Source organism: Actinoplanes sp. NPDC004185 (genome assembly GCF_053603475.1).
In genome coordinates this window covers 1-53,856 of record NZ_JBSGFR010000005.1, presented here as the reverse complement: position 1 = coordinate 53,856, position 53,856 = coordinate 1, and the positions used below count along the sequence as shown (strand labels likewise).

Genomic DNA, 53,856 nt, shown 5'->3' with positions numbered 1-53,856 from the left:
GCGTCAGCCTGGCCGGCGGACCAGTCAGCTCGAGCGCCGTCCTGCCCCTGCCCGACCTCGCGGACGGCAAGAACGAGGAGGATCTCGTGGTGGCCCGGCCGAGCCCGACCCCCGAACCGGTCGCCACCGCGACCAGCGCCCAGCCGATCCTGGAGGTCCTGCCCCGGCGCGGACTGCCGGTCAGCGGGCCACGGCACGCGCGGGCGGTCACGCCGCGCGGCACCGCCAGCTCCCGCCCGGCCCGGACCCCGGCGCCGGGGGCCACGACGAAGAAGCCCACGACGACCGCGGCCACTCCCAAGCCGGTCGAGTCGACGACGACCAAGCCGGCAACGCCGGCGACGACGCCGACGACCACCGAACCGACGGTGCCGCCTCCGCCGCCGGTCGCGCCGGTGCCCCCGTCGCCACCGGCCCCGCCGGCCATCCCGAAGACCGGCAGCGGCAGCGGCGGCCAGGGCGGCGGCAGCAGCGGCAGCGACAGCAGCGGCCAGGGCGGCGGCAGCAGTAGCGGCAGCGCCGGTAGCAGCGGCCAGGGCGGTGGCAGCGGCGGCTCGGTGGACGAGAAGCCCGGGACGAAAGCACCCGCAGCCGAGGCGCCCGCCGAGCAGGAGCCCGTCCCGCCGGCGCCGCCCGCGGTCGAGGTCGCCGTCAAGGTCGCGCCCGTGGCCGCCGTCCGGGCCGAGGTGGCCGTATTCCGCGACGCCGAGCCCGCCGAGGAGCCGGAGCCCAGCGACCAGGGCAAGCCGTGACCCGCCCACCGGCCCGCCGCAACCGCGGCCGCTCCCGCCGCCGGCTGCTGCCCCGCCCCCGGGTCCTGCTCGGCACGCTGCTGATCAGCCTCTTCGTCGGCGTGCTGGTGGTCCAGGCCTACATCAACGCCGAGTTCACCGGCGACCACCTGGAGTCCGAGGTCGGCGACCAGGCCGGCGTCCCGGCCGCCATCCGCAACGGTGGACCGATCATCAACACCACCGGCGGCCAGGAGAGCTCCAACCGGCTGCCGGAACGCACCATCGCGCTGACCTTCGACGACGGCCCCGACCCGGAGTGGACGCCGAAGGTCCTGCAGGTGCTCAAGGAGAACGACGCGCACGGCACGTTCTTCGTCGTCGGGTCCGAGGTGGCCCGCAACCCCGAGCTGACCCGGAGGATCACCGCCGACGGCAACGAGCTGGGCCTGCACACGTTCACCCACCCGAACATGCAGCGGCTGGCCCCGTGGCGGCGCGCCTTCGAGCTGTCGCAGACGCAGGTCGCCATCGCCCGCGCCGCGAACGTGCACACCAACCTCGCGCGGTTCCCGTACTCCTCGAAGCCGCAGGCCATCGACGAGGTGAACTGGCGGATCGTCAAGGAGGCCGGCAAGCAGGGCTACCTGGTCGTGGTCAACGACCTGGACAGCGAGGACTGGCAGCGCCCCGGCGTCGCGCAGATCGTGGGCAACGCGACCCCCAAGGGCAACGACTCCGCGGTCATCCTGTTCCACGACGCGGGCGGCGAACGGTCCCAGACGCTGGCGGCGCTGCGGGTCTTCATCCCGATGATGAAGGCGCGCGGCTACCGGTTCACCACGGTCACCGAGGGCCTGAACCTGTCCATCGCGGACCAGCGCAAGGACGCGGCCGCGGCGGTGCCGCTGCTGCCGGTGAACCCCGAGGCCAGCGGCACGGACAAGCTGCGCGGGACGGGACTGCTGTGGACCGTACGGCTGGCCGACGGCCTGGTGTGGGCCCTGGCCGGACTGTTCCTGGTGGTCGGGCTGCTGACCATCGGCCGTACGGCACTGCTGCTCGCCCTGGCCACCCGGCACGCCCGGCAGCGCCGCAAGCCCGGCTGGTCGTGGGGTCCGCCGGTCACCGAACCGGTCTCGGTCATCGTGCCCGCCTACAACGAGAAGGAGGGCATCGAGGCCGCCGTCCGGTCCCTGGCCGGCGGGGACTACCCGGACATCGAGGTGGTGGTCGTCGACGACGGTTCCACCGACGGCACGGCGGCGATCGTCGAACGGCTCGCTCTGCCCAACGTACGCGTCATCCGGGTGCCCAACGGCGGCAAGGCCAACGCCCTCAACACCGGGATCGCCCTGGCCCGGCACGACATCATCGTCACCGTCGACGGTGACACCATCTTCGAGCCCGACTCGATCCGGATGCTGGTGCAGCCGTTCGCCAGCCCGGCGGTCGGCGCGGTGGCCGGCAACGTCAAGGTCGGCAACCGCCAGACCCTGGTCGCGGCCTGGCAGCACATCGAGTACGTGATCGGTTTCAACCTCGACCGCCGCCTGTACGAGGTGCTCAACTGCATGCCGACCGTGCCCGGCGCGATCGGCGCGTTCCGCCGCACGGCGCTGGCCCAGGTCGGCGGGATCAGCGACGAGACGCTGGCCGAGGACACCGACGTGACGATGGCGCTGTGCCGGGCCGGCTGGCGGGTCGTCTACGAGGAGCGGGCCAAGGCCTGGACCGAGGCGCCGACGACGCTGGAACAGCTCTACCGCCAGCGCTACCGGTGGAGCTACGGCACCATGCAGGCGATGTGGAAGCACCGCCGGGCGCTGACCGACTCCGGCGACTCGGGCCGCTTCGGCCGGGTCGGGCTGCCGTTCCTCGCCCTGTTCGGGGTGGCGCTGCCGCTGCTGGCCCCGGTCATCGACATCATGCTGCTGTACGGCCTGGTGTTCTGGGAACTCGGCGCGACCATGATCGCCTGGGGGCTCATGCTGGCCCTGCAGCTGTTCACCGCGGCCGTGGCGTTCCGCTTCGACCACGAGTCGCTGCGCCCGCTGTGGCGCCTGCCGTTGCAACAGTTCGCGTACCGGCAGCTGATGTACCTGGTGTTGATCCAGTCCGCGGTGACCGCCATGACCGGCGGCCGGCTGCGCTGGCACAAACTGCACCGCGCCGGACTCACCGGTGCGCGCGACCTCGCCGCGGAGGCCCCGATGATCCCCTCGATCCCACCGGCCGGACCCAGCCAGGGCATCGCACCGGCCGTCGACACCTGGCCGCCGGTGCTCGGCCAGATGGGCGACCCGGTCCACCCGGCGACGGGCCGCGCCACCGCGCGCCCGCCGGTGCCGAGCCAGGCACCGGGACCCTGGGAGCCCGAAGACCTGCCGTCAGCCGGCTCGCCCCCGGGCGGCGGCTCCGGCCCTGTGGTCACCCGCGGGGCCTGAGAAAGGGTCCCGCACCCGCCCGAACTGCAGCCGGGCGGGTGCGGGATCCGTCGTTCTGACCGTGCTCCGGGTCAGGCGTCGACCAGCTCGCGTTCGGCGAACGGGAAGACGACGTGCAGCGAGGTCCCGTCACCGGGACGGTCGGAGAGCGCCACGGTCGCGTGGTGGGCGTCGAGGACCCGCTTGGCGACGGCCAGGCCCTGGTCCGGGCCGTGCAGGACCGCCGGGTTCGCAATCGCGCCGTAGTACAGGTGCGGGAACAGGTCCGGGCGCATCCCGTCCGGCATGTCCATGTCGTCGAGCCGCACGGTGGGACCGGACTCGATCTCCGTGCCGACCCGGACCCGGCCACCGGCGGGTGTGTACTTGACCGCCGCGAACAGCAGGTGCATGAGGACCTGCTCCAGGCGTACCGGATCCGCGATGATCGGCAGCGACGGGCCGCCGGCCTGGTTGAGGATCCAGATCTGCTTGGTCGCCGCGATCGGCCGGATCGCCTCGACCGCCCGCTGGGTCAGCCGGGTCAGGTCGATCTGGCGCATGTGCAGGCTGTCCGCGCCGCTGCCCACCTCGGCCATCGAGGCCAGGTGGTCCAGCAGGTCGCCGAACCCGCGCACGTGCGCCGCGGTGGCCCGGCCGACGAGGTCGGCCAGCTCGGCGTCGTGGTGGCCGGAGTTGCCGAGGTCGGCCAGGTACGACCGCATCAGCCGCAGCGGCGCCCGCAGCTCCCCGCCGACGAGGCCGGCCAGGTCGTCCTTACGGCGTTCCAGCTCCTGCAGGCGGGCGGTGGTGTTGGCCAGGGCGCTCGCATACCGGCGCAGCTCGAGCTGCGAGGTGACCTGCCGGGCCAGCGCCCGCAGCGCCTGCACCTGCTCGACGTCGAGCTTGCGGGGCCGCGAGTCCATCACGCACAGGGTGCCGAGGGCGAAGCCGTCGCTGGTGATCAGCGGCGCCCCGGCGTAGAACCGGATCCCCTGGTGCGAGCCGGCCGCGGGACTGTCGGCGAACCGCGGGTCGTCACGGACGTCGGGCACCACGAGCACGTCCTTGCCGAGGATGGCGTGACCGCAGAACGACAGGTCGCGCGGCGTCTCGGTGAGGTCGGTGCCGATCTTGGCCTTGAACCACTGGCGATCGATGTCGATGAGGCTGACCAGCGACATCGGCACGCCACAGACCGTCGAGGCGAGCTTGACGATGTCGTCGAAGTCGCTCTCGGGGGCGGTGTCGAGCACGTGCAGTTCGTAGAGGGCGGCGAGCCGGTCGGCTTCGTTGCTGGGCAGGGGTGCTGGCATGACTGTCACCTCCTGGAGACACTCCAGGAATACCACCCGAAAGTAGCGATGCGCCCTTTTTGCCAGCTTCTGCTGCCGGTGGCCGGGCTCCGCTCAGGCCGGACGGTGGCAGACCGCCTCGATGTTGTTGCCGTCCGCGTCGAAGGCGAAGGCGCCGTAGTAGTCGGCGTGGTATTCCGGCCGCAGGCCCGGTGGTCCGTTGTCGACCCCACCGGAGTGCAGCGCGGCGGCGTGGAAGGCATCGACCGCGGCCCGGTCGGGCGCGGTGAAAGCCACGTGCACCCGGTGCGACGGCTCACGCAGGGCCAGCCAGAAGAACGGCTTGCCGCTGTCGTCGCCGAAACCGACCAGCTCAGGCTCCTGCACCAGGACCTTGACCCCGAGCGGGCGCAGAGCGTTTTCGTAGAAGTGCCGACTGTCGTCGATGTGGTGCACCCCGAGGACAACATGGTCGATCATGGTCAGCCCCTCTCCCAGCCCACCTAGACCGTATCTCCGGGGTACGACATTCCTTGATCCCGTGCGCCGAGCGGCAGTCAGTATGCGCCGAGCAGAGCAGCGGCATGACTGACCTGCACGGTATGGGTGACGCAGTCATCGCCCTCGATCATGTGCAGCAGGAACCCGGTCGGCTCGGCCAGATAACCGGGCGGCGCGTCGGAGTTGAGCAGCAGCCCGGTCTGGCGCCACAGACTCGGCGCGACGGTGAGCACGCTGCCGGCGAAGGCCGCGGTGATGGGCCGGTGCACGTGCCCGGCCATCACCCGGGCGACATTGCCGTGCGCGGCGACGACCTCGCGCAACGCGTCACCGTCGAGCAGCCGCATGCCGTCGAGGAAGCGGATGCCGACCGGCATCGGCGGATGGTGCAGACCGATCAGAGCCGGCACGTCAGGCCGGCCCCGAAGCACGTCGTCGAGCCAGGAGAGCTGGGCGGCACCGAGCCGCCCGGCCGGCGAACCCTCCACCAGCGAATCCAGCGCGACGAACGTGAACGCCGGATACTCGACCGCGTAGTACGGCCGGCCGCCGAAAGCATCGAGCAGCGGCCCCCGGCAGTCATGGTTGCCGGTCACCAGGTGCAACGGCAGCGGAAAATCCCCGATGATCTCCTTCAGCGCCGCGTACTCGTCGGGCCGGCCGTGATCGGTGAGATCGCCGGTGATGACGACACAATCGGGCCGCGGGTCGAGTCCCATGACCCGGGCGAGAGCCAGCTGCAGACCGGTGGCGGGCCCGGCCCCGAGCGCCCCGGTGGTGATGTGCGAGTCGCTCAGCTGAGCGATGAACGTCGTCATGCGCCCATGATCCGGCGCAACTCGCGCCGGGCAACCGATCGGTCGTAACTCCTACAGCGTCAAAAACAGGACGTCCATGACGGCGCCAGTGGGCAATGCGAGCGCGCCGCACCGCTGCCAGCCCGCGCGGTCATAGACCGCCCGCGCGGCGGCACGCGGATCGGCGGCGAGAATGGCGACGGGCTCCGGTCGGTCGGCGAGCAGCGCGCTGATCAGTGCCCGGCCCACACCCGCATTCCGGTGCGCGGCGAGCACCTGCCACTCCATGACGACGAACTTGGCGAGCTGCCGTACGGCGGCCGGCGGCTCCTCCACGGTCCCGCCGAACCACTCGCCGGACGGCAGCGGCCACCCGTAGGCGACGCCGCCCAGCCGATCGCCGGCGAAGGCTCCGACCAGCGCGAACCCGGGACGCTGGACCTCCTCGGGCAGCCGCGCGGCGAAGGCCGCGACGTCGTCAGGCCCTTCGCGGTACGGCGGTTCGGCATAGACGGCGGCGTAGAGCTCGGCCAGGTGGGGAAAGAGGTCGGGCAGCTCCCGCGAGGACGGCCGGCGAACGTGCAGCGGAGCCGCCGGCCCGGCCCCGTCGGTGGAGGCAGCCGTCGAGCGCTCAGGGCCTCGCATAGGTCGCCATGATGGTGCCGGTCTCGAAGACGCGGGTCTGCACCAGGCGCAGCCGGGCGGGCCGGAACCCGTCGGCGAACAACGGGATCCCGCGGCCCAGCACCACCGGGTTGATCTTCAGGATCAGCTCGTCGATCTCGTCCCGCAGCTGCCCGGCGAGCCGGCCGCCGCCGCAGAGCCAGATGCCGAGCCCGTCCTCCTCCTTGAGCCGCCGCACGACCTCCACCGGGTCACCCGCGACGATCTCGACGCCGGGATCGACGCCGGCCAGGGTCCGGGAGAACACGTACTGCCGCAGGTGGGGGTAGGGGCTGGTCATCCCGGCGGCCAACCCGGGCTCGTACGTCCCGCGACCCATGACCACCGCGTCGAACCGCTTGTTCGGCGCATCGCCGATCCCGAGCGGAACCCGGGCCGGCCCGGGCAGCGTCTCGGGAAAGTCCGCGAGCACGGCGGCGGCGAAATCCCCCTCGAAGGCGAAGAAGTCGAACTCCCCGCCGGGCCCGGCGATGAACCCGTCGAGCGAAACGGCGATGTAGTAGGTCAGCCGGCGCATGCGCTCATTTCACCTTGCGCGTCGAGCGGGCCACGATCGGCTCGTACTCCGGGTGCTTGTCCAGCCACCCGCTCAGGAAAGGGCAGATCGGCACGACGGTCCGGCCCTTGCCGCGCGCGTCGTCCATCGCCGCCCGGGCCAGGGCCGAGCCGACGCCCTGGCCCTCGAACTGCGGATCGACCTTGGTGTGGGTGTAGGCGATGATCCCGCCGGTCAGCTGGTAGGTGAGCACGCCGGCCAGCGCGTCCGCCTCGTCGTGGGCCTCGAAGCGCTCCCGCTCGGGCACGTCGGTAACCGTGAACGTCATCCCGCCATCCAAGCACGGCCGGTGCCCGGCTTAGCGGGTCCAGGTGCGCCGACGGCGTGGAAGGCGATGCACGAGGACCGGGCGGCAGCGGCCTGTCCCGCAAGGCGATCCTGGAGCAGGCCGAAGCCTCCCTGCGCCGGCTGGGCACCGACCACATCGACGTCTACTACGTCCACCGCTTCGACCCGGAGACCCCGGTCGAGGAAACCATGGCGACCCTGCACGACCTGGTGACCGCGGGAAAGGTCCGCTACCTCGGCGCATCCTCGATGTGGGCGTGGCAGTTCGCCAAGATGCAACACGCGGCCGCCCGGAACGGCTGGACAACGTTCGCGGCAATGCAGGACCAGTACAACCTCCTGAAACGCGAGGAGGAACGGGACATGATCCCGATGTGCCTCGACGAGGGTGTGGGCCTGACCCCGTACTCCCCGCTGGCGAAGGGCCGGGCGACCCGCCCCTGGGGCGAACAGACGGCCCGCTCATCAACGGACACCGTCGCGACAGCATTCGACCGCGACGCCGACAAACCGGTCGTGGACGCGATCCAGAAGGTCGCCGAAGCCCGCGCCGTCCCGATGGCCCAGGTGGCCCTGGCCTGGGTCCTGTCCAAGCCGGCAGTCTCCTGCCCCATCGTGGGCGCAACAAAGCCGAACCACCTGAACGACGCCACAAATGCGCTGTCACTCAAACTGACAGAAGACGAGATCGCCACCCTGGAGAAGCCTTACACCCCCCAGGACAACTACTGGTGGTGACCACGAACCAAGCCAAAACCACCGACCACAACAGAACCACCCCAGCGCGACCCACCAAGCGACCGCAACCGAAGCACCCACCGCGCCCACTACAGCGCGGGGCGTCCGGGGGCTCGGCCCCCGGAGCAGAAATGACGAGATCCCCCCGTCCGCGCTTCATGCGGACGGGGGGATCCCAGGATTTCGTGGAGCTGTGGGGATTTGAACCCCAGACCCCCTCGATGCGAACGAGGTGCGCTACCAGACTGCGCCACAGCCCCCCGGTCCCGTAGGACCGCAGCAAGGCTAACAGGTCGGCCCAGCCTGCCGCGAATCACCCTCCCCGGCGCGCCGGGGAGATCATTTCGGGCCGCGGCCGCCTGCCTCGTACGGCCGTCCGCGCAGCCCGCCGCCTCTGCGGTATGACACCGAGCCGCCGTTGACCGCGGCCGGCAGGTCGGACGGGTCGCGGTCCAACCCCATCGCTGCCCGCCGTACGGCTTCCTTCTGGGCCGCCAGCCGACGTTGCGCTTCCCTCCGCGCCGCGGCCCTGCGCGCCTGCTCCCGGCGTACCTCTGCTTGTCTTGCGGCCAGCCAGGCCGCTTCCCGGGCCTCGACGCGGCGCCGGTGCCGGTCCGCGATCGCCCGGTTGCGCAGGTGCACCAGGTAGACGGCCAGCAGGGCGCCGGTCACCGCGAAGCTGATCCAGAAGCCGGGGCCGACCGCCAGCACGCCGATCAGCTCGATGACGTTGAGCAGCAGCAGCGCCGCGAAGACGCGGCGACGGCGGACCACTGCCGGGGTCTGGCGGCGGACCGGGGGGCGGCGGACCGGCCGGCGGGCCGGTACGAGCCGTAGTTTGCGGGCCGGTGGCGCTGATACGGGGGCGGCCGACACCGGGGCCGGGTCACCCGTTAGGGTCCGCGACGTAACCAGGTACTGGCGTCCGGGGTTTACCGGTCGGCGTCCGGGCACAGTGCGGAGCCGACGGCGGCGCTGCAGCACCCGAGCCGTCGACGACGCCCGCTCCGCCGCGAGGCGCTCGGTGGCGTCGTACCGGCGCACGAGCGCCGGTGCGAGGGCGAGCAACCCGGCGGCGGCGAGGACGGCGAGGAGCACCGAGGTCGGCACCCTCACCCCTCCCGTCAGCCTGCGGTGCCCGAGCCGGTGGCTCCGGGCACACAAAAGTCCTAATCTCCCCGAGGCTACGCACGGGAGTCACGATTTAACGGCACGCCGCGCCGGGGACGTACCGTCGTGATGATCAAATATGCGGGGACGGGCTACTGGGCGTTGGCCCGCAGCCGCCGCCAGCGGGCCACCAGGCCGCCCTCGGCCGCGACTTCCTCGCTGGTCATCGCGTAGCCGAGGTGGTCGCGCCAGGCACCGTCGATGTGCATGTAGCGCGGGTGGTACGCCTCTTCGCGGAAGCCGAGCTTCTCCACCACGCGCCGGCTGGGGCCGTTCTCGGGGCGGATGTTGATCTCGACCCGGTGCAGGCCGCCTGCACCGAACGCGTGATCCACCGCCAACGCGAGCGCGGTCGGGATGACGCCGCGGCCCGCCACTCGCGAGTCCACCCAGTAGCCCACGTACGCCGAGCTGAACGCCCGCCGCACGATGCTGCCCAGATTGATGTGCCCGACCAGCCGCTCGCTGCCGTCGTTCTCGCGCAGGCAGACGGCGAACGGCATGCTGTCGCCGTGCCGGGCGGCCCGCTTCATGTCGCGGTAGACGTACAGGTAGGCGCGGGTGGAGTTCATCTCCGCCCACGGGCCGGGCGGGGCCGACTCCCACGGGCTCAGCCACGCCTGGTTGGCGATCCGGACCTCGGACCAGGCCTTCGCGTCACTGCGGCGGTACGGCCTGAGCAGCACGGATCCTTCCGCCAGGACGGCAGGCCATCCGGGCGTGGACCCCAGCATCATCGCCTCCGGTCGAGCAGCAACACGTCGACGGTCGACCCGGCTGCCGCCGCGGTGACCCGCTCCCCGAGCACCAGCAGACCGTTGGCCTCGGCGAGGCCGGACAGAGTGTACGGCCCTCCGGCGAGCGGCTGCACAGTGTAGCCACCGCCGCGCCGTTCCGCGACGTGTGCCGGGCGGAACTCGCGCAGGCCGCCGGGTGACGACACGGTCTCCAGCAGGTGCGCCTTGACGCTGGGGCGGAACACCGGTTCGGAGCCGGCCAGCAGCTGGATGACCGGCCGGGCCAGCACCTCGAAGCCGATCAGGGCGGCACCGGGCTCGCCGGGCAGGCAGACCACCGGGACCTCTTCGCCGCCGACCGTGCCGAAACCGAGGGTGGCACCCGGGCACAGGGCGACGTCGGTGAACTCGACTGTGCCCCGGCCATGGTCGCGGCGGGACAGCACCCGGCGCAGCATGTCGCCGGGGCCGGTGCCCGTGCCGCCGGTGGTGATGATCAGGTCGGCCCGCAGCGTCTGATCCTCCAGCAGGCCGCGCAGGCCCTCGGGGTCGTCGTCGCAGATGCCGATCCGGTACGCGAGCGCGCCGGCCTCGACAGCGGCCGCGGTCAGCGCGTGCGAGTTGGCGTCGACGACCTGGCCGGGCTGGCTGGGCCGGCCCACGTCGACGAGCTCGTCGCCGGTGGCCACCACGACCACCCGGGGGCTGGGCCGGACCACGACGTGCCCGATCCCGGACGCCGCGAAGACCGCCACCATCGCCGGGGTCACGTACGAGCCCGCGGACGCCAGCACCCGGCCGACGGGCAGCTCGTCGCCCGCCCGCCGGACGCCGGAGCCCCGCTTCGGGGCGTGCAGGATCTCCACCGCCGCCATGCCCTGGTCGGTCCAGTGCACCGGCACGACCACGTCGGCCCCGATCGGCAGCGGCGCACCGGCCGCCACCGAGAAACACGTGCCGGGGGTCAGCCGGACCGGGCGCCAGCTGGCCGCACCCAGGTCACCGACGACGTTGAGGCGGACCGGGCGCGGACCGCCCTCGAACGCCCCGAACGACGGGTGCGACCCGATCCGCCCCGCGGCCGCGAGGTCCTCCCAGCGGGCCGCGTACCCGTCGATGGCCGCCTGGTCGAAGGCCGGGTACGGGTGCGGGGCCAGCACGTCGTTGGCCAGCACGTTGCCGTGGGCCTGGGTGAGGTCGAGGTCGAGCGGAGGCAGCGCCCGCAACCTGCGCAGCACGCTGCCCAGGTATTCGGCGAGAGGCATCAGCTCGTTGGCGGCCGCCTCGGCATCGGCCGTAGCGGTCATCCCTTGGCACCGCCGGCGACGAACTCGCCGAGCCAGGCGCGGAACTCCTCGCCGAGGTCCGCCCGCTTGGCCGCGATCTCGACGACGGCCTGCAGGTAGCCCAGCGGCATCCCGGTGTCGTAGCGGTGGCCGCGGTAGACGATGCCGTGCACCGGCGTACCGGAATCGAGCAGTGCCGCCATGGCATCGGTCAGCTGGATCTCGCCGCCGCTGCCGGGCTTGGTGTTGTCGATCGCGTCGAAGATCGTGGCCGGCAGGATGTAGCGGCCCAGCACGGCCAGGTTGCTCGGGGCGTCCGCCGGGGCCGGCTTCTCCACCAGGCCGGTCACCTCGACGACGTCCTCGCCCAGGTCGGACGGGCGCACCGAGGCGATGCCGTAGCGCGACGTCTCCTCGGGCTTGACCTCCATGAACGCCAGCACGATGCCACCGGTGCGCGCCTGCAGGTCGAGCATCGCCGGCAGCAGCGGCTCGTCCTCCTCGACGAACTCGTCGCCGAGCAGCACCGCGAACGCGTTGTCGCCGATGTGCGAGGCGGCGACGCCGACCGCGTGGCCCAGGCCGAGCGGCTCACCCTGCCGGCAGGTGTAGATGTCGGCGAGCTCACTGGTGCGGCGGACCGCGGCCAGCCGCTCGAGGTCGCCCTTCTCCTCGAGCCGGGCCTCCACGTCGGGGCGCCGGTCGAAGTGGTCGACCATCGAGGTCTTGCCCCGGCCGGTCACCAGCAGCACGTCGGTGATCCCGGCCGCGGCGGCTTCCTCCACGATGTACTGCAGGACCGGGCGGTCCACGACGGGCAGGAGCTCCTTGGGTACGGCCTTGGTGGCCGGCAGGAAACGCGTCGCGAGTCCGGCTGCCGGAATGACAGCCTTCACCGCCCGACGGCCGCTCGCATGGGCCTCTGTCGTCATCTGAGGGGTCACCGCACCTTCGCTCAGTTCATGCCCGGACATGCCGCGAGACTATCGGCCACGGGCCTGTCGCGGCGGTTGTGGCCCGCCGGGCGTGCCCGGCGGCACGGCATCTGGACCCGCCGCATGATCGAAATGCCCCTCCGGTACACCGGCTGAAACCGCGGTATCGGTCACAGTTGCTGCGGGCACCGGTGCGGACTCGGCCAGGCGGTAGGTGTCTCTCCCCGCATTCTTCGCGGCGTAGAGCGCGTCGTCAGCCGCATCGAGAACCTGCTGCGCGGTCGTACCGTGCTCGGGGAAGACGGCGATGCCGATCGAGACGCTGATCGCGACCCGGTCGACCGGCTGCCCGGTGGCCGCGTCCTGCCGGCGGGGATCGATCGGCACCGGGATCTCCCGGACCGCGGCCCCGAGCCGCTCGGCCACGATCACCCCGCCGTACGCGTCGGTCTCCGGCAGCAGCACCACGAACTCCTCGCCGCCCTGGCGGAACGCGACATCGACCTCGCGCAGCCCGACCCGGATCCGCCGGGCGAACTCCCCCAGCACCGTGTCCCCGGCGGCGTGCCCGTACTTGTCGTTGACGTCCTTGAAATGGTCCAGGTCGAGCACGAGCACGGTCAGCATCCGGCCGAAGCGGCTGGCCCGTTCCACCTCGCGGCGCAGTGACTCGCGCAGGTAGCGGTAGTTCCACAGCCCGGTGAGCGGGTCGGTGAGCGAGAGCCGCTGCGCCTCCTCGTGCATCCGGACGTTGTGCACGGCCACCCCGGCCTGCCCGGCGAAGGTCCGCAGGGTGAGCAGGTCGGCGTCGTCGAATCCGTCGCTGCCGAGCCGGTCGTAGAGAGCCAGCACACCCAGCGTCGCCGGCCGCCCGGAGATCAACGTGTCGCCGGGCACGAGCGGGTCGCCGACGGTGGCCGGGGCGCAGATCGGCACGGCCACGTACGTCCGGCAGGCCGGCTCGTCGAGCGTGCCCCCGTCCGACCCGCATTTGCCGCGCCGAGGCTCGCCGCTGGCCGCGACCGCACCGAGGATGCCCGTGCCCAGCGGCACCCGCAGCGCGGGCAGCTCGGCCTCCGGCACGTCCCAGCGGCCGGTCAGACCCTCGGCGCAGCGGGCCACGAGCCGGCCGTCGGCCGGGTCGATGAGCAGCACGACGCCGGCCCGGGCCCCGGTGGCCGACAGCGCGGTCTGCAGGATGACCTCCAGGATCCGGTGCAGGTCGTGGGTGCTGGACAGGGTGTCGCCGAGGATGGCGAGATGGCCGCGGAGCTGGTCGCGGCTGGCGGTCAGCGCCTGCACGTACGCCTGCAGCTCGCGGGTCATCCGGTTGAACGTGCCGGCGAGCCGGCCCAGCTCGTCGTCCCGGCCGACCGGCACCCGGGTGCCGAGCTCGCCGTCGGCCACCTTGGCGACGGCCCGGACCAGCTCCTCCAGCGGCCGGGTGGTGGAGCGGGCGAGCCGGCGGGCGACGATCATCGCCACCCCGGCGACCAGCACGACACCGGCCAGGAGCAGCGCGTACAGGCCGACGGAGCTGTTCTGGCGCACGGACACGACCAGCGGCAGCGGCTGGCCCGGCTCGACGGGGACCGCGCGCAGATAGTGGTGGCCGCGCGCGGTGACATCATCGGGCAGCGCGGCGGCCACGGCCCGGCTCACAGCGGCCGATTCGGAGCTCAGGGCCGGACCGGCGCCGGGGCTGTCGCCGGCCAGCAGCGTCACCTCGGCGCCGCAGGACGCGGCCAGCCGGGCCACGAACCCGGCGTCGAGCGCCTGCGCGGCCGCCACGGTGACCTGCCCCTGCCGGGCGCGCGCGACGATGGCGGTCACGCTGCCACCGGTGGCGGGCGCCTGACAGTCGCGCTGACCGCCGGGGTCGCTCACCCCGATCCGGATCTCGGAGGCCAGCCCGCGCGTGACGAGCTGGTCCGCGGCGGGTCGCCGGTCCGCCTCCGGCAGCACGGCGACGGCGTCGGCGGCCGCCTGCAGCTGCCGGCACATCGCGCCGATGGCGGTACGCACCGTCATCGCGGCATGATCGAGTCGCTCGACCGTCCGGTCCCGGCTCACTGTGGCGACGGTCATACCGACGAAGAAGGACCCGAGCAGAACCGGACCGAGCACGACCGCCAGAAAAGCAGTGGTGAGTCGGCCACGCAGAGTCACACGTCCTCCTGGAAGTGGCCTTCTTTGGAGCGATGCTGACATAGTGTGCGCCGTTTGCCGGTTTCTGAAAGGGGGTGTTGCGTGCCGGATTTCGCCGGTGGAGCGGAAAAATCTCGGCCCGGGAAGATTGCGCTACGCGATCAGCTGCTCGCAGCGCGTAGATTATTGCCCGAGAAAACCCGCGCGAAGGCCGCGGCCGCGATCCAAGCCGCCCTCAAAGATCTCGTACGCGCACAGTCCCCCACGATGATCGCGGCGTATGTCCCCCTGGCGCCGGAGCCCGGCGGCCCCGACCTGCCCGAAGTCCTGGGCGGCCGGCTCATCCTCCCGGTGCTGCTGCCCGACAACGACCTCGACTGGGTCCGCTACGAGGGGCCGCACACACTGCGGCCAGGCCCGCGAGGCCTGCGGGAGCCGACCGGGCCCCGGCTCGGCGTCGACGCGATCGCCCGGGCCACCTTGCTGATCGTCCCCGCGCTGGCCGTCGACCGCAGCGGCATGCGCCTGGGCCGGGGCGGCGGCTCCTACGACCGCGCGCTGGCCCGCGCCGGGCGCGCGTACACGGTCGCTCTGCTGCACGACGGTGAGCTGCTGCCCGAGGTGCCGGCCGAGCCGCACGACCGCCGCGTACACGCCGCCATCACACCGGCCGAGGGTCTCAGCGACACCGCGGACTGGACGAAATAAACTCCGATGACGGAGCATTGGCACTCCTAGACGGCGAGTGCCAAGCCATTGAGCAACACGGAGGACCAGTGCCCACGTACCAGTACGCCTGCACCGAGTGTGGTGAACAGCTCGAGGCGGTGCAGTCCTTCTCCGACCCGGCCCTCACCGAGTGCCCGAACTGCAGCGGCAAGCTCCGCAAGGTCTTCAACTCGGTGGGCATCGTCTTCAAGGGCTCCGGCTTCTACCGCAACGACTCCCGCGCCGGGAACGTGAGCGCCGAGAAGTCCGCCGCGCCCGCCACCGAGAGCAAGTCGGACTCGTCGTCCTCGACCCCGGCCGCTACGCCGGCCGCCGCGAGCTCGAGCTCGGGTTCCTCGGGGTCCGGCTCGTCCGGCTCGGGCTCCTCCGGCAACGGCTCGTCGGGCTCCAGCCCGGCCAAGACCGCGACGTCCTCCTCCTAGCACGACCGGCTCAGAGCCGGCCGGCCGTCCACATCCCGGGGTTGTCCACAGGACGGCCCCGGGATCTGCTGTGTCCCGCCTATGGTCCTGATCCCTGGCGCCGGTGTCCACGGTGCCCCGGGTGGGTCAGGAGGGGCTATGCGCGGCAGAGGTGGTCGGGAGCCCCGGCTGGATCCGGTCCGCTGGCGTCGGCCCGGACGGGCGACCTTACTGCGGTCGGCGGTCGTGGCGGTCCTGATCGGTACGGCGGCGGTGGTGATGTGGGCTCGGCCCGGCGCCTGCGAGTCGGGCCGAGCCGGGTGCGATGCTTGCGCCGGATCTACGCCTGAGCCTGGCGCCCGCGGACTGGGCAGGACGAGCAACCCTGAGCTTCCCGCCTTGGCCCCGGTCTCAGTCGTGCGCACGGCAGAGGTCCAGGAGCCGGTCATGGCCGATGAGCCGGCGTCGGATCCGGCCGCTGGTGCCGAGTGCCCCGCCGCCGAGGGTGCCGGGACCGCGACGGCACGTGGCCCGGCCGGCTTGTCGCCGCCGGCGGCCGGAGCCTCCGACCGGTCCGGCGGGCCGCCGGGTGCCCTCGCGGTGCCGCCGGGCTCGATCGGTGTGCCGATCCGCCTGGCCGAGCCCACCGCCCTGCGCCTCATCCACCCCGGCGACCACGTCGACGTCTTCCGGCTGTCCCACACGGGCGAGAGCCCGCAAGCCATCGCGACGGCGGCCCTGGTGCTCGAAGTCACCGGAGCCGAGGATCCCACCAGCGGCGGCCTGCTCCTCGCGCTGACGCCGGCCGACGCCCGGCGGGCTGTGACCACGCCCGGCGGCGGCTATGCCATTCTGATCCGTCCTGACGGGTAGCCGCTCCGCTCCGACCCGGTGGGCAGTCGCTTCGGCCCGGCCGGGTGGGTGGCTCAGCCCCAGTGCGGCGGGCGGTCCTCGAGCAGGCGGTCGTCGTTCGAATCGTCCCCGCCGAAGCCCCAGCCGCGCTCGGTGTCGTCGCGGGTCTGCTCGGGCAGCAGCGGCGTCTCCTCGGGCTCGAAGTCGACGGTGCGCTCGGCGTCGGCATCACGTTCAGGCTCGTCCAAGATGTCCACGCTACGAGGGTAAGCCGCGTCGCGTGCGCTGTCGGTACCCGAGGGATGTAGCGTCGATGAACGTGAGCGCCCCGACCGGATCCGACGACGACGCGTACTGGCAGCGCCCGGATGCCGAGCCGGAGCCCTTCGGCGCCGGCCGCCCGGCCCCGGCGCCCGATCCCACCCCCGTCTACCAAGGCCCACCCCGCACGCCGCCACCGTCGCCACACTGGCAGCCACCGGTGGTGCGGCAGCCCCCGCCGCCGCGCTCGATGCCGCCGCAGGACATGGACGCCCTCGACGAATCAGAGGGCTCGGCCCGCACGGTGACCTACGGCATCGGCCTGGTCGTCGGCGCGATCGCCCTGATCCTGATGTGTCTGCTCTGCGCCTGCGTCCTCTTCTGACCGGAGCGCGGGCCAGGCCGGAGGGCGGGCACCGCTCCGGCCACCACCCCACATGGCGGCCGGAGCGGCGGATCGTCAGGACCCCGAGCCCCACACTGCCTGGGCCCCGGAATCCCCGGTCCTGAACACGTAATAGCCGGAAACCGCCGCGAGCGCCACCATGATCACCGTCAGTCCCAGGTCCGCTGCGCGAGGTAGTGGGCGTTCCGTCCGGCGCAGGGTCAGGAAGACCATGATCAGCGTGACGACGCCGAGGCCCAGCGAGAAGTAGAACGTCAGTTCGCCGTACCCCATGTGGTCGTCGATCGCGGCCAGCGGCGGACCGCTCAGGCCGTCCGCCACCAGCCGGCCGCGGAGCGCCTCGCCCGACTCGGTGGCCACCCACGTCGTCAGGGGCGCGGCGACCGCCAGCAGCACCGCTGCCCAGCCGACCCGTGACCGCCAGCGGGGCAGCACCCCGTACACGATGGCCGTCAGCGCCAGCAGCGGCACGAAGACCACCGCCGCGTGGATCACGAGAGCGTGTACGGGCAGGCCGTTGATCTGATCGAACACGGTCACCTCCTCAAGTCGCACGGGATCCGGTCCGCCAGACCAGAACTATCTGACGACGCAAACATCCCCCCTTGTGTGCGCCTACGCGCAGTGGACCATTCCGGTTCACCGTCGCGTGCACCAGTGTCCGGAAAACATGAATCGGTGCCCGACCCGGCAGATGAACCGGTTGAGTACGCACGCCTGCCGTGCTGTCATGGTGTGATGACGAGCGGTGAGCAATTGCTGCGGGCGACCGGGCTGCGGGTCACGCGGCCCCGGGTCGCGGTGCTCGATGTGCTGACCCAGGGCGGTCACCTGGAGGTCGAGGAGATCACCCGGCAGGTGCGGGACCGTCTCGACTCGGTGTCCACGCAGGCCGTCTACGACGTTCTCGGCGCTCTGTCGCGGGCCGGGCTGGCCCGGCGGATCGAGCCGGCCGGCAGCCCCGCGCGGTTCGAGGCGCGGGTCGGCGACAACCATCATCACGTCGTCTGCCGCAGCTGCGGCACCATCGAGGACGTCGACTGCGCCATCGGCGAGCGGCCCTGCCTGGACCCGAACGTCAGCCACGGCTTCGACGTCGACGAGGCCGAGGTCACTTTCTGGGGCCTCTGCCCCGCGTGCCGGCCGAAACGTTCTGTCTGAACCTGTTCAACTTCGGCTTTCGCGTGGCACGCTGGAGGCATGGACAGCAGCCCGGACATCGGACTCTTCGGCCCGGATTCGGTCACGTGGAAAGTGCACAACGAACCGATCGTGACGATGGGCGGCCTTCGCTCCCTCTACCTGCAGGCGCTGCACCCGCGCGCGGTCGCGGCCGTCGCCCAGAATTCCGGCTACAAAGCCGACCCGTGGGGCCGCTTCAACCGCACCTCCGAGTACGTCGGCACCGTGCTCTACGGCAGCACCGACGAGGTCGAACGGGTCGCGAGCCGCATCCGGCGCATGCACTCCCGGATGACCGCGACCGACCCGCGCACGGGGGAACGCTTCCGCATCGACGAGCCGGAGCTGCTGCGCTGGGTGCACGTCGCCGAGGTGGAGTCGTTCCTGTCCACCGCTCGCCGCGCCGGCCTCAAGCTGACCGACGACGAGGTCGACACCTACTACACCGAGCAGCTCAAGGCCGCCGAGCTCGTCGGCCTGGACCCGGCGATCGTCCCCAGCACGGCGGCCGAGGTGGCCACCTACTACGAGGAGATGCGCCCCCAGCTGGGCATCACCCGCGAGGCCGCCGAGACCGCTCTCTTCCTCACCGTGCCGCCGCTGCCCGACTTCTGGGGCAACCGCGCGCTGCGGCTGACCATGAATCTCGGGCCGGCCCGCTGGGCCTACTTCGGCGTCGCGGGCACGGCAGTCGCCCTGCTGCCGGGCTGGGCCCGCAAGATGTACGGCGGCCTGGGCCTGCCCACCACCGACCTGTCCGCCGACCTCTCGGTGCGCGGCCTGCGTCTGCTGCTCTCCGCCCTCCTGACCACCGTCCCGGAGCAGTACAAGATGGCTCCGCAACGCCGCGCCGCGCTGGAACGGGTCGGCCTAGCCTGACGCCCGTTCGAGGTGCTCGACCGCGGCCCACGGCTCCTTGGCCGCCACCTCCTGCCCCGCCGGGCACGTACGCCGGAAGTCGCACCAGCCGCAGAGGCTGCCCGGGTTGGTGGGGAACTCGGCGTCCGGATCCGCCCCGGCCGCCACCGCCTTCTCGGCCGCGATGATGTCGCGGGCGGTGTCCTCGGCCCGCGCCACCTGCCGGGCCAGGGACTCCTCGGTGTGCTCGTGCGCCGCGACCGTGCCGGTGGGCAGGTGATGCAGCTCGACCCGGTGGCACGGCCGGCGGAACACGCGCTGAGCCGCGTAGGCATAGAGCGCCAGGGCCTGCGAGCCGCGGGCGTCGTCGGCGTCCAGTCCGGACCGGCCGGTCTTGTAGTCGACGATGACCGCCTCCGGCCCCTGCTCGCCCGGCCGGGAGTCGATGCGGTCGGCCCGGCCGTTGAAAGCCAGCACCCCCGTCTTCGTCGCCACCACGCGCTCGACGCCCAGCGGCTCCTCCAGCGGATCGAGGCCGGCCACATAGGTGTCGAGCCAGTCGAGGGACCTGCGGTAGGCGATCCGCTCCTGCTCGACGTCGCGGTAGCCCTCACGGACCCAGGTCGCCTTGAGCAGCGTGGGCAGCGATTCGCGGACCCGGCGGTCCGGTGGCACGGCATACCAGTTCTTCAGAGCTGTGTGCACGCTCGCGCCCAGGGAGTTGTGCGCCCAGGGCGGCCCCTTCGGCGGGGACGGCCGGTCGACGTAGGTGTAGCGGTAGCGCCGGGGGCAGTCCGCATACGAGCCGAGCTTGCTCGGCGTGCAGACGAAGAGCCGCTCGGGCATGCCGGCGAAGCCCAACTGCTCGGGCACCGCGGCCGATCGGGGGGAAGTCCTGGGCACCCGGTAATCCTGCCAGCACCCTGTGACAAGAATCAGGCCGCGGCGGTGTACAACTCCACGAAGGCCGCGACCGCGTCCGCGATGAGCTGCACCGCGATGGCCGCCAGGAGCAGACCGGCGATGCGGGTGAGCACCTCGATGCCGCCGGGGCGCAGCAGCTTGACGATGCCGCCGGAGAAGCGCAGCACCAGCCAGACCGTCATCATGACGGCCAGGATGCCGAGGCCGATCACCGTGTAGTCGTTCAGTCCGTCCGCGCGCTGCACGAACAGCATGGTGGCGACGATCGCGCCTGGGCCGGCCAGCAGCGGGGTGCCCAGGGGCACCAGGGCCACGTTCGTGGTGCCGCCCTGCTCGGAGGGCTCGTCGGTCTTGCCGGTCAGCAGCTGCAGCGCCACCAGGACCAGCAACAGCCCGCCCGCGCCCTGCAGTGCGGGCAGCTGGACGTGCAGGTAGTCGAGCAGCGTCTGGCCGGCCACCGCGAAGATCACGATCACGCCCAGCGCCAGCAGCACCGCCTGGGTGCCGGCACGCGTGCGCTCCTTGGCGGGCAGCGTGCCGGTCAGGGCCAGGAAGACCGGCACCATGCCCGGCGGGTCGACGATCACCAGGAGGGTCACGAAGACCTCGCCGAACAACTTCAGATTCACGGGATCAACCTAGGCGTCCGCGCGCAACGATGCCCTGAACTGCGGCGACCGTCACCCCAGCACAGAAACGCCGCTCGCGGCGGCGACGATCTGCTCGTACGCGGAGGGGTCGGTGGTGAAGGCACCCAGCCGGACCGTCTTGTGGGTGCCGTGGAAGTCCGACGAGCCGGTGACGACCAGGCCGAGCTCCTCGGCCAGCGCGCGCACGTGCGCGCGTTGCGCGACCGTGTGGTCCTCGTGGTCGGCCTCCAGGCCGAACAGGCCCGCGGCGGCCAGCTCCACGATCAGCTTGTCCGGCACGATGCGGCCGCGCACGGTCGCGTTCGGGTGGGCGAAGACCGGCACCCCGCCGGCGGCCCGGACCGTCCGCACGGCCTCGAAAACGTCAAGATCGGCTTTGGGTACGAAGTATCGCGCGCCCAGCCACCGGGAGGCGAACGCCTCGCTCGTGGTGCGGACCAGCCCGGCCCGGATCAGGGCCTGGGCGATGTGGGGACGCCCGACCGAGCCGCCGGCCGCGTAACCGCTGACCTCGGGCCAGCTGATGTCCACCCCGTCCGCGCGGAGCAACTCGACGATCTTCTCCGCGCGTTGCTCACGGTCGCTGCGCAGGCGGACCAGGTCGGCCGCCAGGGCCGGATCATGGGGATCGAAGAGGTACGCCAGCAGGTGCAACGGGATCGCCGGCTCCACGCCGTACCACCGGCAGGAGAGCTCGGCGCCGCGGACCAGGGCCAGACCGGGCGGGCGCGCCGCCTCGGCGGCCGCCCAGCCGCCGGTGGTGTCGTGATCCGTGATGGCCATCACGTCCAGGCCGGCCTGGGCCCCCGCGGCCACCAGCTCGGCCGGGGTCAGCGTGCCGTCGCTGGCGGTCGAATGGCAGTGCAGGTCGATTCTGGTCACCCGAAGACGCTACCGGGTGGCCGCCGGGCAGCACTGAGGAGCGTCAGGCGTCGTCGCCCGCGTCACCGTCCTTGCCCAATCGGGCCTCGACCGCCTGCGGCTCGTACATCTCCTCGACGACTCGCAGGTACAGCTCGTTGGGGTTGGGCAGGTGCTTGACCTCGCGCAGCGCCTGGTCCTGGCCGGCCGACTCCAGCACGAACGTGCCGTAGCTGAGCATGCGGCCCAGGGCGGACTGCTCGTACTTCATGTCGGTGACCCGCAGCAGCGGCATCATGGCGACCTTGCGGGTGATGATGCCGTTGACCACCATGACCCGCTTGTTGGTCAAGATGAACCGGTCGAAATACCAGTCGCCGACCTTCCAGGCGACCCAGCCCATGACGCCGAGCCAGATCAGGACGGCCGCGGTGACCAGACCGTCGATCTCCTGACGGGTCAGGAAGCCGGCGAGGTAACCGAGCAGCAGGGTCGAGCCGATGCCGACCAGCAGCGGAGTGGAGAGATGGATCCAGTGCCGCTTCCACTCGCCGCGGTAGCGCTCGGTCGGGAAGAGATAGCGGGAGACCAGTGTGGTCGGCTCGTCCTCCAGCGGCAGCACCCGCCGGGGTCCACCCGGGACACCGGAGCCGTCCCCGCCGAGGCCCTGGAGCTCTTCCTCGGTGAAGACGGGGGCGTCGTACTCGCCCGGGTCCCGGTATTCGTCGTCGCGCGGATCGCTCCCGTAGCCCGCGCTCGGCGAATAGCCGGCGTCGGGAGAGTAACCGGGGCCGGCGGACGCCACGCCCCGGCGGTACTCGGGACCGTCGTCGCGAAACGCCGGATCGTTGTAGCCGAAGGTGTCGTCGTCGTCGCGAGGGCGGCGCGCACCCTCGTCTTCAGGTTGCCGCGGCTCGCCAGGACCCATCAGGTGATGTTAAGCGACGAGGTTGGTGAAGAACGTTCCGAAACCACGGGCGATGTCCCCGATGGTGTCGCCCAGGGACTCGAACACCGCGGCGGCCGAGTTCGGGTTGAAGGCGATGAAGAAGATCAAGAATGCGATGCCAAGCCAGGTGAGAACCTTCTTGATCATGGCGGGCCTTCTCCTCCGTTGCGGGTGACGGTCATCGCCGGCAACACTGACGGTATCAGTTCAACTGCGCTCTGTGAACGTTGTGCCCGAAAAGCCGATGGCGTTCCCGCAGGTCAAGGCCTCCGAGTTCAGGCCTTGCCGTGCAGGTACGGGCTCGGCGCTCCGTACACGAGCTCGGGCGGCACCCCGTCGGACAGGTCGTGCAGGACGACATGCTCGGCCAGGAAGTAGCCCGCGCTTGCCGGCCACGCTACCGCATAGAGCCACATTCCTTTGGCTTCACTCACATAGGCGCTGCGATCTTCCGGAGACTTCACGCACCACAGTGGAGTCGGGTGCCCACCGACCCTGATCTTGGCGTGCGGGCCGGCGTGCCCACCCGCGTCGCACTCGCCCAGGGCCCGGGTGATCAGGTGGCCGGGATCGATGCCGGGGATGCCGGCGAAGCGGGTCCCCAGCCCCACGCCCGGCTGCTCGGCGATCAGCACGAGATCGGCCGGGCCACCGCCGAGCGGGTCCGGGCCACTGCAGGACAGCGCCGTCGCCCGTACGCCGGAACGCTCGTCGCCCGCCCAGCCGACACCGGTGACCATCCACCCGGGCGGCAACGGCCACGGGCACCACAGCGGCATGTGGTCGACCGTGGGCGCCACCCGCAGCCGCACGCTGTCGAGGATCTCCGGACCGATGTGCTCCGCCACGTGGAACGGGGAGACGTCGCCACAGTTGTCGCAGCGCCAATCACTGTGCATCAGGTCCGGCGGCCGGACCTGCGCAGCACAACGGGGGCAACTCACTGTGACACCCACCCTCTTAAGGTGGGGCCCGGCCGGGTCGCCGTCAAGCGAATCGGCAGAACCGGGTCGAGCCGTTCGCCCACCCGGGCGGCCCGCGATGATCACCCGGGCGGGGGACCCGCGTGGGCGCGTACCCAGGAGTGCATGGCGATGCCGCTCGCCACGCCCGCGTTGATCGAGCGGGTGGAGCCGTACTGGGCGATCGAGAAGAGTGCGCTGCACGCGGCGCGGGCGGCAGCGGAGAGCCCGGGTCCCTCCTGGCCGAAGATCAGCACGCATTCCCGCGGGAGGGTGACCGTCTCCATCGGGCGCGAGCCCGGCAGGTTGTCGATGCCGATGACCGGCAGTCCCGCGGCCGCCGCCCAGGCGGCGAACTCCTCGATCGTCGGATGGTGGCGTACGTGCTGATAGCGATCCGTGACCATGGCACCCCGCCTGTTCCACCGCCGCAGGCCGACGATGTGGACCTCGGCGGCCAGGAAGGCGTTGGCGTTGCGCACCACCGTGCCGATGTTGAAATCGTGCTGCCAGTTCTCGATCGCCACGTGGAAGCCGTGCCGGCGCTGGTCCAGGTCGGCCACGATCGCCTCGCGGCGCCAGTAGCGGTACCGGTCGACGACGTTGCGCCGATCGCCCTGCGCGAGCAGCTCGGGGTCGTAATGATGGTCCGTGGGCCAGGCGCCGGGCCAGGGGCCGACACCGACCTCGAGCTCGGGCTCGGACTCCGCCTCCGGACCGGCCGGACCGAGCGGCGCGGCCGGGCTCAGCGCCACCGCCGGCCCTGACGCGGCAGCCGGGCTCAGGGGCGCGGCGGGGCTCACGGGATCTTCGGCGGTCATGGTCGAGGAGGCTATCCAGGGGCTCGCGGGCCACACCCGGGGGGAGACGCAATGAGCGGCGGGGCCCTCCCCGGCACCCGCCGCCCACGCTCTGTTGGAAGAGAGTTTGCCTTACCCTCCGTATCGATGTGAAGGGTTCCCAACAGTGACCCAAGTCACATTTAACTTTGTTACCTATTACCTTCAGTGGTTATCTCGTCGTTATCAAGCTGCGATAGGTCGCCCGCAGACCGGGTACCGAGGCAGCCTGATACGCAAACTGGACGACGCGGGTTGTTCACAACTGAAAGCGCTCTCCCTACTTTGAGTTACGCTGAGTTGCTCAAGGTCCACACCGCGACCGCAAAAGGTGCCTCAGACCACGTGTCGCCGGCGCCGACGGCGGGAATCACTGGGGACGTGAACAGGTTGGACCGCACGTAGGCCAATTTCCCGTGGCCTTTTTCCCGTGGACGGAGAGATCATGGCGACCGTTGCGCTGACCACAGAGAATTTCGACGAGGTGACCGGCAAGGACGGCATCGTCCTGGTCGACTTCTGGGCCAGCTGGTGCGGGCCCTGCGTCCGCTTCGCGCCGACGTACGAGCGTTCCTCGGAGAAGCACACCGAGATCACCTTCGGCAAGGTCGACACCGAGGCCCAGCAGGAGCTGGCCGCGAAGTTCGACATCCGCTCGATCCCGACGATCATGGCAGTGCGCGACGGCGTCATCGTCTTCTCGCAGCCCGGCGCGCTCCCCGAGTCCGCGCTGGAGAGCCTGATCGAGCAGGTCGAGAAGCTCGACATGGACGACGTGCGCAAGCAGCTGGCCGCGCACAACCACTGACCCGCGAGGTCACCGGCGCCGCGGACCTTCCGGTCCGCGGCGCTTTCGTGTCCGAGGCACTTCTTTCCGGTACGGCTTCCCGGTGCGGGTAGACAGTGGATCGAACATGTGTTCGAATCTTCGCCATGCGATGGTCACACCTGTCGGCCCCGGCCGGCGACGACTCGCTCCCGGACAGGGCAGCGCCGGCGGCCCCACCCCTGCCGCTGGCGCTGCCCGGCGCGACCGTCCGCACCTTCGACACGCCCGGGTTCGCCGGCATGACGTTCTACGAGATCCGGGCCAAGTCCCTGATCAACAGGGTGCCCGGCGCGTCGCGGGTGCCCTTCGAGTGGACGATCAATCCTTACCGGGGCTGCTCGCACGCCTGCTCCTACTGCCTGAGCGGCGACACCCCGATCCTGCTGGCCGACGGGTCGACCCGCCCGCTGTCGCAGGTGCAGGTCGGCGACGCGGTGCTGGGCACGATGGGCGCCGGCCCGCACCGGCGCTATGTGCCGACCACCGTCCTCGACCACTGGACCACCAGCAAGCCGGCCTTCCGGGTCACCCTGGCCGACGGCACCCGCCTGGTGTCCAGCGGCGACCACCGGTTCCTCACCGACCGCGGCTGGCGGCACGTCAGCCCGGCCGAGCCCGGTCTCCCGGCTCTGGCCGTGGGTGACCGGCTGTCCGGCGTGGGCGGCTTCGCCGACGCGCCGAAGGAGTCCCCCGACTACCGCACCGGCTACCTCTGCGGCTTGGTCCGCGGCGACGCCGGGGCCCCGGCCGGCGCCCGGGAGAGCGACGCCTGGATCCGCGCGGACTCCTACCTCGAAGACATCCCGATGCACGTGGCGCTGCGCTGGCCGGAGCTCCCGTCCGGCAGCTGGTATCGCGGCTTCCTGGCCGGCGCGTTCGGCGCGACCGGCTACGCCGACCGGCTGGCCGTCGTCTTCACCAGCCGCGACCAGGGCTTCCTGGACCGGATCACGGATGCCCTGACCCACCTCGGCCTGCCCAGCCGCCGCCCGCCGCACCCGCAGCTCGGCGAGGTCTACTCCGTCGAGGTCGCCCGCGACCTGTGGGCCGCCCTGCGCTTCCGTCACCTGACCGGCGTGACCGGGGCGCCGCTGGACGCGGCCGGGGTCGGGGTGCGCAGCGAGCCGCAGCTCACCGTGGCCGACATCGAGGACCTGGGCCTGACCCTGCCGCTGTTCGACATCACCACCGGCACGGGCGACTTCATCGCCGACGGCGTGGTGAGCCACAACTGCTTCGCCCGCAACACCCACACCTACCTCGACCTGGACGCCGGCCACGACTTCGACTCCAAGGTGGTCGTCAAGGTCAACGCGGGTGAGCTGGTCCGCCGCGAGCTGGCCGCCCCGAGATGGTCCGGGGCGCCCATCGCCATGGGCACCAACGTGGACGTCTACCAGCGGGCGGAGGGCCGCTACCGCCTGATGCCGCCGATCCTGACGGCCCTGCGCGACTTCGCCAACCCCTTCTCGATCCTCACGAAGGGCACGCTGATCCTGCGGGACCTGGAGCTGCTGCGGCAGGCGGCCACGGTCACCGACGTCAGCCTGTCGATGTCGATCGGCTTCGTCGACGAGCGGATGTGGCGGGCCGTCGAGTCCGGCACCCCGAGCCCCCGCCGGCGCCTCGACGCGGTGGCCCGGCTGACCGACGCCGGCTTCTCGGTGGGGGTCCTGATGGCCCCGATCCTGCCGGGCCTGACCGACTCGGACGAGTCCATCGAGGAGACCGTCGCGGCCATCGCCGGCGCCGGCGCGGCCAGCGTCTCCCCGTTGGTGCTGCACCTGCGGCCGGGCGCCCGCGAGTGGTACGCGTCATGGCTCACCCGCGAGCACCCGGAGCTGGCGCCGCGCTACCGCGAGCTGTTCCGGGCCGGCTCGTACGCACCGCAGTCGTTCCAGAAGGAGATCGGCGCGCGGGTGCGGATGGCTGCCCGGCGGCACGGACTGCACCGGGCGGGGATGGGCGAGGCCCGCACTGCCAGCGCGAACGCGGCACCGGCGGCGGCCTACGCGGAGACCGGCCCGCCCGTCCGCGAAGCCGAACCCCAGCAACTGACCCTGCTGTGAGCCGTCCGCGCGTGGCTAGAGTCGAGGCATGAGGAGTGCACAGCAGATCCTGGCCGAGGCGAACGTCATTGCCGTGGTCGGGGCCTCTCGGGATCCGCACAAGCCGTCGCACACCGTGCCGTTGCAGATGCTCCGGTACGGGTGGCGCATCATTCCGGTCAACCCGTTCGTGGACGAGGTCTTCGGGGTCCGCACCGTGCCCACGCTGGCCGACCTGGACGAGCCCGTCGATCTGGTGGACATCTTCCGGCCCGCCGCCGACGCGCTGGAGATCGTGCGGCAGGCCGTCGCCATCAAGGCGCCCGCTGTCTGGTTGCAGACCGGCATCGTCTCGGCCGAGGCCCGCCGGATCGCCACCGAGGCCGGGCTGGACTACGTCGAGGACCGCTGCCTGGCCGTCGAACGGGCCGTCGGTCAGCTCACCAAGCTGTCCTGAGCCGATCCGGCAGGTCGGATACCCTGCGTCGGGTCCCCCTGGCTACGCCCCGGCTAGTACCGTGCCGGGGTGAACGAGGAGGACCTCTGATGACTTACCCGCCGCCCGGTGGTACGCCGGATCCATATCAGCCCCAGCAGCCCTACGGGCAGCAGCCGGGTTACGACCCCAGCTCGCCCTACTCGCAGGACCCCTATGCGGCTCCGGCCAGCGGCGCGCCGTCCAGCGGCCAGCCGTACGGGCAGCAGCCGCCCTACGGTGCCCCGTCCAGCGGCCAGCCCTACGGCCAGCCGCAGTACGGGCAGCAGCAGCCGGGCTACGGTCAGCCCTACGCGCAGCAGCCCTACACGCCGCAGGCGCCGACCAACACCATGGCCATCCTGGCTCTGGTCTTCGCCTTCGTGTTCGCGCCCGCCGCGATCGTCATGGGGCACGTCGCCAAGAAGCAGATCCGGCAGACCGGCGAATCCGGTGAGGGCCTGGCCACCGCCGGCCTCTGGCTGGGTTACATCTTCACCAGCATCTACGTGCTGATCTGTGCCTTCTACATCGTCGTGGCGATCTTCGCGATCGGCTCGTCCGGCACCTCGACCTACTGACGTACGGCCCGCCCGGTGGACGCTGGTCCACCGGGCGTCCGGCGGCTCAGCGGAACTCGGCCTCGCGGACGCTGTTGCCGCCGTCGACCACGAGCATCTGCCCGGTGATGTACGACGCCGCGGGCGAGCACAGGAAGGCGATCGCCGCCGCCACCTCGTCCGGGGTGCCCGGGCGCCCGATCGGGGTGCCGAGGCCCTGCTTGATCTCCGTGACGGTGGACGCAGCCGTGTAGATCGTGCCGGGCGCCACGCAGTTGACGTTGATGCCGTCGGCCACCAGCTCCATCGCCAGCGCCCGGGTCAGGCCGACGACGCCCGACTTGGCCGCGGCGTAGGCTGCCTCGGTGGGCAGGGCGTTGATCGGGCCCGCGGTCGCCGCCAGGTTCACGATGCGGCCCCAGCCCTGCTCGGACATGCCGCCCACGAACGCCCGGCTGCACAGGAACGCGGTGCTCAGGTTCCGGTCGATCTCGGCGCGCCACTCGTCGTACGTCAGCTGGGCGACCGGGCGCAGCACCTCGGGGCTGGTGCGGCTGGCCAGACCCGCGTTGTTGACCAGCACCTCGACGTCACCGAGCTGGTCGAGGACCGCATCGGCGAGCGCACCGACCTCGGCCTCGTCGGTGAGATCGGCCACGAAACCGGTGACGCCCAGCTCGGACGCGCGCTCGTGGATCCGCCGGGTGGTCGACACGATCGCCACCCGGGCACCGAGGTCGCGCAGCCGGCGCGCGGTCGCGTACCCGATGCCGTCCGGGCTGCCGGCGCCGGTGACCAGCGCGACCTTTCCGTCCAGGCGCATCGTCACGGGGCCCTCCTCGGGTTCGGTCACGGGGTCGTCCTGGGCGGGGCCCGACTCGGCGACCTGATCGGGCCCCGGGTCCTGCTCAGGCTCGGAACTGGGCGCGGCGGACCGGGGCCGGCGGCCGGCCGCCGGGCGGGTGGCGTCCCGCCTCGAGCGGCTGCCGCTGGCGGTGCGGGCGTCGAAGACCATGCGGCGATCCTGCCCGCTCCCGGGAGCCGGAGCAAACATCGGACCACCGTGGCGCGCGGCGACCGCACACCGCGCACAACCAGGCACGCGGTGTGCGCGGCGTCGTGACAGGGCCACCTATCCTGACGGGCGCAGACGCAGCGCCGGACGGAGGCAGTCATGACCTATCCACCCCCGCCCGGACCGGACGGCACCTATCCGCCACCGCCGGATCCGCCCATCCAGGCCTATCAACCGCCGCCGCCCCACCCGCAGCAGTACGGCTACGACTATCCGGCACCCCAGATCCAGGGGTACGGCGTCCCGCCTGCGCCGGGTTACGACTACGGCAACTCGGGAAGCCCGTACTCCCCGCAGGGTTATCCGTATGCGCCCGCCCGGCCGACCGAGGGCCTGGCGATCGCGTCCCTGGTCGTGTCCTGCGCCGGGGTGGCCGGCCTGTGCCTGTGGTCGATCGGCGGCCTGCTCGGCATCGTCGGCGCGATCCTCGGTCACGTGGCCCGCGGCCGGATCCGGGCCACGGGTGCGGGCGGCGCCGGCCTGGCGCTGGCCGGCATCATCGTCGGCTGGGTCGTCACCGCGATCGCCGTGCTGGGCATCGCCGCCTTCGTCGTCTTCCTGGTCAGACAGCCCGGCAGCACCTACTGAGAGCTCAGCCGCCGGGCTGCGGCGCGGTTGGCACGCCGGGCTCGGCCAGCGGGACCACCGGGCCCTGCTCGACGAAGATCAGCGGCGCGGTCCGCCCGTAACGCCGCGGCATGGCCTCGCGCGCCCGCTCCACGTCGCGGGTGCCGATCTCCACGCCGCGGCCGTCGTGGCGGGCCACCACGCTGGAGATGCGGACACCGTCGGCCTGCCAGGCGTCGAGATCGGCGACGATCCGGTCGTGCCAGCCGGTGAGCTCGGCCAGGCTGTGCGCCGTGTCGCGGACCACGATGCAGGTGTCCTGCGCGCTCTGCCGGATGAAGTCGTCGAAGGCGGCCGACGGCACCCGGTGCACGATCGCGCGCACCCGTTCCTGGTCGACCTCGAGCCCGGCGTAGCTGCCGGCGTGCTCGGCGCGGCCACCGGCGTCGATGCGGGCCATCGCCGCCTCCAGCTCCGGCGGCGTCGCCGGCAGCACCCGCCCGCCCATCGTGACGGTCGCCGGCCGGCGGGAGAACTCACAGCCGGCCGTGGTCCAGCCCCCGATCAGGCCGGGCTCGGGGATCTCCGGCTCAGCGCAGGAACTGGTCACGAGCACCGCCCCGAGCAGCAGGCAGCAGAGCCGGTATCGACAGCGGCGCATCTCATCCCACCTCTCTACCGCGCGCGGCGGTAGTTCGCCAGGTTCAACGAGGAGAGCCGGGCGTCAGCGCGGGGTGGGATCCGCCACGTCGGCCAGCGAAGCCGTGGTCCGGCGCCGCTCCCGGCTGCCGCCGAGCACCACGACAGCCACGCCGAGCATCAGCAGCGCCAGGCCCGGCAGGGCCACCAGCCGCGGCGTCTGCCCGAGCCAGGCCCAGGCCAGCAGGGCCGCGCCGGGCACCTCGAGCAGGATCAGCACGCTGACCTTCGTGGCCGAGGTCCGTTCGAGGGCGTAGTTGAACATCGAATGCCCGAGCAGCTGGGCGCCGACCACCAGAGCCAGGATCGCCGCCCAGGTGCGGCCGTCGTAGCCGTGCAGCTCCACCCCGGCCACCAGGCAGACCACGAGCAGGATCGCCGCGCAGGTGCCGTAACAGACCCAGGTGTATGTCGTGGTGCTCAGCCGGGATCGGGCCCGCTCCCCGAGCGCCGTGTAGATCGCCGCCGCGATGGCGCCCACCAGGGCCAGGACATCCGCGAGGACGGCCTGGGCCGACACGCCGATGTCGAGTCCGGTCGCCCAGACCGTGCCCGCCACGGCCAGGCCGATGCCCGTCCAGCCGGCCGCCGACGGCCGCCGGCCCTGCGCCATCGCGATCAGCCCCTGCCAGACCGGCTGGGTCGCGACCAGCGCCGTGGCCGTGGCCACGGAACCGAGCTGCACGCTGGGCATCCAGGTCGCGAAGTGCAGCGCCAGCGCCACCCCGGCCAGGACCGCGAACAGCCCGGTACGGCTGCGCAGGGTGGCCAGCTCCGTCCGGCGCGGACCGGCCGCGATCGGCGTCAGCGCGGCGAAGGCCAGGCCGTTGCGCCAGAACGCCACGGCCAGCGCCGGAGCCGCCACGAAGGCGATCAGCGGGGCCGAGGTCGAGACCGCGAGCACCGCCACGGCGAGGGCCGCCCCGGTCAGCCAGGGAGGCCGTTCGCGGGGTGACTGCATATTCATCCCTCGCCGTCGCTTCTTGCATATCTACACATCACAGTTTGTCGACCTCAGTTGAGCGGAAAGTGAGGCAGTCGTTACGCTCGCCGCCGATGCATTCCCGTCAATCCCTCAGGAGAGTGGTTTTCGATGCCCGCGTTCCAAGCGGTCGTGTTCGACTTTTTCGGCACGCTGACCCGTTCCGTGCGGAGGGGGCCGCAGCACGCCGACATCGCTCGAGCGCTGGGCTGCGATCCCGATGCGGTGCTGAGCGTCCTGGATCGTACGTTCCAGGTGCGGGCCCGCGGTGATCTCGGGTCGGCCGAGGCGACGCTGCGCTGGGTGACCGAGCAGGCCGGGGGCCGGCCGCGGACAGCTCAGCTGCAGGCCGCCGTGCCGGCCCGGGTCGACGCCCTGAAGGCCGACACGCGGCTGCGCGCCGACGCGGAGAGCGTTCTCCGGGCCGTCAAGCAGCGCGGCCTGCGCACCGCCCTGATCAGCGACTGCACCCACGAGCTGCCTGCCTTCCTGCCGAGCCTGCCGATCGCCGCGCTGCTCGACGTCAACGTCTTCTCCGTCGAGGTCGGCCGGTGCAAGCCGGACCCGCTGATCTACCTGGAGGCGTGCTGGCGGATGCGGGTGGCCCCCGAGAACTGCCTCTACATCGGTGACGGCGGCAGCCACGAGCTCACCGGCGCCGCCGCCGTCGGCATGACCGCCGTCCGGCTGGCCGCCCCCGACCTGGCGGACCACCTGGTGTTCGACGCGGACGACGACTTCGCCGGACCGAGCGTGCCGTCGCTGACCGCCGTACTGGATCTGCTGGATCCCGTACCCGCGCTGACCTGATGCATGCAGGATGCATCATGCCCTCGCCGACGCGGCCCGGCCCCGGCCGGGCCGCGTGCGAGGATGACCGGGTGACGACCGAGCTCGTGGCTGAGGCGATCAAGAAGGCCGGCATCGCCTGGATCAACGCACCCGGCGGCCCCTCGCTCGCCCTGTGGGTCATGCCGCTCGACGGCGCGCTGATCCTGGTGTGCGGCCCCGGCGAGCAGGCCGCGCCGGGCCTGGCCGAGGCGACCCGCGCCTCGGTGCGCCTGCGCGGCGACAACGGCGGCCTGATCGTCATCGTCGAAGCGCAGGTCGAGCGGCTCACCCTCGGCAGCGAGGAGTGGACCGAGATCGCCCCGCAGCTGGCCGGCAAGCGCCTCAACGCGAGCGGCACCGCTGAGGAGCTGGTCGCCCGGTGGGCCGGGACCGACTGCGCGGTCCTGCGCCTGACGCCGGTCGACGAGCCCGTCGCCGCCCCGCACCTGCCGACCGGCTCGCAGGCCGAGCCGCCGCGCGAGACCCCGGCCCGCATCAAGGTCCGCCGCCCCTTCCGCCTGCACCGCGTCCGCAAGCGCAAGCCGTAGCCGGACCGCCGGAAGAGCAGGATCAAAGGCTTCCTGTCCCAGGTCCGTCGGGGTGCGAGCCGTCGCTCCCGCGGGCACCGGGCGGCCCCGGCCAATCGCCTGGCGGCTCATGAACGGCCGAGCCCACCCTGCCGGCTGCGTGCTCGCAAGACCCCGACCGGGGTCAGCCCACGAACGGCGGCACCTTGATCTCTCCCTGGGCCACCGGGATCACGTGGCCGGAGACCGTGGCCAGCGTGGCCACGCCGCCCGTTGCCGTCACCGTGCACTCCAGCAGGGACGGCCGGTGCATCTCGATCCCCTGATGCACCGTGTACGACGTCGTCCCCTCCCCCGGCAGCCGGCCCCGGGCCACCAGCCACACGCCCAGGCCGAGAGCCGCCGAGCCGGTCGCCGGGTCCTCGGGCACCGACACACCCGGGCAGAACACCCGCACGTACGCCGTCCGCCCGGCCTGCTCCCAGGCGAAGACGCTGATACCCGTCACGCCCAGCGCCCGGGCCCGCTCCGGGTCGGCCTTCGCCCGGGCCAGCGCTTCCCGGCGCACCGGCAGGATCACGAATTCCAGACCGCAACCGGCCACCGCGGGCTCCGACCCGGCCCCGGCGAAATCGTCCTCGCCCAGGCCGAGCAGCTCGAGCAGGTCCGCCACCGGCAGCGGCGGCCCCAGCGTCGGCTTGCCGCCGGTCAGCGTGGCCACATCCGAGCCCACCGTGATCGGCAGCATCCCGGCGCCGCACTCCTGCACCACCTGCCCCGGCTGGGCCAGGCCACGCCGGACCGAGGTCACGGCGGCGCCCACACTCGGATGGCCCGCGAACGGCAGCTCGGTCTCCGGCGTGAAGATCCGTGCCCGGTACGTCGCACCGGCCGTCGACGGCAGCACGAAGACTGTCTCCGAAAGGTTGAACTCCCGGGCCAGTGTCTGCATCTGGTCACCGGCCAGCCCCTCCGCGCCGAAGACCACGGCCAGCGGGTTTCCGGCGAAGGGGCGGTCGGTGAACACGTCGACGATCTCGTACGCCACGGTAGACATGGTCCGACGCTAACTTAGGCTGGTGCGGTGACCATGGGGAGCAGGGTTTATCTGGCGCGGCTCGCGGCGCTGCCCGTTTTCGACCCCAACGGCGACCGGGTGGGCCGGGTACGCGACGCCGTGCTGCGGTTGCGCACCACCAACCGGCCGCCGCAGGTCGTCGGTCTCGTCGCCGAGATGGCTCTGCGCCGCCGGATCTTCCTGCCGATCGGCCGGGTGACCTCGATGGACGCCGAGGCTGTCGTGCTCAGCACCGGCATGCTCAACCTGCGCCGGTTCGAGAAGCGGCCCAACGAGCTGCTGGTGCTCGAGGAGGTGCTGGACCGGCGGGTCACGGTCGAGCCGGAGGACCGGCAGGGCCCGGGCACCACCGGCACGGTCGTGGACCTGGGCATGGAGCTCAACCGCAACAACGAGTGGCTGATCACCCGGGTGGCCGTCCGCCGGCACACCGGCCGGCTGGCCCGGCGCGGGCACACGTACCAGGTGGAGTACGACCGGATCCGCGGCCTGGTCGGGCCGACCGACACCCAGGGCACCTCCAACCTCGTCGCCCTGCTCGAACAGATGCGGCCCGCGGACATGGCGAACGCCCTGCAGGACCTCGCCGACGCCCGGCGCAACGAGGTCGCCGCGGCGCTGAGCGACCGGACACTGGCCGACGTGCTCGAGGAGCTGCCCGAGCACGACCAGGTGGAGATCCTCATCCAGCTGGACCGGGAACGCGCCGCCGACGTCCTGGAACGGATGGACCCGGACGACGCCGCGGACCTGCTCGCCGAGCTGCCCCAGGCCGAGCAGGCCGTGCTGCTGGACCTGATGGAGCCGGAAGAGGCGGCGCCGGTCCGGCAGCTCATGAGCTACACCCCCGGCACCGCCGGCTCGGTGATGACCTCGGAGCCGGTGATCCTCACCCCGGACACCACGGTGGCCGAGGCGCTGGCCCGGATCCGCGAGCCGGAGCTGTCCCCGGTCGTCGCCGCCCAGGTGTTCGTGGCCCGGGCGCCGTCGGCCACCCCCAGCGGCAAGTACCTCGGCATGGTCCACTTCCAGCGGCTGCTGCGTGAGCCACCCTCCTCGATCCTGGGTGGCCTCATCGAGACGGACATAGATCCGCTGACGCCCGAGACGAATCTCACCGAGATCACCCGGCGGATGGCGACCTACGACATGGTGGCGATGCCGGTGGTGGACAACGCGTACCGGCTGGTGGGGGCGGTGACCGTGGACGACGTGCTGGACCACTCGCTGCCGCGCGACTGGCGTGACCGGGACGCCCAGGACGCCCAGGACCAGGCCGACGCGCTGGTGCGCCAGGCCCACACGGAGACGGGTTCATGACCGAGCCGCGCCGGGACCGCCTCGACCAGCCGATCGAGCCGGGCCGGGTCCGCCTGCCCCGCTTCGACCCGGAGGCCTTCGGACGCTGGTCGGAGAGCATCGCCCGGTACATGGGCACGGCGAAGTTCATCGTCTACATGACGATCATCATCGGCGCCTGGTTCGCCTGGAACACCCTGGCGCCGAAGGATCTGCGCTTCGACCCGTACACGTTCACGTTCCTGACCTTGATCCTGTCCTTGCAGGCGTCCTACGCCGCGCCGCTCATCCTGCTCGCGCAGAACCGCCAGGCCGACCGGGACCGCCTGACGATGGAGGAGGACCGCCGGCGCGCGGCCATGCAGAAGGCCGACACGGAGTATCTGGCCCGCGAGATCGCCTCGCTGCGGATCGCCGTGGGCGAGGTCGCGACCCGCGACTTCCTGCGCTCGGAGCTGGCCCGGCTCGCCGACGAACTGGACGAGGCAGCCCATCGACGGCAGAAGCTGGAACGTAAGGAGTGGGAGGAAGAGCGGAGCTGAGCCGACCCGCGGCGGAAAACCCATGCGAATTCGCAGATCGAGTGCGACGTAGCATGGCACTCATGTCCGCACCAGCCCCCACCATCGAGGACGCGATCCAGGCGGCCCTCGCCACCGTCGACGATCCTGAGATCCGCCGCCCGATCACCGAGCTCGGCATGGTCAAGGGCTTCACCGTCGCCGGGTCCGGTGTGAAGGTCGAGCTGCTGCTCACCGTCGCCGGTTGCCCGCTGCGCGACAAGCTCACCAACGACATCACCGCCGCGGTCACCGCGATCCCCGGGATCACCACCGTGGAGATCGACTTCGGCGTCATGACCGAGGAGCAGCGCAAGTCCCTGCAGGCCACGCTGCGCGGCGGCGGCGAGTCGGCCGAGCCGGTCATCCCGTTCGCCCAGCCGGGTTCCAAGACCCGGGTGTACGCGGTGGCCAGCGGCAAGGGCGGCGTGGGCAAGTCCAGCGTCACCGTCAACCTGGCGGCCGCCCTGGCCAAGCGCGGGCTGTCGGTCGGCGTGGTCGACGCCGACATCTACGGCCACTCGGTGCCCCGCATGCTCGGCGTCGAGGGCCGGCCCACCCGGGTCGAGGACATGATCATGCCGCCGCAGTCGCACGGCGTGAAGGTCATCTCGATCGGCATGTTCACCTCGGGCAACGCCGCCGTGGTGTGGCGCGGGCCGATGCTGCACCGGGCCCTGCAGCAGTTCCTCGCCGACGTCTTCTGGGGCGACCTGGACGTGCTGCTGCTGGACCTGCCGCCGGGCACCGGTGACGTGGCCATCTCGCTGGCCCAGCTGCTGCCCAACGCCGAGATCCTGGTCGTGACCACGCCGCAGATGGCCGCGGCTGAGGTGGCCGAGCGGGCCGGGGCGATCGTCCAGCAGACCCACCAGCGCCTCGTGGGCGTGGTCGAGAACATGTCCTGGCTCGAGCTGCCCGACGGCACCCGCATGGAGGTCTTCGGCGCCGGTGGTGGCCAGACGGTGGCCGACTCGCTCACCAAGACGGTCGGCGCCTCGGTGCCGCTGCTGGGTCAGATTCCGCTGGACACCCGGGTGCGCGAGGCCGGCGACGCCGGCACGCCGGTGGTGCTGGCCGACCCGGAGGCACCGGCGGCCAAGGCGCTGGACGCGGTCGCGGACCGGCTCGCCATCCGGCGGGAGTCGCTGGTCGGCAAGCCGCTGGGCCTGCTGGTCAACGCCCGCAAGTAGGGCCTAGGTAGCGTCGAGATCGAATCTGCGCGGCGCCGGGGTGGACTTCTCCACCGCGGCGCCGTTGCTCTGCGCCTTGAGGTCGGCGGCCGAGGCGACCTCGCCGAGATCCGACTTCACGCTGTTCAGGTCGCTCTTGACGTCCTCGAACAGGCCCTGCAGCGGCTTGCGGATGGCCTGCTCGTCGTCCTCGCTCAGCAGATGCTTGCGGATGAACGCCTTCGGGTGCAGGTCCTGCAGCTGGATGTCGGTGCCCAGCTCCCGGCTCAGGTCGGTGGTGGCGTTCTGGGCCATCGCCCGCAGACCGCGCAGCATCCGCAGGCCGTCGCCGATCACCTTGGGCAGGCGCTCACCGAAGATCAGCAGCGCGAGCATCAGCAGAGCGCCGATCTCCCACCAGTTGAGGTTCTCGAACACGCGCGGACCTCCCTCGTCGCGTACCTGAGCAAGAGTACGCACGCACCCTGTGCCCGCGCCGCCCGCCCATGAGGCCGGTTCACTTCGCGTCGGCCGCCAGGGTCACGGAGGCCGTCTGGGTCTTGGTGCCACGCCGGTATTCCACGGCGACGACCGATTCCGGGGCGTACTTGCGGACCAGCGCGATCAGGTCCGTGCCGTCCTCCAGCAGGTGACCGTTGATCTTGGTGACCACGTCGCCGGACTTCAGCCCGGCCGTGGCGGCCGGACCGGCGGGCTGGACCGAGCGCAGCCGGGCCCCGGCCGAGCCCGCGGAGCCGGAGGTGCCACCGGTGGAGACCTCGGCCCCGATCACCGTGCGGCGGGCCTTGCCGTGGTCGATGATCTCGCGGGCGACCCGCATGGCCTGGTTGATCGGGATGGCGAAGGCCAGGCCGATGTTGCCGGCCTCGGTGTCGCTGCCGCCGACGGACCGGATCACCGAGTTCATGCCGACCACCCGGCCGGCCGCGTCGACCAGCGGACCACCGGAGTTGCCCTGGTTGACCGCCGCGTCGGTCTGGATGGCGGCGTAGTAGCGGACCGTGCCGCCCGGGTCGCCGGCCTGGATGGTGCGGTCCAGCGCGCTGACGATGCCGGAGGTGACGGTGTTGACCAGAGCCAGTGGCGAACCGAAAGCAAGCACGGGGTCACCCACGGCAATGGAGTCCGAGTCGCCAAGTGAGACAGCCGTCACACTCTTCTTTGCGACTTTGATCACTGCGATGTCCGATTCGGGATCGCGCCCGACCACCGTCGCCGACGCCGTGGACCCGTCGCTGAAGGACACCGACATGGAGTCGTTGGCGCCCTCGACCACGTGGTCGTTGGTCACCACGTAGCCGTCGGGGGAGATCACGAAGCCCGAGCCGATCGCGCCGGTGACCCGGACGGTGACCACGCTGGGCAACACCTGCTTGGCCACGCCGGCCAGCGAGTCCGGGGCCCGCTGGGCCGCCGACGGGGCTGCCAGCGGAGTGCCGCCGAGCTGGGTGCCGCCGCCGACGCCGCTGCGGGTGGCGAACACGAAGCCCAGCGTGCCGCCGAGACCACCGGCCAGCAGCGCGGTGACCAGGCAGATGAGCAGCACCGGGGTCATCGACCGGCGCGGTGCGTCCGGGTCGACGACGGGCTCGGGCTGCGGGCCGGTGCTGACCGGGGCGGTGGGCACGACCACCGCCGACGGTGCGTACGGATCCCGCCACGGATCGGACAGAGCGTCGGACCACCACGGCGACCCGGCCGACGCTCCAGGCGTGGCGGACGGCGGCGGTTGAGGCTGGCGCCAGTTCCAGCCGTCGGTCACGTCGGTGCCTCCCCTGGTCGGTACCGGAGCGCCGGGCTCCGACATCCAGGATGACACGGATCGGTGGAGATCATCCGGTCAGTGGGACCCCGGGCCGCGGGCCGCCGCTTTCCGCCGCCGAAGTCCCGGTGCGCGAAGGGTGAGCATCGCTCTACGCTCATACCCGATGTGCACCGGTTCCGGACCGCGCATCCCCTCTCCAGACGGAGGTCGTCATCGTCACCGCAGCCCGATCGTTCGGCGCCCCTACCGCGCAGTCGGTGCAGTTCTCCGAGGCCTACGCCGCCGAGGACATCGTCCTGCAGACCGCCCGCAACCTCGCCCACGAGGTCGGCCTGGCGGCCGTCTCGCCCGGCGCGGGGTCCGTGCTGAGCGTGCTCGCCGCGGCGGGCAGCGCCAAGGCGGTGGTCGAGATCGGCACCGGTACGGGCGTGAGCGGCGTCTGGCTGCTCCGCGGCATGCGCGCGGACGGCGTCCTGACCACGATCGACGTGGAGAACGAGCACCAGCGCATCGCCCGGCGGATCTTCCAGGAGGCGGGCTTCGCGGCGTCGCGGACCCGGATCATCACCGGCCGCGCGCTGGACGTGCTGCCCCGCCTCGCCGACGGCGTCTACGACCTGGTCTTCGTGGACGCGGACGCCACCGAGTTCGGCGCCTGCGCCGACGCCGCGCTACGACTGCTGCGCCGCGGCGGGATCCTGGTGGTCAACGGCGCCCTGGCCGGCGGCCGGATCAGCGACCCGTCGGCCCGCGACGTCGACACGATCACGATCCGCGAGACGGTCAAGGCCGTCCGCGAGTCGGAGGAATGGATCCCGGCCCTGATCCCGGCCGGCGGCGGCCTCCTGACCGCCGTCAAACGCTAGCGAGCCAGCGGAGCAGGGTGCGGGCGCCCCAGCCGGTGGCGCCGCTGGTGAGGTCGCCGTCGTCCTCGGCGGCCCAGCTGGGCGCCGACATGTCGAGGTGGGCCCAGCGGTCCAGGTGGTCGCCCAGGAACTCGCTCAGGAACAGCGCCGCCACCACCGAGCCCGCGCCGCGCGCCGGGGAGCTGTGCCGGTCGGCGATGTCGCTGTGCAGGTATTCCGCGTAGTCGCCGGGCAGCGGCAGGCGCCACATCCACTCGCCCGCGGCGGCTCCGGCGGCGGCCAGTGCCGCGGCGAGCTCGTCGTTGTGGCTGTACAGGGCCGCGGTGCGCTTGCCCAGGGCTACCGCGTTCGCGCCGGTCAGGGTGGCCAGGTCGACCACCACGTCGGGGCGCAACTCGGCCACGGCGTACGCCAGGGCGTCGGCCAGGACCAGCCGGCCCTCGGCGTCGGAGTTGGTGCTCTCGGACGTCGTGCCGTCGTACTGGGTGATGACGTCGCCGGGCCGGTAGGCCGAGCCGCTGATCGCGTTCTCCGCCAGGGGCGCGAGCGTGGTGACGCGTACGGGAAGGTGCAGATCGGCGGCACCCAGGGTGGCCGCGACGACGGCCGCCGCCCCGCTCATGTCCTTTTTCATCAGTTTCATGGCGTCGCGGCTCTTGATCGAGATGCCGCCGGTGTCGAAGGTGATTCCCTTGCCCACGAGGACCACATGGCGGGACGCACCGGCCGGCTGCCAGCTCATCTCCAGCAGCCGGGGCGGGCTCGCGGAGCCGGCGCCGACGGCCAGGATGCCGCCGAAGCCCTCCGCGGCGAGCTGCTCCGGCTCGCGGACGGTCACTGTCAGGCCCGGGCGTGTCGCCGCCTCGGCGACGATCTGCGCGGCGAACCAGGCCGGGTTCTTCACCGAGGCCGGCATGTTGGCCAGGTCGCGGGCGAGCCAGGTCGCGGCCGCGGTCACCCGGGCTGTTTCGAGACTCGGGGCGTAGCTGTCCGGATCGTCGACCCGGATGGTGATCTCGGTGCTGCGGGGCCCGGTGGGGGCGTCCCGGAAGCGGTAGGAGGCGAACCAGAGCCCCTCGGCCAGCCCGCGCAGCGCCTCGGCGGGGGCACCGGTCCCCAGCTCGATCCGCACCTGCTCCTCGGGGCGGACGGCTCGGGCGATCGCCGCGCCGGCGGCACGCCAGCCGGCCTCGTCGCCGGGGCCGACCCCGGCCAGCAGGACTCTCACGGGTCGCCGCGTCGGGCGCGGCAGCAACTGCACCACGCCGGGTCGTCCGGGATCGTCCGCGCTGCTCAGCAGGGCGGCGACCTCGGCTTCCAGCTCGGTGCCGGCGTCGGCGGCACCCGTCGGCCGGCCATCGGCACCGACCGCGAGCACGCGGGTGGAATCGTCGGCGGGCCCGGCCGTCAGCCTGATCGCGAACACTGGAGGATGACCTTTCCGCAAGACGTGGAAAGCCCGCCGGTACGGCAGGTACCGTACCGGCGGGCCACGTGAAACGTCAGCCGGCGATCGCCTTCAACGCGTCACCAAGCGCGTTGGCCTCGTCCGGAGTCATCTCAACGACGAGACGGCCACCACCCTCCAGCGGGACGCGCATGACGATCCCGCGCCCTTCCTTGGTGACCTCCAGCGGACCATCGCCCGTCCGCGGCTTCATCGCCGCCATCTTGTCTCCCCTCAGACCTACATCAGGGTCGCGGTGGGTTACCCCACAGCCACTTCGTCAACGCGCCGTGCTCAGCCCCACGGTGCGCCGTACCTCGTATCCGACCGGCGGAGTCGCCCCCGCTGGACCGACCCGAGACCGCAGCGCTGCGAGCCTCGCCCGACGTCACGCGACGTGGCCCACCGTGCCGATCAAACATTTTCCCTGATGAACACCGGCGAACCCAAACCCAGCCCGGGCTGATGTGACAGCGTCTAGCATATCGCCTTTCGGGCTGTCACAATGTGCGGTCATGCAGGCGCGGTCGGCACTCTTCGACCTCTACGGCGACTACCTGCGCCCGAGAGGCGGCCGCGCGCCGGTCGCCGCCCTCGTCAAACTGCTCGCACCGGTCGGCATCGCCCCGCCCGCGGTCCGCACCGCGGTCTCCCGGATGGTCCGTCAGGGCTGGTTGCACCCTATGCGACTGGTCTCCGGCCCGGGCTATCTGCTCACGCCGAAAGCCGCGCGCCGACTCGACGAAGCGGCCGCCCGGATCTACCGGACCGGGCGCAACGGCTGGGACGGACGCTTCGATCTCGTCCTCACGCACGCCCCGGTCCCGCGCCGGGAAGCGAAACGACTGACTTTTCTGGGCTACGGCATGTTGGGCGAGTTGGCCTGGGTCGCCCCGCGCGCCACCGACGAGGTCGACACCGTCCTGGCCGATGCCGGAGTCGGGTACGAGCGGTTCAGTGCCAGCCACGCGGCCGGCTCACCGGGAGCGGCCGAGGTGGTCGGACGAGCCTGGGACCTCACCGAGATCGGCCGGGCGTACGAGGACTTCATCGCCACCCAGCGCCCGGTCGTCACGGCGGTCAACGCCCGCAGTTCCGACGAGGAGGCGTACGCGGCCCGCTTCCAGCTCGTGCACGCCTGGCGCTCGTTCCTGTTCCGCGACCCGCAGCTGCCGCCCGCCCTGCTGCCCGCCCGCTGGCCCGGCGCCAGCGCGGCGACGTTCTTCGACCGGCACGCCGCCCGGTTGCGACCGGCCGCCGACCGCTACGTGGAGAGGTGCCTGGCTTCGGTCTCCCGCGGCGGACGTGTGGGATTCTCAGAACCATGACGGCCATCCAACCGCCCCACCCGCCGCCCACGAGCGGACTGAAGACCGACTCCCTGCTTGTCGACCGCACCGACGCTGTCGTCACTCTCACTCTGAACCGGCCCGACGCCATGAACGCCCTGGATGTGGACCTCAAGGAGGCCCTGCGGGACACGCTGGCGTCGATCGAGACCGACCGGTCCATCCGGGCGGTCGTGCTGGCCGGGGCGGGCAAGGCCTTCTGTGTGGGCCAGGATCTCCGCGAGCACGCCCGCGACCTGGACAAGGGCGCCACCGAGCTGGACACCGTGCGCCAGCACTACAACCCGATCGCGCAGCGGCTGGCCAGCCTGCCCAAGCCGGTGGTCGCGGCGGTCCGGGGCACGGCGGCCGGGGCCGGCGCGTCGCTGGCGCTGCTGGCCGACTTCCGCATCGGCGGCCCGCGCACCACCTTCCTCATGGCCTTCGCCAACGTCGGCCTGGCCGGTGACACCGGGGTGAGCTGGTCACTGCCGCACATCGTCGGCCGGGCCCGGGCGCTGGAGCTACTGCTGCTGGCCCAGCCGGTGCGGGCCCAGGAGAGCTTCGACTACGGCCTGCTCACCCAGCTGGTCGACGACGACGAGCAGGTGCTGCCGACGGCGCAGGAGCTGGCCGCCCGGCTCGCCGCCGGCCCCACGGTGGCGTACGCGGCCATCAAGCGCGAGCTCTCCATCGGTACGGCCGGCTCGCTCTCCGACGCGCTGGCCGCCGAGGCCCAGGCGCAGGCGATCTGCGGGCGTACGGCCGACCACCAGGCCGCGGTGACGTCGTTCGTGGCGAAGGAGAAGCCGGTCTTCGAGGGCCGGTGATTCTTCCGGCGAGGTAGCGCCGGCAGTATGAGTATTTCGGGATACCCGCATCAATGCAGGTAAATGTTTGACTTCCCCCATCGAGATGAGGTGCAGCCGCAGGGCGCATCTCGGGCTGGGGAGGTCTGGATGGCAAGGTGGCGCAGGATCCTGAGCGGGGCGGCAGCCGCTCTCACGGTGGCCGCGATGGGCAGCCTGATGCAGTCGTCGCCCGCGGCGGCCGCCCCCGACGGCCCGGACATGGTCGTCGGCGGCACCACGGCCACGCAGGGTGAGTTCCCGTTCATGGTCCGGCTGTCGATGGGCTGCGGCGGCGCGCTCTACAGCCCGACCCTGGTGCTGACGGCCGCCCACTGCGTGAACGGCACCGGCACCAACACGTCCATCACCGCGACGATCGGCGTGGTCGACCTCCAGTCGACGAGCAAGGTCACCCGCAGGTCGAACTACGTGTACCGGGCGCCCGGCTACAACGGCAACGGCAAGGACTGGGCGCTGATCCGCCTGGCCAGCCCGGTGACCGGCTTCGCGACCCTGCCGATCGCCAAGACCACCGCGTACGACTCGGGCACGTTCACGATCGCCGGCTGGGGCGCGGCGACCGAGGGCGGCGGCCAGCAGCGCTACCTGCGCAAGGCGACCGTGCCGTTCGTCAGTGACACCACCTGCAACTCCAGCTCGATGTACAACGGCCAGATCATCGCGAGCAACGAGATCTGCGCGGGCTACACCGCCGGTGGCGTGGACACCTGCCAGGGCGACTCGGGCGGCCCGATGTTCCGCCGCGACTCGGCGAACGCCTGGATCCAGGTCGGCATTGTCAGCTGGGGCGACGGCTGCGCCCGGCCCAACAAGCCCGGCGTCTACACCCAGGTGAGCTACTTCGCCTCGACGATCGCCTCGGCGGCCGCGAGCCTCGGCGGCTGATCCCTCTCGGCGGCTGATCCCTCGGCGGCTGATCCGGAGGACGGACACGAGAACGGGCCCGGAGCTTGGTGCTCCGGGCCCGTCGCGTTGTCCGCCGCTCAGTCGTCGTCCTCGTCCTCTTCCGGGTCCTGGTTGGCCTGCTCACCCAGCACGAACGCCTGCATGGCCAGCTCGTTGCCGGCCGGCGAGACGAACGTCGGGAGCTCGGCCGGGCCCAGCTCCAGCGCGTACGACCAGAACTGCCGCACCGCCTCCGCCGGGGTGGCCGCCTCGATCGGCAGATCGAGGCTGACCAGCCAGGTCTGCCGGTCCGGGCCGGCGTTCAGCCGGGCCGCGAACCGCTCGTACTGCTCCTCGTCGATCTCGGCGACCGGCTCGGCCGGCTTGAGCTCGCCGGCCGGCACCGGCTCGTCGAAGGACCGCCGACGGTAGGTGACAGCCAGCTCGGGCACGCCGTGCGCCCCCCGCCGGGCCGGCACCCCGGCGACCACCCCGAGGGCCACCACCTGCGGCGCCTGTTCGTCCGCGACCAGCAGGACCCGGTCGCCGGCCGCCGGTTGCACCCCGGCCAGGCCCGCCACGGTCAGGGTGTCGTGATGGAACAACCGCTCGGTCGCCCACCGATCCGCTGGAATGATCACCGCCCACTGCGCCATGCGCACCATCACATCACGAGCCGCCGGAGGGGTCGGCGCTGGCTCGGAAGGGGGTGACGGGGCCAGCACTGGGGGCGTCGCCGGGAGGGCCTGAGCGGGCCGCTGACGGCCGCGTGGCGCTGCGGCGACCTTGGTGGCGGCCCGCCGCCGGAACTCCGCCTACGCGGCCGATCGAGCGGCGAAGGCGCTTCGTCCGCGGAACTCGCCCTCCGCGGCGGCCTCGATCCCCACGAGCCCGCGACACCCGCCAGGGCCGGAGGCGACCGCCAGGCGCTGGACCACCCGCCGAGCGCGGACCACCCGCCGAGGGCGGCGCGGCACAGGCCGAGGGCGGCGCGGCACAGGCCGAGGGCGGCGCGGCACAGGCCGCCGGTCAGGGGCGGACCGGCGGGACGAAGCAGCCGGCGAGGTGGTCGTCGACCATGCCGGTCGCCTGCATCAGGGCGTAGGCCGTCGTCGGGCCGACGAACTTGAAACCGCGCTTCTTCAGCTCCTTGGCCAGCGCGATCGACTCCGGCGTGGTCGCCGGGACGTCCGCGCGGGTCGCCGGGCGGGGCCGGGGCGCCGGCGCGTAGGACCAGAGCAGGGAGGCCAGGCCGTCCGGCAGATCGGCGGCCACCCGGGCGTTGTGCAGGGCCGCGTCGACCTTCATCCGGTTGCGGACGATGCCCGGGTCCGCCATCAGCCGGGTCGCGTCGGCCTCGGAGAACGCGGCCACCGCCGGGATCGAGAAGCCGGCGAACGCCTCCCGGAAGGCCGGGCGTTTGCGCAGGATGGTGATCCAGGACAGCCCCGACTGGAACGCCTCCAGCGTCATCCGCTCGAACAGCGCGTCGTCGCCGTGGACCGGGCGGCCCCACTCGAGGTCGTGGTAGGGCAGGTAGTCGGGCGTGCTGCCGCCCCATCCGCATCTGGCCCGGCCGTCCGCCCCGACGATCAGGCCTGCGGCGGTCACATCTGTCATGCCGGAGACCGTACGAGATCGGTGTGACAGATCAGGGCAGGCGGCCCTGCTCGACCAGGCGGCCGAACTTCTTCAGCGCGCCCTTGAGGCTCAGCTTCGAGCCGGGCCAGATCACCGGCCAGGCCAGCTTGGCCGCGGCGCCGCCGGGCAGGTGGAACCACTCGTGCATGACGACCTGGGTGCGGTCGCCGGCCATCGCCGTGCAGCGCATCGCGCCGGGGCCGCGCAGGATGTTGCCGCAGTGCACCACCCGGACCTCGTACGGCGCGTCGACCCGCACCACCCGCATCTCGTCGCGCAGCCCGGCCCCGCCGACCCCGGTGATCGCCTCGATCAGGCTGCCCTCACCGCCGTCGCCCTCGACCACCCGAACCTTGGTGAACGGGATCCACTCGGACTGCCGTTCCCAGCTGGTGAACGCCGCGAAGACCCGGGGCGCGGGCGCGTTGACGATGACGGTCGCGGTGACCTCACCGGTGCCGGGAACCGCGGCGTCGCCGAGCCCGTCGACCGGCCCGGGCGCACTCACCGGCTCTCCGCCGGTTCCTCGTCACCCGCCGGCCGGGCAGGCGCCTTCTCCCCGGCGGCCGGCTCGGCGGCAGCGGGAGCAGCGGCAGGGGCAGCGGCGGGTGCGGGCTTGTCGTCCGGCGGCGTGACGTCGGGGACCACAACCGGCTCCGGCGGTGGCGGGGCGATTGCCGCCTCGCGGGCCCGGCGCAGCACGTCCGCGTCGGCCGTACGGCCCTCGCGCAGCGCGGCGACCTCGGCCTCCAGCACGCCGATCAGCTCACCTTTGTAACCGATGTCATAGGCGGCCCGCTGCAGCGCCTGGTCGACCTGGGACATCCGGTAGCCGCGGAACGCGGTGTCGAACCGGGTCCGGAACACGTCCTCCTCGCCGAGCGGACGGTCACTGGGCAGCGGCAGGGACTTGCCGTCCGGCTCGACCGGCGTCAGGCCGGGGTCGCCGCCGCTCACCATGACGGTCACACCGAAGACGATCGCCGCGACGACGAGTGCCACGACGACGAAGAGGAGAAGCTGACCCATGGGCACGATCGTGGCACGACCGCTGCGGGTGTGCGAGCCCGCCACCCCGCCGGGCCACAAACGCCCGGGTGGATCGAGGGGCGTCAGGTCCAGGTAAGGATCTTCTTGCGCCAGGCGTACACGATGCCGAGCGCGAGAACCGCCACGAAGACGCCCATCTCGGCCACGGTCACCAGGCCGAAGCCGGGGCGGTCGAAGACGACCGCCCACGGGAAGAGGAAGACCGCCTCGACGGCGAAGAGCACATAGAGGTACGCGTACACGTAATAGCGGATCTGGGCCTGCGCCCAGTCGCCGCCGACCGGGTCGACGCCGCTCTCGTAGGTCAGCCGCTTGCCCGCGGGCTCGGCCGGATGGGCGGGCCTGAGCAGCCTGTTCGCCCCGAAAGCACCGACGAAGACCAGCACGCCGGCGGCCAGCACCAGCCCCAGCGTGGCGTACGAACCCAGATAGCCCTGCACGGCCGCAGCCTAGCGAACCGAAGAGTGGACTCGGGTGGCTCAGGCAAGCCTTACCTGGCTACTGTGGTCAACGGTCTGAAGTCGGACACGCCCCGCGCCCCACGCCGGTAAGGAGCGCCGACGTAGGCTGGAAGTGACTATTGCGGGCCGGCTCATCGACGTGCGTACCCGCCGGCCGGCTCCTTCAGGAGGTTGGAACGTGGGCGCTCCCGCGAAGCGTGTCGAGCAGCTCGATCGGGTGGTCATCCGGTTCGCCGGGGACTCCGGTGACGGTATGCAGCTCACTGGTGACCGGTTCACCTCGGAGACCGCGCAGCTGGGCAACGACATCTCGACCCTGCCGAACTTCCCGGCGGAGATCCGCGCACCAGCAGGCACCCTGCCCGGTGTGTCCAGTTTCCAGGTGCACTTCGCCGACTACGACATCCTGACCCCGGGCGACGCGCCGAACGTGCTCGTGGCGATGAACCCGGCCGCGTTGAAGGCGAACCTGGGCGATCTGCCGCCGGGCGCCGACATCATCGTCAACACCGACGAGTTCACCAAGCGGAATCTGGCCAAGGTCGGCTATGCGGTCAGCCCCCTCGAAGACGGCTCGCTGGACGGCTTCGCGCTGCACCCGGTCGCGCTGACGTCGATGACCATCGGTGCGCTGGCCGAGCTCGGGGTGGCCAAGAAGGACGCCGAGCGGGCCAAGAACATGTTCGCTCTGGGCCTGTTGAGCTGGATGTACTCGCGGCCGTTCGCGTCCACGATCCGGTTCCTGGAGCGCAAGTTCGCCAAGCGTCCGGATCTGGTCGCGGCGAACAAGGCGGCTTTCCAGGCGGGCTGGAACTTCGGGGAGACGACCGAGGACTTCTCGGTGCGTTACGAGGTGAAGCCGGCCAAGATGCTGCCGGGCACGTACCGCAACATCACCGGTAACGCCGCCCTCGCTCTGGGACTGGTCGCGGCGGGTGTGCGGGCGAAGCTGCCGGTGTTCCTGGGCGCGTATCCGATCACGCCGGCCTCGGACATCCTGCACGAGCTGAGCAAGCACAAGCGGTTCGGTGTGACCACGATGCAGGCCGAGGACGAGATCGCCGCGATCGGCGCGGCCCTGGGCGCCTCGTACGGCGGCGCGCTCGGCGTCACCACCACCTCGGGTCCGGGTGTGGCGCTCAAGGGCGAGACGATCTCGCTGGCCATCGCGCTGGAGCTGCCGCTGGTCATCGTCGATGTGCAGCGGGCCGGGCCCTCGACGGGCATGCCGACCAAGACCGAGCAGGCCGACCTCAACATGGCCCTGTACGGCCGGCACGGTGAGGCGCCGCTGGCCGTGATCGCGCCGAAGTCACCGTCGGACTGCTTCCACGCGGCGATCGAGGCGGCACGGATCGCGTTGAAGTACCGCACGCCGGTGATCCTGCTGTCGGACAACTACGTGGCCAACGGCTCCGAGCCGTGGCTGCTGCCCGACGTGAGCGACCTGCCGGACATCTCGGTGGCCTACACGACCGAGCCCAACGGCGAGGACGGGCGTTTCCTGCCGTACCTGCGGGACCCGGAGACCATGGCCCGGCCGTGGGCGATCCCGGGCACGCCCGGGCTGGAGCACCGTATCGGCGGGCTGGAGAAGGCCGACAAGACCGGTGACATCTCCTACGACCCGGCCAACCACGAGTTCATGGTCCGCACCCGCGCCGAGCGCATCGAGAGCATCCCGGTCCCGGACGTCGAGGTCGAGGACCCGGACGAGAATTCCCGCGTGCTGGTCCTCGGGTGGGGCTCCACCTACGGGCCGATCGGCGCGGCGTGCCGGGCCCTGCGCCAGCGTGGCCTGCCGATCGCCCAGGCCCACCTGCGCCACCTCGCGCCCCTGCCGGCCAATCTCGGTGAGGTGCTGGGCGGCTACGACAAGGTGGTCATCCCGGAGATGAACCTGGGCCAGCTCGCCCACGTCATCCGGGCCAAGTACCTGATCGACGCGGTCCCCTTCAACCAGATCAGCGGTCTGCCGTTCACGGCCGCGACGCTGGAGAACATGCTCGAGGACGTGGTCAAGAATGGTTAGCACCTCCATCCCGTTGACGCCGGTGAAGCTGACGGCCAAGGACTTCAAGTCGGACCAGGAGGTCCGCTGGTGCCCCGGCTGCGGTGACTACGCGATCCTGGCGGCGGTCCAGCAGTTCATGCCCGAGCTGGGCATCGCCCGGGAGAACACGGTCTTCGTCTCGGGGATCGGCTGCTCGTCACGCTTCCCGTACTACATGAACACCTACGGGATGCACTCCATCCACGGCCGGGCCCCGGCGATCGCGACCGGGCTGTCCGCGTCGCGCCCGGACCTGTCGGTGTGGGTCGTCACCGGCGACGGCGACGCGCTGTCGATCGGCGGCAACCACCTGATCCACGCGCTGCGCCGCAACGTCAACCTGAAGATCCTGCTGTTCAACAACCGGATCTACGGCCTGACCAAGGGGCAGTACTCGCCGACCTCCGAGCTGGGCAAGATCACCAAGTCGACGCCGGCCGGGTCGGCGGACTCGCCGTTCAACCCGCTGTCGCTGGCCCTGGGCGCCGAGGCGACGTTCGTGGCCCGCACCATCGACTCCGACCGCAAGCACCTGCAGTCGGTGCTGCGGGCGGCGGCCCAGCACCAGGGCTCGGCGTTCGTGGAGATCTACCAGAACTGCAACATCTTCAACGACGGCGCGTTCGAGGTCCTCAAGGACCCGAACACCCGTGACGACCACCTGATCCGCCTGGAGCAGGGTCAGCCGATCACCTTCGGCGCCCAGGGTCAGTATTCGGTGGTCCACCCGGCCGGCGCCTTCGGCCTGTCGGTCCGTGACAGCGCGGAGCTCGGCGGCGAAACCCCCGTCGTGCACGACTCCACGGTCGACGACCCCGCGTACGCGTTCGCGCTGTCCCGGCTGTCCGGCTCGGACCTGGGCACCACCCCGATCGGCGTGTTCCGCAACGTCGAGCGCCCGTCCTACGACGAGCTCATCCAGAAGCAGCTCGAAGACGCCAAGTCCCAGGTCACCGGCACCCCGGACGAAATGCTCGGCGACCTGCTCAACGCCGGCGACACCTGGACCATCCTGTAACAACGGCTCGAGAACGGCCCAGGCCCTGATGGGCCTGGGCCGTCTTTTGTCCACGCACGGACCTGGCAGGGTGAGGGTGGCCGCTCATGAGCCGCCAGGCGAATGGTCACCCTCGCCCGGTCTCGGCGGGAGCGACGGTCAGCGCCATGCAACCAGGCACGACATGGCCTTGATCTTGATCTGGAAGACGATCAGACCGCTACGCCGATGCCGCTGTTCTCCTCGTCCCGGATGTAGATCAGCATGTCCCCGGTGTCGATGGTGATCGACTGCTGGCCACCCAGCGGCAGCACCTTGCCCCGGCGGATCAGCGCCACCACCAGCGTCTGCAGCTCGCGCGGGTTGCGGCCGACCTCGTCGCGCTCCGCGGACCGCATGGCCAGCGCCATGCCCTGACCCGGGGTCAGCAGATCCTCGACCACGTCGATCAGCGGCGGGGTCGTCGTGGTCAGGCCGAGCAGCCGGCCGGCGGTCGACGACGACACGATGACGTGGTGGGCGCCGCTCTGCTTGAGCAGGGCCGCGTTCTCCTGCTCGCGGACCGCCGCGATGATCCGCACCTGGCCCGCCGTCAGCTGCCGCACCGTGAGGGTGATCAGGACGGAGGCCTCGTCGCTGTCGGTGGCGATGATGACCGACTTGGCGTTCTTGACGTCCGCCTCGAGCAGGACCGCCGAGCGGGTCGCGTTGCCCTCGATCGCGACCAGGCCGTTGGCCCCGGCCTGGCGCAGCGCCTCGTCGCGGCTCTCGACGACGACGATGCGGGACTTGTCGTAGCCCGTCTCCAGCAGCGCGCTGACCGCGGCCCGGCCCTTGGTGCCGTAGCCGCAGACGATGATGTGGTCCTTCAACTTGCGCCTCCACCGGGTGACCCTGATGTTCTTGCGGTACTGGTCCGTGAGCACCTCGAGGGTCGTGCCGACCAGGATGATCAGGAACAGCACGCGCGCCGGGGTGATGAACACGATGTTGACGAGGCGCGCGTCGGGCGTGACCGGGGTGATGTCGCCGTAGCCGGTGGTGGAGAGCGACACGACCGCGTAGTAGAAGCAGTCGAGCAGGGTCAGCCCGTCCTCGTTGAGGTCGCGGTAGCCGTCGCGGTCGAGGTAGATCACCAGCACGGTGAGCAGCACGAGGACCAGGGCGGCGACCACCCGCACGGCGAGCGCCCGCAGTGGTCCCTGTCGGACCAGAGGTAATCGGATCACTGAACGGCCGCCTGCACGTTCACACCATAGCGGCCGGGTCCCACACCGCATTTCAGGACAGCACATGACAGGCCCACCGCGGAATACCCACCGGTAAGTTGAGGCATCGTTAAGGAAAACTCCATTGATCGTCTTGTATCTAGAAAGCTGTCGATCCAAGACTGGCGGCCTACCGCTGGAGGTTTCGATGAAACGGTTCGTCCGCCGTACCCTCGTCGTCCTGATCTCTGCACTGGCCCTGCTGGCTCCCTCGGTGGCGGCCTCGGCCGCCGCGGACAGCAAAGCCACCGTCCTCTCCCGCTGGACCCAGACCGCCGCGTCGAGCGGCACAGCCTGGAACGACGCCCGGCTCAACCGCGACCCGTGGGCCGGCTACGGCTTCGACTGGACCACCGACTACTGCTCGTCCAGCCCGGACAACCCGCTCGGCTTCAACTTCTCCCTGTCGTGCTGGCGCCACGACTTCGGCTACCGCAACTACAAGGACCTGGGCGCGTTCCCGGCCAACAAGGACCGGCTGGACGACATGTTCTACGCCGACCTCAAGCGCAAGTGCGCCACCTACAGCACGGTGACCCGGCCGGCCTGCTACAGCCTGGCCTGGACGTACTACCAGGCCGTGAGCATCTTCGGGTCGCTCGAGGCCGTCAACCCGTCCGACATCGACCGGGCCCGCGAGCTGGTCGAATAGCCGGCCGGCCCCGGGCCGGCCGGTGCGGCCGGCCCGGGGTGGGTCCGCCCGGGCCGGTTCGGCTCGGGCCGGTTCCGCTCGGGGGGCCGGTTCGGCTCGGGCCGGTTCCGCTCAGGGGCGGTCGCGCTCGGGGGCGGGCGGTCGCGCTCAGGGGCGGTTCAGCCCAGGGTCTGGGCGAAGCGGGCCGAGCCGTGTTCGAGGTCCGGGTGCTCGACGGCCAGCGCGATCGCGACGGCCCGGCCGAAGCCGATCTCCGCACCCTCGGCGTAGGCCGCGTCGAAGGCCGCGTCGCCGAGCAGTCGCCTCAGGGCGGCCTGCCGCCCGGACCAGAAGCCACCGAACTGGGTCGCCCGGCACGCCCCGCGCACCGATTCCGCGCCCCCGAACAGGACAGTCGCGGTGCCGGGGTCGCCGCCGATGGCACACCGCACCGCGATAGCCGCGACGGCGTCCGCGGCGGCGCCCCGGAAGCCGTGCCGCAACCGCGACCGCAGGGCGACGACCAAGTGGTCGTGCGCGGCGACCAGGTCGCCGCGGCGCAGGGCGACCATCCCGAGCAACCAGTCGACGGTACGGCTGCCACGGTCCTCCGGCCGTCCCGCCTCCAGCTGGCGGGCACTGCCGAGCACCTCCGCGGCCTCGTCCAGGGCGTCACGCCGCCACAGCAACTCGGCCAGGGTGACCACCGCGGGCAATGCGGCGGCCGGGACCCCGGTGCGTTCGGCCCGGGCGATGACGTCGCGGCACAGCTGCTCGGCCTCGACCGTCCGGCCGGCCTCCACGAGCGAGAGCCGCTGCCCGGAGAGGGCCCGGACCAGCAGCGCCGGATGGCCCACCCGGCGGGCGATGTCCTCGGCCCGGTCCAGGAAGCGGGTGCGTTCCTCCCGGTCGTCGGCGAGTCCGGCATGGACCAGGTACGCGGAGGCCAGCTCGACCGGATCGATCCGCTCACCCTGCTCGGTGCGCTCACCGTCGATCCGCCGGTAGAGCCGGAAGAGCAGGTCCCGTCCGTCGCGCGCCCGGCCGTGCTCGCGCCACCACGGAGCCAGCGCCCCGGCGAGCCGCAGCCCGGCCCGGACACTGCCACCGGTGGCGGACCAGCGCAGCGCGGCTTGCCACTCCTGCACGTACGGCGCCAGCTCGGTGAGGGAGACGGTCCGCGGCTGCCCGTCGGTGTCGACGGCGACCCCGTCGAGGGTGTGCAACGACCAGTCGACGTGCCGGTCCCGGGCGGCCTGCTCCTCCCCCGCGGCGGCGAGCCGGCGGGTCGCGTACGCCCGGACCTGCTCGGACATCTGGTAGCGCGGCCCGGTGACGACCTCGACGAGGGACCGGTCGGCCAGCTCCGACAGGGCGCCGAAGGCGTCCTCGCCGGACCACTCCACAGTGCCGAGCTCGACCGGGCCGGCGAAGACGGCAAGCCGGCGCAGCAGCCCGGCGGCGCCGTCGCTGAGGCCGCGGTACGACCAGTCGAGGTTGCTCGTCAGGCTGCCGTGCCGGCCGGGTTCGGACCGGCCGGCGTCGAGCGCGGCGATCGGGTCGTCGAGGCGGGCGGTGAGCTGGGCCGCCGACAGCAGCCGCAGCCGGTCGGCGGCCAGCTCGATGGCCAGCGGCGCACCATCGAGCTTCGCCGCGATCCGGGCCAGCTCGGCGGCCTCACCGGCCGGACCGGGCCGGCCGCC

61 protein-coding genes and 1 tRNA gene (1 of these 62 only partly in view) are annotated in these 53,856 nt (G+C 71.8%); 26 read left to right on the top strand and 36 right to left on the bottom strand.

Annotated features, from left to right (window positions below):
* Positions 1–752 carry the 3' portion of a hypothetical protein gene (locus ACWEOZ_RS06850; protein WP_451909785.1) on the top strand. The gene continues 136 nt to the left of window position 1, outside the view, so only the last 752 of its 888 coding nucleotides appear in the window; its start codon lies beyond the left edge, outside the window; its stop codon occupies positions 750–752.
* Complete coding sequence (locus tag ACWEOZ_RS06845) at positions 749–3,178, top strand: bifunctional polysaccharide deacetylase/glycosyltransferase family 2 protein (RefSeq protein WP_451909784.1); 2,430 nt, start codon at positions 749–751, stop codon at positions 3,176–3,178. The genes ACWEOZ_RS06850 and ACWEOZ_RS06845 overlap by 4 nt, the downstream gene beginning before the upstream one ends.
* A 71-nt stretch (positions 3,179–3,249) precedes the next feature.
* Here ACWEOZ_RS06845 and ACWEOZ_RS06840 read toward each other — a convergent pair whose 3' ends face one another.
* From ACWEOZ_RS06840 to ACWEOZ_RS06815, 6 genes are all read right to left on the bottom strand, one after another.
* Positions 3,250–4,473 carry a GAF domain-containing sensor histidine kinase gene (locus ACWEOZ_RS06840; RefSeq protein ID WP_451909783.1) on the bottom strand — a complete coding sequence of 408 codons (1,224 nt, stop codon included), beginning with the start codon at positions 4,471–4,473 and terminating at the stop codon, positions 3,250–3,252.
* A gap of 93 nt (positions 4,474–4,566) precedes the next feature.
* Positions 4,567–4,932 (bottom strand): VOC family protein, encoded by a 366-nt coding sequence (locus tag ACWEOZ_RS06835; protein ID WP_451909782.1) that lies wholly within the window; start codon positions 4,930–4,932, stop codon positions 4,567–4,569.
* A 77-nt stretch (positions 4,933–5,009) separates the two neighbouring features.
* On the bottom strand, positions 5,010–5,771 hold the full coding sequence (locus tag ACWEOZ_RS06830) for a phosphodiesterase (RefSeq protein WP_451909781.1): 762 nt from the start codon (positions 5,769–5,771) through the stop codon (positions 5,010–5,012).
* A gap of 51 nt (positions 5,772–5,822) precedes the next feature.
* Positions 5,823–6,395, bottom strand: a complete 573-nt coding sequence (locus tag ACWEOZ_RS06825; RefSeq protein WP_451909780.1) for an N-acetyltransferase family protein — start codon at positions 6,393–6,395, stop codon at positions 5,823–5,825.
* Positions 6,382–6,951, bottom strand: a complete 570-nt coding sequence (locus ACWEOZ_RS06820) for a dihydrofolate reductase family protein (RefSeq protein ID WP_451909779.1) — start codon at positions 6,949–6,951, stop codon at positions 6,382–6,384. The genes ACWEOZ_RS06825 and ACWEOZ_RS06820 overlap by 14 nt, the downstream gene beginning before the upstream one ends.
* 4 nt (positions 6,952–6,955) lie before the next feature.
* Positions 6,956–7,258 carry a GNAT family N-acetyltransferase gene (locus tag ACWEOZ_RS06815; protein WP_451909778.1) on the bottom strand — a complete coding sequence of 101 codons (303 nt, stop codon included), beginning with the start codon at positions 7,256–7,258 and terminating at the stop codon, positions 6,956–6,958.
* 56 nt (positions 7,259–7,314) lie between these two features.
* Between ACWEOZ_RS06815 and ACWEOZ_RS06810 the strand changes: the two genes are divergently transcribed.
* Positions 7,315–8,016, top strand: coding sequence for an aldo/keto reductase (locus ACWEOZ_RS06810; RefSeq protein ID WP_451909777.1), 702 nt, complete (start codon positions 7,315–7,317; stop codon positions 8,014–8,016).
* A 186-nt stretch (positions 8,017–8,202) separates the two neighbouring features.
* On the opposite strand, the gene ACWEOZ_RS06805 is transcribed toward ACWEOZ_RS06810, so the two are convergent.
* The 6 genes from ACWEOZ_RS06805 to ACWEOZ_RS06780 all read right to left on the bottom strand — a co-directional run bounded on the left by ACWEOZ_RS06805 (position 8,203) and on the right by ACWEOZ_RS06780 (position 14,313).
* Positions 8,203–8,276: transfer RNA gene (locus ACWEOZ_RS06805), tRNA-Ala, on the bottom strand.
* Between the two features lie 79 nt (positions 8,277–8,355).
* On the bottom strand, positions 8,356–9,126 hold the full coding sequence (gene sepX, locus ACWEOZ_RS06800) for a divisome protein SepX/GlpR (RefSeq protein ID WP_451909950.1): 771 nt from the start codon (positions 9,124–9,126) through the stop codon (positions 8,356–8,358).
* A 152-nt stretch (positions 9,127–9,278) separates the two neighbouring features.
* Complete coding sequence (locus tag ACWEOZ_RS06795; protein ID WP_451909776.1) at positions 9,279–9,923, bottom strand: GNAT family N-acetyltransferase; 645 nt, start codon at positions 9,921–9,923, stop codon at positions 9,279–9,281.
* Positions 9,920–11,230, bottom strand: coding sequence for a molybdopterin molybdotransferase MoeA (locus ACWEOZ_RS06790; RefSeq protein WP_360545551.1), 1,311 nt, complete (start codon positions 11,228–11,230; stop codon positions 9,920–9,922). The genes ACWEOZ_RS06795 and ACWEOZ_RS06790 overlap by 4 nt, the downstream gene beginning before the upstream one ends.
* The gene (locus ACWEOZ_RS06785; protein WP_451909775.1) at positions 11,227–12,141 is read right to left on the bottom strand and encodes a UTP--glucose-1-phosphate uridylyltransferase; all 915 of its coding nucleotides are present in this window, start codon (positions 12,139–12,141) and stop codon (positions 11,227–11,229) included. Before ACWEOZ_RS06785 ends, ACWEOZ_RS06790 begins: the two co-directional genes overlap by 4 nt.
* 51 nt (positions 12,142–12,192) lie before the next feature.
* The gene (locus tag ACWEOZ_RS06780; protein WP_451909774.1) at positions 12,193–14,313 is read right to left on the bottom strand and encodes a diguanylate cyclase; all 2,121 of its coding nucleotides are present in this window, start codon (positions 14,311–14,313) and stop codon (positions 12,193–12,195) included.
* 81 nt (positions 14,314–14,394) lie between these two features.
* On the opposite strand from ACWEOZ_RS06780, the gene ACWEOZ_RS06775 reads away from it, so the two are divergent.
* From ACWEOZ_RS06775 to ACWEOZ_RS06765, 3 genes are all read left to right on the top strand, one after another.
* Positions 14,395–15,000: a 5-formyltetrahydrofolate cyclo-ligase gene (locus ACWEOZ_RS06775; protein WP_451909773.1), complete on the top strand. Its 606-nt coding sequence runs from the start codon at positions 14,395–14,397 to the stop codon at positions 14,998–15,000.
* A 68-nt stretch (positions 15,001–15,068) separates the two neighbouring features.
* Positions 15,069–15,443 carry an FmdB family zinc ribbon protein gene (locus tag ACWEOZ_RS06770; RefSeq protein ID WP_451909772.1) on the top strand — a complete coding sequence of 125 codons (375 nt, stop codon included), beginning with the start codon at positions 15,069–15,071 and terminating at the stop codon, positions 15,441–15,443.
* A 426-nt stretch (positions 15,444–15,869) separates the two neighbouring features.
* The gene (locus tag ACWEOZ_RS06765) at positions 15,870–16,295 is read left to right on the top strand and encodes a hypothetical protein (protein ID WP_451909771.1); all 426 of its coding nucleotides are present in this window, start codon (positions 15,870–15,872) and stop codon (positions 16,293–16,295) included.
* Between the two features lie 53 nt (positions 16,296–16,348).
* On the opposite strand, the gene ACWEOZ_RS06760 is transcribed toward ACWEOZ_RS06765, so the two are convergent.
* Positions 16,349–16,531, bottom strand: coding sequence for a hypothetical protein (locus ACWEOZ_RS06760; RefSeq protein WP_360545563.1), 183 nt, complete (start codon positions 16,529–16,531; stop codon positions 16,349–16,351).
* A 56-nt stretch (positions 16,532–16,587) separates the two neighbouring features.
* On the opposite strand from ACWEOZ_RS06760, the gene ACWEOZ_RS06755 reads away from it, so the two are divergent.
* On the top strand, positions 16,588–16,920 hold the full coding sequence (locus ACWEOZ_RS06755) for a translation initiation factor 2 (protein ID WP_451909770.1): 333 nt from the start codon (positions 16,588–16,590) through the stop codon (positions 16,918–16,920).
* Between the two features lie 75 nt (positions 16,921–16,995).
* Here ACWEOZ_RS06755 and ACWEOZ_RS06750 read toward each other — a convergent pair whose 3' ends face one another.
* On the bottom strand, positions 16,996–17,475 hold the full coding sequence (locus tag ACWEOZ_RS06750) for a DUF2231 domain-containing protein (protein WP_451909769.1): 480 nt from the start codon (positions 17,473–17,475) through the stop codon (positions 16,996–16,998).
* Between the two features lie 204 nt (positions 17,476–17,679).
* Between ACWEOZ_RS06750 and ACWEOZ_RS06745 the strand changes: the two genes are divergently transcribed.
* Both ACWEOZ_RS06745 and ACWEOZ_RS06740 read left to right on the top strand, forming a co-directional pair.
* Positions 17,680–18,102, top strand: a complete 423-nt coding sequence (locus tag ACWEOZ_RS06745) for a Fur family transcriptional regulator (protein WP_451909768.1) — start codon at positions 17,680–17,682, stop codon at positions 18,100–18,102.
* A 39-nt stretch (positions 18,103–18,141) separates the two neighbouring features.
* Positions 18,142–19,002, top strand: a complete 861-nt coding sequence (locus ACWEOZ_RS06740; protein WP_451909767.1) for an oxygenase MpaB family protein — start codon at positions 18,142–18,144, stop codon at positions 19,000–19,002.
* Here ACWEOZ_RS06740 and ACWEOZ_RS06735 read toward each other — a convergent pair.
* The 7 genes from ACWEOZ_RS06735 to ACWEOZ_RS06705 all read right to left on the bottom strand — a co-directional run bounded on the left by ACWEOZ_RS06735 (position 18,994) and on the right by ACWEOZ_RS06705 (position 24,148).
* Positions 18,994–19,827 (bottom strand): RecB family exonuclease, encoded by an 834-nt coding sequence (locus ACWEOZ_RS06735; protein ID WP_451909949.1) that lies wholly within the window; start codon positions 19,825–19,827, stop codon positions 18,994–18,996. The genes ACWEOZ_RS06740 and ACWEOZ_RS06735 overlap by 9 nt on opposite strands.
* Positions 19,828–19,916: 89 nt before the next feature.
* On the bottom strand, positions 19,917–20,534 hold the full coding sequence (locus ACWEOZ_RS06730; protein ID WP_360545573.1) for a MarC family protein: 618 nt from the start codon (positions 20,532–20,534) through the stop codon (positions 19,917–19,919).
* A gap of 51 nt (positions 20,535–20,585) precedes the next feature.
* Positions 20,586–21,437 (bottom strand): PHP domain-containing protein, encoded by an 852-nt coding sequence (locus ACWEOZ_RS06725; RefSeq protein WP_451909766.1) that lies wholly within the window; start codon positions 21,435–21,437, stop codon positions 20,586–20,588.
* A gap of 43 nt (positions 21,438–21,480) precedes the next feature.
* The gene (locus tag ACWEOZ_RS06720) at positions 21,481–22,344 is read right to left on the bottom strand and encodes a PH domain-containing protein (RefSeq protein WP_451909765.1); all 864 of its coding nucleotides are present in this window, start codon (positions 22,342–22,344) and stop codon (positions 21,481–21,483) included.
* 9 nt (positions 22,345–22,353) lie between these two features.
* Entirely contained in the window at positions 22,354–22,512 is a 159-nt protein-coding gene (locus ACWEOZ_RS06715; protein WP_015625668.1) for a hypothetical protein, read from the bottom strand.
* Between the two features lie 128 nt (positions 22,513–22,640).
* Complete coding sequence (locus ACWEOZ_RS06710) at positions 22,641–23,309, bottom strand: DUF6758 family protein (RefSeq protein WP_451909764.1); 669 nt, start codon at positions 23,307–23,309, stop codon at positions 22,641–22,643.
* Positions 23,310–23,410: 101 nt separating this feature from the next.
* Positions 23,411–24,148, bottom strand: a complete 738-nt coding sequence (locus ACWEOZ_RS06705; protein ID WP_451909763.1) for a TrmH family RNA methyltransferase — start codon at positions 24,146–24,148, stop codon at positions 23,411–23,413.
* 463 nt (positions 24,149–24,611) lie between these two features.
* Here ACWEOZ_RS06705 and trxA point away from each other — a divergent pair, with 463 nt between their 5' ends.
* From trxA to ACWEOZ_RS06685, 4 genes are all read left to right on the top strand, one after another.
* Positions 24,612–24,974 (top strand): thioredoxin, encoded by a 363-nt coding sequence (gene trxA, locus ACWEOZ_RS06700; RefSeq protein WP_212986446.1) that lies wholly within the window; start codon positions 24,612–24,614, stop codon positions 24,972–24,974.
* A 125-nt stretch (positions 24,975–25,099) separates the two neighbouring features.
* Complete coding sequence (locus ACWEOZ_RS06695) at positions 25,100–27,064, top strand: intein-containing Rv2578c family radical SAM protein (protein WP_451909762.1); 1,965 nt, start codon at positions 25,100–25,102, stop codon at positions 27,062–27,064.
* A 28-nt stretch (positions 27,065–27,092) separates the two neighbouring features.
* Positions 27,093–27,500 (top strand): CoA-binding protein, encoded by a 408-nt coding sequence (locus ACWEOZ_RS06690; RefSeq protein WP_451909761.1) that lies wholly within the window; start codon positions 27,093–27,095, stop codon positions 27,498–27,500.
* Positions 27,501–27,589: 89 nt separating this feature from the next.
* A complete protein-coding gene (locus ACWEOZ_RS06685) occupies positions 27,590–28,099 on the top strand; it encodes a DUF4190 domain-containing protein (protein ID WP_451909760.1) in 510 nt (169 codons plus the stop codon).
* A gap of 46 nt (positions 28,100–28,145) precedes the next feature.
* On the opposite strand, the gene ACWEOZ_RS06680 is transcribed toward ACWEOZ_RS06685, so the two are convergent.
* A complete protein-coding gene (locus tag ACWEOZ_RS06680; RefSeq protein WP_451909759.1) occupies positions 28,146–29,093 on the bottom strand; it encodes an SDR family NAD(P)-dependent oxidoreductase in 948 nt (315 codons plus the stop codon).
* Positions 29,094–29,252: 159 nt separating this feature from the next.
* Between ACWEOZ_RS06680 and ACWEOZ_RS06675 the strand changes: the two genes are divergently transcribed.
* Positions 29,253–29,741, top strand: coding sequence for a DUF4190 domain-containing protein (locus ACWEOZ_RS06675; RefSeq protein ID WP_451909758.1), 489 nt, complete (start codon positions 29,253–29,255; stop codon positions 29,739–29,741).
* Between the two features lie 4 nt (positions 29,742–29,745).
* Here ACWEOZ_RS06675 and ACWEOZ_RS06670 read toward each other — a convergent pair whose 3' ends face one another.
* Together ACWEOZ_RS06670 and ACWEOZ_RS06665 are read right to left on the bottom strand one after the other, a co-directional pair.
* On the bottom strand, positions 29,746–30,381 hold the full coding sequence (locus ACWEOZ_RS06670; protein ID WP_451909757.1) for a hypothetical protein: 636 nt from the start codon (positions 30,379–30,381) through the stop codon (positions 29,746–29,748).
* 63 nt (positions 30,382–30,444) lie between these two features.
* Positions 30,445–31,386 carry a DMT family transporter gene (locus ACWEOZ_RS06665; RefSeq protein WP_451909756.1) on the bottom strand — a complete coding sequence of 314 codons (942 nt, stop codon included), beginning with the start codon at positions 31,384–31,386 and terminating at the stop codon, positions 30,445–30,447.
* Between the two features lie 126 nt (positions 31,387–31,512).
* Between ACWEOZ_RS06665 and ACWEOZ_RS06660 the strand changes: the two genes are divergently transcribed.
* Both ACWEOZ_RS06660 and ACWEOZ_RS06655 read left to right on the top strand, forming a co-directional pair.
* The gene (locus ACWEOZ_RS06660; RefSeq protein ID WP_451909755.1) at positions 31,513–32,211 is read left to right on the top strand and encodes an HAD family hydrolase; all 699 of its coding nucleotides are present in this window, start codon (positions 31,513–31,515) and stop codon (positions 32,209–32,211) included.
* 17 nt (positions 32,212–32,228) lie between these two features.
* Positions 32,229–32,780, top strand: coding sequence for a hypothetical protein (locus ACWEOZ_RS06655; RefSeq protein WP_451909754.1), 552 nt, complete (start codon positions 32,229–32,231; stop codon positions 32,778–32,780).
* A 163-nt stretch (positions 32,781–32,943) separates the two neighbouring features.
* On the opposite strand, the gene ACWEOZ_RS06650 is transcribed toward ACWEOZ_RS06655, so the two are convergent.
* Positions 32,944–33,816 carry a PhzF family phenazine biosynthesis protein gene (locus ACWEOZ_RS06650; protein ID WP_451909753.1) on the bottom strand — a complete coding sequence of 291 codons (873 nt, stop codon included), beginning with the start codon at positions 33,814–33,816 and terminating at the stop codon, positions 32,944–32,946.
* Between the two features lie 33 nt (positions 33,817–33,849).
* Here ACWEOZ_RS06650 and ACWEOZ_RS06645 point away from each other — a divergent pair, with 33 nt between their 5' ends.
* The 3 genes from ACWEOZ_RS06645 (at position 33,850) to ACWEOZ_RS06635 (ending at position 36,889) form a co-directional block, all read left to right on the top strand.
* Complete coding sequence (locus ACWEOZ_RS06645; RefSeq protein WP_451909752.1) at positions 33,850–35,157, top strand: magnesium transporter MgtE N-terminal domain-containing protein; 1,308 nt, start codon at positions 33,850–33,852, stop codon at positions 35,155–35,157.
* Positions 35,154–35,678: a DUF1003 domain-containing protein gene (locus ACWEOZ_RS06640; RefSeq protein WP_451909751.1), complete on the top strand. Its 525-nt coding sequence runs from the start codon at positions 35,154–35,156 to the stop codon at positions 35,676–35,678. The genes ACWEOZ_RS06645 and ACWEOZ_RS06640 overlap by 4 nt, the downstream gene beginning before the upstream one ends.
* Before the next feature lie 62 nt (positions 35,679–35,740).
* Positions 35,741–36,889: an Mrp/NBP35 family ATP-binding protein gene (locus tag ACWEOZ_RS06635; protein ID WP_451909750.1), complete on the top strand. Its 1,149-nt coding sequence runs from the start codon at positions 35,741–35,743 to the stop codon at positions 36,887–36,889.
* Between the two features lie 3 nt (positions 36,890–36,892).
* On the opposite strand, the gene ACWEOZ_RS06630 is transcribed toward ACWEOZ_RS06635, so the two are convergent.
* Both ACWEOZ_RS06630 and ACWEOZ_RS06625 read right to left on the bottom strand, forming a co-directional pair.
* Complete coding sequence (locus ACWEOZ_RS06630; protein ID WP_451909749.1) at positions 36,893–37,306, bottom strand: preprotein translocase subunit TatB; 414 nt, start codon at positions 37,304–37,306, stop codon at positions 36,893–36,895.
* A 79-nt stretch (positions 37,307–37,385) separates the two neighbouring features.
* Positions 37,386–38,651 carry a S1C family serine protease gene (locus ACWEOZ_RS06625; RefSeq protein ID WP_451909748.1) on the bottom strand — a complete coding sequence of 422 codons (1,266 nt, stop codon included), beginning with the start codon at positions 38,649–38,651 and terminating at the stop codon, positions 37,386–37,388.
* Positions 38,652–38,911: 260 nt separating this feature from the next.
* On the opposite strand from ACWEOZ_RS06625, the gene ACWEOZ_RS06620 reads away from it, so the two are divergent.
* On the top strand, positions 38,912–39,520 hold the full coding sequence (locus ACWEOZ_RS06620) for an O-methyltransferase (protein WP_451909747.1): 609 nt from the start codon (positions 38,912–38,914) through the stop codon (positions 39,518–39,520).
* On the opposite strand, the gene ACWEOZ_RS06615 is transcribed toward ACWEOZ_RS06620, so the two are convergent.
* Positions 39,510–40,946: a leucyl aminopeptidase family protein gene (locus tag ACWEOZ_RS06615; RefSeq protein WP_451909746.1), complete on the bottom strand. Its 1,437-nt coding sequence runs from the start codon at positions 40,944–40,946 to the stop codon at positions 39,510–39,512. The two genes, ACWEOZ_RS06620 and ACWEOZ_RS06615, sit on opposite strands and share 11 nt — an antisense overlap.
* A gap of 76 nt (positions 40,947–41,022) precedes the next feature.
* A complete protein-coding gene (locus ACWEOZ_RS06610) occupies positions 41,023–41,190 on the bottom strand; it encodes a DUF3117 domain-containing protein (protein ID WP_015625691.1) in 168 nt (55 codons plus the stop codon).
* Between the two features lie 292 nt (positions 41,191–41,482).
* Between ACWEOZ_RS06610 and ACWEOZ_RS06605 the strand changes: the two genes are divergently transcribed.
* The 3 genes from ACWEOZ_RS06605 to ACWEOZ_RS06595 all read left to right on the top strand — a co-directional run bounded on the left by ACWEOZ_RS06605 (position 41,483) and on the right by ACWEOZ_RS06595 (position 44,052).
* Positions 41,483–42,295 (top strand): PaaX family transcriptional regulator, encoded by an 813-nt coding sequence (locus ACWEOZ_RS06605; protein WP_451909745.1) that lies wholly within the window; start codon positions 41,483–41,485, stop codon positions 42,293–42,295.
* On the top strand, positions 42,292–43,125 hold the full coding sequence (locus ACWEOZ_RS06600) for an enoyl-CoA hydratase-related protein (protein ID WP_451909744.1): 834 nt from the start codon (positions 42,292–42,294) through the stop codon (positions 43,123–43,125). Before ACWEOZ_RS06605 ends, ACWEOZ_RS06600 begins: the two co-directional genes overlap by 4 nt.
* Before the next feature lie 129 nt (positions 43,126–43,254).
* Positions 43,255–44,052 carry a S1 family peptidase gene (locus ACWEOZ_RS06595; protein ID WP_451909743.1) on the top strand — a complete coding sequence of 266 codons (798 nt, stop codon included), beginning with the start codon at positions 43,255–43,257 and terminating at the stop codon, positions 44,050–44,052.
* Between the two features lie 98 nt (positions 44,053–44,150).
* Here the strand turns inward: ACWEOZ_RS06595 and ACWEOZ_RS06590 are convergent, their stop codons facing one another.
* From ACWEOZ_RS06590 to ndhC, 5 genes are all read right to left on the bottom strand, one after another.
* Complete coding sequence (locus tag ACWEOZ_RS06590; RefSeq protein WP_451909742.1) at positions 44,151–44,708, bottom strand: hypothetical protein; 558 nt, start codon at positions 44,706–44,708, stop codon at positions 44,151–44,153.
* A gap of 373 nt (positions 44,709–45,081) precedes the next feature.
* Complete coding sequence (locus ACWEOZ_RS06585) at positions 45,082–45,672, bottom strand: DNA-3-methyladenine glycosylase I (protein WP_451909741.1); 591 nt, start codon at positions 45,670–45,672, stop codon at positions 45,082–45,084.
* A gap of 31 nt (positions 45,673–45,703) precedes the next feature.
* A complete protein-coding gene (locus tag ACWEOZ_RS06580; RefSeq protein WP_451909740.1) occupies positions 45,704–46,201 on the bottom strand; it encodes an SRPBCC family protein in 498 nt (165 codons plus the stop codon).
* Positions 46,198–46,722: a DivIVA domain-containing protein gene (locus tag ACWEOZ_RS06575; protein WP_451909739.1), complete on the bottom strand. Its 525-nt coding sequence runs from the start codon at positions 46,720–46,722 to the stop codon at positions 46,198–46,200. Before ACWEOZ_RS06575 ends, ACWEOZ_RS06580 begins: the two co-directional genes overlap by 4 nt.
* Before the next feature lie 83 nt (positions 46,723–46,805).
* Positions 46,806–47,183, bottom strand: coding sequence for an NADH-quinone oxidoreductase subunit A (gene ndhC, locus ACWEOZ_RS06570; protein WP_451909738.1), 378 nt, complete (start codon positions 47,181–47,183; stop codon positions 46,806–46,808).
* 199 nt (positions 47,184–47,382) lie between these two features.
* On the opposite strand from ndhC, the gene ACWEOZ_RS06565 reads away from it, so the two are divergent.
* A complete protein-coding gene (locus ACWEOZ_RS06565) occupies positions 47,383–49,236 on the top strand; it encodes a 2-oxoacid:acceptor oxidoreductase subunit alpha (protein ID WP_451909737.1) in 1,854 nt (617 codons plus the stop codon).
* Positions 49,229–50,275, top strand: coding sequence for a 2-oxoacid:ferredoxin oxidoreductase subunit beta (locus tag ACWEOZ_RS06560; RefSeq protein WP_451909736.1), 1,047 nt, complete (start codon positions 49,229–49,231; stop codon positions 50,273–50,275). The genes ACWEOZ_RS06565 and ACWEOZ_RS06560 overlap by 8 nt, the downstream gene beginning before the upstream one ends.
* A 191-nt stretch (positions 50,276–50,466) precedes the next feature.
* On the opposite strand, the gene ACWEOZ_RS06555 is transcribed toward ACWEOZ_RS06560, so the two are convergent.
* Positions 50,467–51,483 carry a potassium channel family protein gene (locus ACWEOZ_RS06555; RefSeq protein ID WP_451909735.1) on the bottom strand — a complete coding sequence of 339 codons (1,017 nt, stop codon included), beginning with the start codon at positions 51,481–51,483 and terminating at the stop codon, positions 50,467–50,469.
* A gap of 187 nt (positions 51,484–51,670) precedes the next feature.
* Between ACWEOZ_RS06555 and ACWEOZ_RS06550 the strand changes: the two genes are divergently transcribed.
* On the top strand, positions 51,671–52,174 hold the full coding sequence (locus tag ACWEOZ_RS06550) for a phospholipase (protein WP_451909734.1): 504 nt from the start codon (positions 51,671–51,673) through the stop codon (positions 52,172–52,174).
* Positions 52,175–52,332: 158 nt separating this feature from the next.
* On the opposite strand, the gene ACWEOZ_RS06545 is transcribed toward ACWEOZ_RS06550, so the two are convergent.
* Positions 52,333–53,856 (bottom strand): ATP-binding protein (locus ACWEOZ_RS06545; RefSeq protein ID WP_451909733.1); only part of this gene is annotated, 1,524 nt, incomplete at its 5' end.

Bases quoted from the DNA above. Each gene is read 5' to 3' on its own strand.
- ACWEOZ_RS06835 (WP_451909782.1), bottom strand. From the start codon at position 4,932: ATGATCGACCATGTTGTCCTCGGGGTGCACCACATCGACGACAGTCGG.
- ACWEOZ_RS06840 (WP_451909783.1), bottom strand. From the start codon at position 4,473: ATGCCAGCACCCCTGCCCAGCAACGAAGCCGACCGGCTCGCCGCCCTC.
- ACWEOZ_RS06610 (WP_015625691.1), bottom strand. From the start codon at position 41,190: ATGGCGGCGATGAAGCCGCGGACGGGCGATGGTCCGCTGGAGGTCACC.
- ACWEOZ_RS06675 (WP_451909758.1), top strand. From the start codon at position 29,253: ATGACCTATCCACCCCCGCCCGGACCGGACGGCACCTATCCGCCACCG.
- ACWEOZ_RS06655 (WP_451909754.1), top strand. From the start codon at position 32,229: ATGCCCTCGCCGACGCGGCCCGGCCCCGGCCGGGCCGCGTGCGAGGAT.
- ACWEOZ_RS06765 (WP_451909771.1), top strand. From the start codon at position 15,870: ATGGCCGATGAGCCGGCGTCGGATCCGGCCGCTGGTGCCGAGTGCCCC.
- ACWEOZ_RS06635 (WP_451909750.1), top strand. From the start codon at position 35,741: ATGTCCGCACCAGCCCCCACCATCGAGGACGCGATCCAGGCGGCCCTC.
- ACWEOZ_RS06685 (WP_451909760.1), top strand. From the start codon at position 27,590: ATGACTTACCCGCCGCCCGGTGGTACGCCGGATCCATATCAGCCCCAG.
- ACWEOZ_RS06550 (WP_451909734.1), top strand. From the start codon at position 51,671: ATGAAACGGTTCGTCCGCCGTACCCTCGTCGTCCTGATCTCTGCACTG.
- ACWEOZ_RS06735 (WP_451909949.1), bottom strand. From the start codon at position 19,827: ATGCCCGAGCGGCTCTTCGTCTGCACGCCGAGCAAGCTCGGCTCGTAT.
- ACWEOZ_RS06665 (WP_451909756.1), bottom strand. From the start codon at position 31,386: ATGAATATGCAGTCACCCCGCGAACGGCCTCCCTGGCTGACCGGGGCG.
- ACWEOZ_RS06640 (WP_451909751.1), top strand. From the start codon at position 35,154: ATGACCGAGCCGCGCCGGGACCGCCTCGACCAGCCGATCGAGCCGGGC.
- ACWEOZ_RS06740 (WP_451909767.1), top strand. From the start codon at position 18,142: ATGGACAGCAGCCCGGACATCGGACTCTTCGGCCCGGATTCGGTCACG.
- ACWEOZ_RS06670 (WP_451909757.1), bottom strand. From the start codon at position 30,381: ATGCGCCGCTGTCGATACCGGCTCTGCTGCCTGCTGCTCGGGGCGGTG.
- ACWEOZ_RS06590 (WP_451909742.1), bottom strand. From the start codon at position 44,708: ATGGCGCAGTGGGCGGTGATCATTCCAGCGGATCGGTGGGCGACCGAG.
- ACWEOZ_RS06790 (WP_360545551.1), bottom strand. From the start codon at position 11,230: ATGACCGCTACGGCCGATGCCGAGGCGGCCGCCAACGAGCTGATGCCT.
- ACWEOZ_RS06695 (WP_451909762.1), top strand. From the start codon at position 25,100: ATGCGATGGTCACACCTGTCGGCCCCGGCCGGCGACGACTCGCTCCCG.
- ACWEOZ_RS06785 (WP_451909775.1), bottom strand. From the start codon at position 12,141: ATGACGACAGAGGCCCATGCGAGCGGCCGTCGGGCGGTGAAGGCTGTC.
- ACWEOZ_RS06560 (WP_451909736.1), top strand. From the start codon at position 49,229: ATGGTTAGCACCTCCATCCCGTTGACGCCGGTGAAGCTGACGGCCAAG.
- ACWEOZ_RS06595 (WP_451909743.1), top strand. From the start codon at position 43,255: ATGGCAAGGTGGCGCAGGATCCTGAGCGGGGCGGCAGCCGCTCTCACG.
- ACWEOZ_RS06820 (WP_451909779.1), bottom strand. From the start codon at position 6,951: ATGCGCCGGCTGACCTACTACATCGCCGTTTCGCTCGACGGGTTCATC.
- ACWEOZ_RS06705 (WP_451909763.1), bottom strand. From the start codon at position 24,148: ATGACCGCCGAAGATCCCGTGAGCCCCGCCGCGCCCCTGAGCCCGGCT.
- ACWEOZ_RS06830 (WP_451909781.1), bottom strand. From the start codon at position 5,771: ATGACGACGTTCATCGCTCAGCTGAGCGACTCGCACATCACCACCGGG.
- ACWEOZ_RS06600 (WP_451909744.1), top strand. From the start codon at position 42,292: ATGACGGCCATCCAACCGCCCCACCCGCCGCCCACGAGCGGACTGAAG.
- ACWEOZ_RS06815 (WP_451909778.1), bottom strand. From the start codon at position 7,258: ATGACGTTCACGGTTACCGACGTGCCCGAGCGGGAGCGCTTCGAGGCC.
- ACWEOZ_RS06720 (WP_451909765.1), bottom strand. From the start codon at position 22,344: ATGGGTCCTGGCGAGCCGCGGCAACCTGAAGACGAGGGTGCGCGCCGC.
- trxA (WP_212986446.1), top strand. From the start codon at position 24,612: ATGGCGACCGTTGCGCTGACCACAGAGAATTTCGACGAGGTGACCGGC.
- ACWEOZ_RS06690 (WP_451909761.1), top strand. From the start codon at position 27,093: ATGAGGAGTGCACAGCAGATCCTGGCCGAGGCGAACGTCATTGCCGTG.
- ACWEOZ_RS06660 (WP_451909755.1), top strand. From the start codon at position 31,513: ATGCCCGCGTTCCAAGCGGTCGTGTTCGACTTTTTCGGCACGCTGACC.
- ACWEOZ_RS06755 (WP_451909770.1), top strand. From the start codon at position 16,588: ATGAACGTGAGCGCCCCGACCGGATCCGACGACGACGCGTACTGGCAG.
- ACWEOZ_RS06645 (WP_451909752.1), top strand. From the start codon at position 33,850: ATGGGGAGCAGGGTTTATCTGGCGCGGCTCGCGGCGCTGCCCGTTTTC.
- ACWEOZ_RS06585 (WP_451909741.1), bottom strand. From the start codon at position 45,672: ATGACAGATGTGACCGCCGCAGGCCTGATCGTCGGGGCGGACGGCCGG.
- ACWEOZ_RS06795 (WP_451909776.1), bottom strand. From the start codon at position 9,923: ATGATGCTGGGGTCCACGCCCGGATGGCCTGCCGTCCTGGCGGAAGGA.
- ACWEOZ_RS06715 (WP_015625668.1), bottom strand. From the start codon at position 22,512: ATGATCAAGAAGGTTCTCACCTGGCTTGGCATCGCATTCTTGATCTTC.
- ACWEOZ_RS06745 (WP_451909768.1), top strand. From the start codon at position 17,680: ATGACGAGCGGTGAGCAATTGCTGCGGGCGACCGGGCTGCGGGTCACG.
- ACWEOZ_RS06825 (WP_451909780.1), bottom strand. From the start codon at position 6,395: ATGCGAGGCCCTGAGCGCTCGACGGCTGCCTCCACCGACGGGGCCGGG.
- ACWEOZ_RS06575 (WP_451909739.1), bottom strand. From the start codon at position 46,722: ATGGGTCAGCTTCTCCTCTTCGTCGTCGTGGCACTCGTCGTCGCGGCG.
- ACWEOZ_RS06605 (WP_451909745.1), top strand. From the start codon at position 41,483: ATGCAGGCGCGGTCGGCACTCTTCGACCTCTACGGCGACTACCTGCGC.
- ACWEOZ_RS06650 (WP_451909753.1), bottom strand. From the start codon at position 33,816: ATGTCTACCGTGGCGTACGAGATCGTCGACGTGTTCACCGACCGCCCC.
- ACWEOZ_RS06680 (WP_451909759.1), bottom strand. From the start codon at position 29,093: ATGGTCTTCGACGCCCGCACCGCCAGCGGCAGCCGCTCGAGGCGGGAC.